Annotated in this window: 42 protein-coding genes and 1 riboswitch (1 of these 43 running past the window's edge); of the genes, 5 read left to right on the top strand and 37 right to left on the bottom strand. The window is 53.3% G+C overall.

The genetic code is table 11. The features are described 5' to 3' along the window. Positions 1 to 759 precede the first annotated feature (759 nt). The 22 genes from RB298_RS15665 to RB298_RS15770 all read right to left on the bottom strand — a co-directional run bounded on the left by RB298_RS15665 (position 760) and on the right by RB298_RS15770 (position 33,971). Entirely contained in the window at positions 760 to 2,130 is a 1,371-nt protein-coding gene (locus RB298_RS15665) for an NCS2 family permease (RefSeq protein WP_192569711.1), read from the bottom strand. Positions 2,131 to 2,339: 209 nt separating this feature from the next. Next, positions 2,340 to 2,438: riboswitch (purine riboswitch) on the bottom strand. A 282-nt stretch (positions 2,439 to 2,720) separates the two neighbouring features. Further along, positions 2,721 to 3,659, bottom strand: coding sequence for an NADP-dependent oxidoreductase (locus RB298_RS15670; RefSeq protein ID WP_486047544.1), 939 nt, complete (start codon positions 3,657 to 3,659; stop codon positions 2,721 to 2,723). Positions 3,660 to 3,886: 227 nt separating this feature from the next. Further along, positions 3,887 to 5,425, bottom strand: a complete 1,539-nt coding sequence (gene guaA / locus RB298_RS15675; protein ID WP_096776979.1) for a glutamine-hydrolyzing GMP synthase — start codon at positions 5,423 to 5,425, stop codon at positions 3,887 to 3,889. Between the two features lie 78 nt (positions 5,426 to 5,503). Continuing rightward, on the bottom strand, positions 5,504 to 7,828 hold the full coding sequence (locus tag RB298_RS15680) for a transglutaminase-like domain-containing protein (protein WP_486047545.1): 2,325 nt from the start codon (positions 7,826 to 7,828) through the stop codon (positions 5,504 to 5,506). After that, entirely contained in the window at positions 7,800 to 9,098 is a 1,299-nt protein-coding gene (locus tag RB298_RS15685) for a DUF58 domain-containing protein (RefSeq protein WP_486047546.1), read from the bottom strand. Before RB298_RS15685 ends, RB298_RS15680 begins: the two co-directional genes overlap by 29 nt. Beyond that, positions 9,095 to 10,102, bottom strand: coding sequence for an AAA family ATPase (locus RB298_RS15690; RefSeq protein WP_096776982.1), 1,008 nt, complete (start codon positions 10,100 to 10,102; stop codon positions 9,095 to 9,097). Before RB298_RS15690 ends, RB298_RS15685 begins: the two co-directional genes overlap by 4 nt. A 255-nt stretch (positions 10,103 to 10,357) precedes the next feature. Then, a complete protein-coding gene (locus RB298_RS15695) occupies positions 10,358 to 14,797 on the bottom strand; it encodes an endo-1,4-beta-xylanase (protein ID WP_486047547.1) in 4,440 nt (1,479 codons plus the stop codon). Positions 14,798 to 14,854: 57 nt separating this feature from the next. Then, positions 14,855 to 15,814: a carbohydrate ABC transporter permease gene (locus RB298_RS15700; protein ID WP_213580226.1), complete on the bottom strand. Its 960-nt coding sequence runs from the start codon at positions 15,812 to 15,814 to the stop codon at positions 14,855 to 14,857. Continuing rightward, positions 15,814 to 16,773 carry an ABC transporter permease gene (locus RB298_RS15705; RefSeq protein WP_036664362.1) on the bottom strand — a complete coding sequence of 320 codons (960 nt, stop codon included), beginning with the start codon at positions 16,771 to 16,773 and terminating at the stop codon, positions 15,814 to 15,816. The genes RB298_RS15700 and RB298_RS15705 overlap by 1 nt, the downstream gene beginning before the upstream one ends. An 86-nt stretch (positions 16,774 to 16,859) precedes the next feature. After that, positions 16,860 to 18,563 carry an extracellular solute-binding protein gene (locus RB298_RS15710; protein ID WP_192569717.1) on the bottom strand — a complete coding sequence of 568 codons (1,704 nt, stop codon included), beginning with the start codon at positions 18,561 to 18,563 and terminating at the stop codon, positions 16,860 to 16,862. A 126-nt stretch (positions 18,564 to 18,689) separates the two neighbouring features. Next, a complete protein-coding gene (locus RB298_RS15715; RefSeq protein WP_486047548.1) occupies positions 18,690 to 20,222 on the bottom strand; it encodes a response regulator transcription factor in 1,533 nt (510 codons plus the stop codon). Next, on the bottom strand, positions 20,194 to 22,038 hold the full coding sequence (locus RB298_RS15720; protein ID WP_375121891.1) for a sensor histidine kinase: 1,845 nt from the start codon (positions 22,036 to 22,038) through the stop codon (positions 20,194 to 20,196). Before RB298_RS15720 ends, RB298_RS15715 begins: the two co-directional genes overlap by 29 nt. A 17-nt stretch (positions 22,039 to 22,055) precedes the next feature. Continuing rightward, a complete protein-coding gene (locus tag RB298_RS15725; RefSeq protein ID WP_375121890.1) occupies positions 22,056 to 23,603 on the bottom strand; it encodes a helix-turn-helix domain-containing protein in 1,548 nt (515 codons plus the stop codon). A 167-nt stretch (positions 23,604 to 23,770) separates the two neighbouring features. After that, the gene (locus RB298_RS15730) at positions 23,771 to 24,604 is read right to left on the bottom strand and encodes a carbohydrate ABC transporter permease (protein ID WP_012819052.1); all 834 of its coding nucleotides are present in this window, start codon (positions 24,602 to 24,604) and stop codon (positions 23,771 to 23,773) included. Positions 24,605 to 24,633: 29 nt separating this feature from the next. Then, positions 24,634 to 25,584: a carbohydrate ABC transporter permease gene (locus RB298_RS15735; protein WP_036664374.1), complete on the bottom strand. Its 951-nt coding sequence runs from the start codon at positions 25,582 to 25,584 to the stop codon at positions 24,634 to 24,636. Positions 25,585 to 25,614: 30 nt separating this feature from the next. Continuing rightward, positions 25,615 to 26,937, bottom strand: a complete 1,323-nt coding sequence (locus RB298_RS15740; RefSeq protein WP_486047549.1) for an ABC transporter substrate-binding protein — start codon at positions 26,935 to 26,937, stop codon at positions 25,615 to 25,617. Between the two features lie 141 nt (positions 26,938 to 27,078). After that, complete coding sequence (locus RB298_RS15745) at positions 27,079 to 28,632, bottom strand: response regulator (protein WP_486047550.1); 1,554 nt, start codon at positions 28,630 to 28,632, stop codon at positions 27,079 to 27,081. Continuing rightward, positions 28,607 to 30,385, bottom strand: a complete 1,779-nt coding sequence (locus RB298_RS15750; protein WP_486047551.1) for a sensor histidine kinase — start codon at positions 30,383 to 30,385, stop codon at positions 28,607 to 28,609. The genes RB298_RS15745 and RB298_RS15750 overlap by 26 nt, the downstream gene beginning before the upstream one ends. Before the next feature lie 61 nt (positions 30,386 to 30,446). Then, on the bottom strand, positions 30,447 to 30,581 hold the full coding sequence (locus RB298_RS15755) for a hypothetical protein (RefSeq protein ID WP_486047552.1): 135 nt from the start codon (positions 30,579 to 30,581) through the stop codon (positions 30,447 to 30,449). A gap of 128 nt (positions 30,582 to 30,709) precedes the next feature. Next, entirely contained in the window at positions 30,710 to 31,885 is a 1,176-nt protein-coding gene (locus RB298_RS15760; RefSeq protein ID WP_009591109.1) for an NAD(P)/FAD-dependent oxidoreductase, read from the bottom strand. Between the two features lie 32 nt (positions 31,886 to 31,917). Then, a complete protein-coding gene (locus RB298_RS15765; RefSeq protein ID WP_009591098.1) occupies positions 31,918 to 32,388 on the bottom strand; it encodes a DUF1641 domain-containing protein in 471 nt (156 codons plus the stop codon). Between the two features lie 269 nt (positions 32,389 to 32,657). Then, positions 32,658 to 33,971 carry a polysaccharide deacetylase family protein gene (locus RB298_RS15770; protein WP_486047553.1) on the bottom strand — a complete coding sequence of 438 codons (1,314 nt, stop codon included), beginning with the start codon at positions 33,969 to 33,971 and terminating at the stop codon, positions 32,658 to 32,660. 167 nt (positions 33,972 to 34,138) lie between these two features. On the opposite strand from RB298_RS15770, the gene RB298_RS15775 reads away from it, so the two are divergent. Next, positions 34,139 to 34,987: a pirin family protein gene (locus tag RB298_RS15775; protein ID WP_096776991.1), complete on the top strand. Its 849-nt coding sequence runs from the start codon at positions 34,139 to 34,141 to the stop codon at positions 34,985 to 34,987. Between the two features lie 139 nt (positions 34,988 to 35,126). Here the strand turns inward: RB298_RS15775 and bcp are convergent, their stop codons facing one another. Beyond that, the gene (bcp, locus tag RB298_RS15780; protein ID WP_486047554.1) at positions 35,127 to 35,609 is read right to left on the bottom strand and encodes a thioredoxin-dependent thiol peroxidase; all 483 of its coding nucleotides are present in this window, start codon (positions 35,607 to 35,609) and stop codon (positions 35,127 to 35,129) included. A 130-nt stretch (positions 35,610 to 35,739) separates the two neighbouring features. On the opposite strand from bcp, the gene RB298_RS15785 reads away from it, so the two are divergent. From RB298_RS15785 to RB298_RS15795, 3 genes are all read left to right on the top strand, one after another. Then, positions 35,740 to 36,828: an LCP family protein gene (locus tag RB298_RS15785; RefSeq protein ID WP_486047555.1), complete on the top strand. Its 1,089-nt coding sequence runs from the start codon at positions 35,740 to 35,742 to the stop codon at positions 36,826 to 36,828. An 81-nt stretch (positions 36,829 to 36,909) separates the two neighbouring features. Continuing rightward, entirely contained in the window at positions 36,910 to 38,226 is a 1,317-nt protein-coding gene (locus RB298_RS15790) for a glutamate-1-semialdehyde 2,1-aminomutase (RefSeq protein ID WP_486047556.1), read from the top strand. Positions 38,227 to 38,399: 173 nt separating this feature from the next. After that, the gene (locus tag RB298_RS15795) at positions 38,400 to 39,272 is read left to right on the top strand and encodes an aminoglycoside 6-adenylyltransferase (RefSeq protein ID WP_486047557.1); all 873 of its coding nucleotides are present in this window, start codon (positions 38,400 to 38,402) and stop codon (positions 39,270 to 39,272) included. Between the two features lie 114 nt (positions 39,273 to 39,386). On the opposite strand, the gene RB298_RS15800 is transcribed toward RB298_RS15795, so the two are convergent. The 14 genes from RB298_RS15800 to RB298_RS15865 form a co-directional block, all read right to left on the bottom strand. Continuing rightward, positions 39,387 to 40,835 (bottom strand): ABC transporter substrate-binding protein, encoded by a 1,449-nt coding sequence (locus RB298_RS15800; RefSeq protein ID WP_096776995.1) that lies wholly within the window; start codon positions 40,833 to 40,835, stop codon positions 39,387 to 39,389. 131 nt (positions 40,836 to 40,966) lie between these two features. Beyond that, positions 40,967 to 41,833 (bottom strand): carbohydrate ABC transporter permease, encoded by an 867-nt coding sequence (locus tag RB298_RS15805; protein ID WP_090912776.1) that lies wholly within the window; start codon positions 41,831 to 41,833, stop codon positions 40,967 to 40,969. A gap of 1 nt (position 41,834) precedes the next feature. Beyond that, positions 41,835 to 42,770, bottom strand: a complete 936-nt coding sequence (locus RB298_RS15810; protein WP_332296542.1) for a carbohydrate ABC transporter permease — start codon at positions 42,768 to 42,770, stop codon at positions 41,835 to 41,837. A gap of 97 nt (positions 42,771 to 42,867) precedes the next feature. Beyond that, the gene (locus tag RB298_RS15815; protein ID WP_332296543.1) at positions 42,868 to 44,187 is read right to left on the bottom strand and encodes a response regulator; all 1,320 of its coding nucleotides are present in this window, start codon (positions 44,185 to 44,187) and stop codon (positions 42,868 to 42,870) included. Continuing rightward, entirely contained in the window at positions 44,187 to 46,019 is a 1,833-nt protein-coding gene (locus RB298_RS15820) for a sensor histidine kinase (RefSeq protein ID WP_096776998.1), read from the bottom strand. Before RB298_RS15820 ends, RB298_RS15815 begins: the two co-directional genes overlap by 1 nt. 303 nt (positions 46,020 to 46,322) lie before the next feature. Next, positions 46,323 to 48,188: an SLC13 family permease gene (locus RB298_RS15825; protein WP_486047558.1), complete on the bottom strand. Its 1,866-nt coding sequence runs from the start codon at positions 48,186 to 48,188 to the stop codon at positions 46,323 to 46,325. 363 nt (positions 48,189 to 48,551) lie between these two features. Continuing rightward, positions 48,552 to 49,814 carry an SGNH/GDSL hydrolase family protein gene (locus tag RB298_RS15830; protein ID WP_096777000.1) on the bottom strand — a complete coding sequence of 421 codons (1,263 nt, stop codon included), beginning with the start codon at positions 49,812 to 49,814 and terminating at the stop codon, positions 48,552 to 48,554. 74 nt (positions 49,815 to 49,888) lie between these two features. After that, positions 49,889 to 50,224, bottom strand: coding sequence for a hypothetical protein (locus RB298_RS15835; RefSeq protein ID WP_486047559.1), 336 nt, complete (start codon positions 50,222 to 50,224; stop codon positions 49,889 to 49,891). 180 nt (positions 50,225 to 50,404) lie between these two features. Further along, a complete protein-coding gene (locus tag RB298_RS15840) occupies positions 50,405 to 50,671 on the bottom strand; it encodes a hypothetical protein (RefSeq protein WP_096777002.1) in 267 nt (88 codons plus the stop codon). Positions 50,672 to 50,737: 66 nt separating this feature from the next. Next, the gene (locus RB298_RS15845) at positions 50,738 to 51,601 is read right to left on the bottom strand and encodes an inositol monophosphatase family protein (RefSeq protein WP_036671729.1); all 864 of its coding nucleotides are present in this window, start codon (positions 51,599 to 51,601) and stop codon (positions 50,738 to 50,740) included. Positions 51,602 to 51,864: 263 nt separating this feature from the next. Next, on the bottom strand, positions 51,865 to 52,866 hold the full coding sequence (uvsE, locus tag RB298_RS15850) for a UV DNA damage repair endonuclease UvsE (protein WP_486047560.1): 1,002 nt from the start codon (positions 52,864 to 52,866) through the stop codon (positions 51,865 to 51,867). Continuing rightward, on the bottom strand, positions 52,863 to 53,180 hold the full coding sequence (locus tag RB298_RS15855) for a hypothetical protein (RefSeq protein ID WP_009591113.1): 318 nt from the start codon (positions 53,178 to 53,180) through the stop codon (positions 52,863 to 52,865). The genes uvsE and RB298_RS15855 overlap by 4 nt, the downstream gene beginning before the upstream one ends. A gap of 98 nt (positions 53,181 to 53,278) precedes the next feature. Further along, the gene (locus RB298_RS15860) at positions 53,279 to 54,373 is read right to left on the bottom strand and encodes a D-alanine--D-alanine ligase (protein ID WP_012819030.1); all 1,095 of its coding nucleotides are present in this window, start codon (positions 54,371 to 54,373) and stop codon (positions 53,279 to 53,281) included. Between the two features lie 45 nt (positions 54,374 to 54,418). Next, the gene (locus RB298_RS15865; RefSeq protein ID WP_009591119.1) at positions 54,419 to 55,441 is read right to left on the bottom strand and encodes an amidase domain-containing protein; all 1,023 of its coding nucleotides are present in this window, start codon (positions 55,439 to 55,441) and stop codon (positions 54,419 to 54,421) included. A 316-nt stretch (positions 55,442 to 55,757) separates the two neighbouring features. Between RB298_RS15865 and acnA the strand changes: the two genes are divergently transcribed. Continuing rightward, positions 55,758 to 57,671, top strand: the 5' portion of a protein-coding gene (acnA, locus tag RB298_RS15870; RefSeq protein ID WP_192569732.1) for an aconitate hydratase AcnA. Its footprint extends 804 nt past the window's final position; only the first 1,914 of its 2,718 coding nucleotides appear in the window; it begins with the start codon at positions 55,758 to 55,760; its stop codon lies off the right edge, out of view.

The following is a 57,671-nucleotide window of genomic DNA, read 5'->3' on the forward strand; positions in this document are numbered from 1 at the left end:
CTGAGCCAGGATCAAACTCTCCAATAAAGTTTGACTTGCTCATTTCTTAACTGACGAGAATTTGTTCAATTCTCTATTTCAACGTCCCACCGAAGTGGTTCGTTTTACTCACTCGTTGTTCAGTTTTCAAAGATCAACTTCTTCGTTTGTCACCAACAAGTTATCTCGTTAGCAACTCTTATATCTTATCACATCCGCTCGATCATTGCAAGCTTTTTTTGAATTTATTTTTCAAATTCATTTCAGCTTATTGATCCAAGCATTTGTTCCAGGCCGTATTTCTTGGCCGGAAATATAATATACCATGCGTCGAATCGGAACGCAAGTGTTTTTTGAAAAATTATTCATAGAGAATTCTACTATAATGCAGTTTAGTATAACCTGTGTTTACTGAGCCCCTTATATATTTAACGTAAGGTTTCATAATTAAAGGCACTTATGGCATGGCGAGAAGTCATCATTTCGTATTACAGTCTGATGATCTCGCCGCGCAGCTCCCACATCATCCAATACCAGCCTGTGCGCTTAGAGGTCATTAAAGAAAGAAAGCATTGCTTCAAAGGTTTATTCCGCAGCAAAACCTTCGGTTAATCCTATTTCTTCTTATATATAAAATACTTACTTAGTTCAACAGATTCTATAAGACTACCGAATCGTTTGTCACTCAACCGCTGTTGCGGCCCTAAGAAAAAAGCGAAAGCTCGGGACTGACTCCCAGAGCTTTCGCTTTATTTGTATATCATTTAGATTCGAATTTAACTATTCTGCACCGAGGAACGCGTATCGGATCAAGATAATCACAAACAAGATCCACATCAGCCAATGCACCTTGGTATCCGTGCGGCCAGTCAATTTGCCGAATACCGCAAGAATCACATATGCAATGATACCAGCGGAGATCCCGTTCGCGATACCGCCTGTGAATGGCATCAGGATGATCGTCAAGAATGCCGGGAAAGCTTGCATGAAATCGTCCCACTCGATATCGCGTACCTGGCTCATCATCAGGACGCCGACGATGACAAGTGCGGGTGCCGTAGCGGCCGAAGGAACAACCAGTGCAATCGGAGCCAGGAACAATGCCAGAATGAAGAGTACGCCTGTGGTAACCGCAGTCAAGCCTGTACGTCCGCCTTCAGCAACACCGGAAGTACTTTCTACGAAGGCCGTGATCGTACTAGTTCCGAGGAATGCGCCTGCGCTTACGCCGCCCGCATCCACGAGCATCGCTTTGCCGAGCTTTTTCTCGCCTTCTTCTTTGTTCTTCAGAAGTCCGGCACGACCGGCCGTACCGACCAGCGTTCCGAACGTATCGAACAGCTCGACGAATGTGAAGATGAAAATAACTTCGATAAGACCAATCCCGAGCGCACCCTTCAAGTCCATCTGACCGACAGCCAGATTATCGAACGAAGGAATCCAGCTCGCGGTGCTCAGACCCGACAAATCGGTAACGCCCATCGGAATACCGATCAGCGTCGTCAGCACGATACCGATAAGCAGTGCGCCTTTCAGCTTCAGGACCATCAGGATGGCAATCAGGAACAGCCCGATGATCGCAAGCAGCGTATCCTTGTTTTCAACGAAATTTCCAAGACCAAGATTGAAGGCACCGCCTGGTACCGGATGAGAGATATCCGTTCCCGGGTTGATGGAAGCCGTAACGATATTGCCCAGCTTCAGGCCAACGATCGTAATGAACAATCCGATACCAACGGTAATGGCGATCTTCAAGTTGTTCGGAACCGCCGTCAACAGCATTTGGCGGACTTTGGTTACCGTAAGAATGATGAAGACGATACCGGAGATGAATACGGCACCGAGCGCCGCCTGCCAAGTAATCGCACCGTTCGAGCTTAATACAACTGTCATGAAATACGCATTCAAACCCATGCCTGGTGCCAGCGCAACCGGAATGTTAACGAAAAAGCCCATGGCCATTGTCACGAGACCGGCACCAACAGCGGTAGCGAAGAATACGCCTTCCTGTGGAATGCCCGCGCCGTCAGGACCCAGGAACAGATTGTTGACCAGCAGGATGTAAGCCATGGTCATAAAGGTCGTCAAGCCTGCGATAATCTCGGTTCTTACATTCGTTCCGTGTTCCTTTAGTTTAAAGAAACGCTCCATTGTAGAGATATCCCCCTTAAATTAATGACCGGCAACATACAAATAGACCCTAAGGATAGATCCCTAGGGCCGTCGCTTGAAAAAAGAGCCGCAAAACAATCTTTCGCATGCTGCCGGGCAGCATCCTTATCGAATAACCGGTCTGCTGCATTGGAGCGTTGCTCCTGCTTGCAGGCCGATCTCGAATGCTGGACGAGTCCGCATCATTATATTGCCGCTCTTCTTTTCGTAGCGAGATCATTACGGTGACCTGTAGAGACTCCCGGGCCCATTCCCGGGATTATACGAAAAAGCTCGTTATTTGTAGTTGTCGTGTCGGTTTCTACACATATTCTAGGACGAGAAGCCCAACCTTGTCAACAACAAAAACGAATATTAAACTTGTCAATTTAAAGAAACGTTCGGAAATTACCTTTCCAAAAGCTTTCCTCTCTAGGACAACTGACCTACATACGACTAAAAACAACCCTAAAACCTGGGAAGATGCGCACATGATCATCGAAATCCGCCCGGTGAGGTGTTTTACATCCGATGGTGGCAGACGCGGGTCGAAACCGGACAGGCAGGATGAAATCGGATCGTCTATCTCCTTAGGAGAAACTTATGGCTATTTTACCGACAGCATGGTGGGTCTCACTTAATGCGTGGGCATCGTAAAGCCCTTTTCGCGAAAAAGGAAACGTAGCTCCCACGACGGCTCTTACCCTTTTTTGCTCTAACATATCGGCTATTTCCTGAAGCTGCTGGCCATTGGGATCCAGCCATATATTTTTGGCAGTCACGTCGTATTTTCTTACCAGCTCTTCATCAAAATCGCTGACAATCGATATGATTCGCCCGGTATGCTGTTTCAGTACTTTAAAGCTGTTCTTCTGCACGTCACCGCCCATCGTATCGAACACAACGTCCACATCCGATAATTCATCTTCAAATCGGGTCGTCCGATAATCGATCATCCGATCAGCACCGAGTGAGGCCAACAGTTCATGATTGCGTTCGCTGGAGGTCGTTATGATGTAAGCACCCGCTTGTTTGGCAAACTGGATAGCGAACATGCCGACGCCGCCAGCGCCTGCATGAATCAATACCTTCTCTCCTTTGGTCAGTTCACCATGTGTAAACAGCGCCTGCCAAGCAGTGAGTCCCGCGAGCGGAACGGATGCCGCTTCCTCCCATGAGATAGCAGCAGGCTTGCGTGCCAACAGGTGGTCATCCACCAAAGTAAATTCGGCATATGTGCCAAAACGGGTCGTTTCCGGGCGGGCAAACACTTCGTCCCCCACTTTCCAATCCGTTACCTCGCTCCCGATTTCCGAAATGGTCCCGGCAACATCCCATCCTAAAATAATGGGAAACTCCCAATCCATCATTTGTTTTAAATAGCCTTCTCGAAGCTTCCAGTCAATTGGATTGATCGATGTGGCGGCCACTTTGACTAAGACCTGATGCGCTTGCGGTGCAGGAGTAGGTACTTCTCTTTCCTGAAGCTCTTCCTTGCCACCATAACGGTCAATGACGATAGCTTTCATTCTTTTCCTCCTCACAGGTTCGGTCTTGGTTCGACTTCCCTAAAGCTCGCTCACCCATTGCACCTTAACGTATTATTTATCTTATTGGACAAAAGATGCATGCAATAAACCAGGGCCTCAATCCATTGTTTAAAGAGGAACGCTCGTATGGTGACCATCTCAAAAAAACCTTCAATCCCACGGATGTGGATTTGAAGGTTTTTTTGTTTAGTGCAGCAGTATAAAAATTACTCCCACTCGATCGTTGCTGGCGGCTTGGAAGTCACATCGTACACGATGCGGTTGACGTTCTCGACTTCGTTCACGATGCGGACGGAGATTTTCTCCAGCACATCCCATGGGATGCGCGCCCAGTCCGCCGTCATGCCGTCGATGGAGGTTACGGCGCGGATGCCTACGGTGTAGGAATACGTGCGTGCATCACCCATAACGCCGACGCTCTTCATGTTCGGAAGCGCCGTGAAATACTGCCAGATTTCGCGATCCAGACCAGCCTTCGCGATTTCCTCGCGCAGGATGTAGTCGGAGTCGCGGACGATTTGCAGCTTGTCCTCCGTTACTTCGCCCAGTACGCGAATCGCAAGACCCGGGCCAGGGAAAGGCTGACGATGAACGATCTCGTCCGGCAAGCCAAGCTCTTCGCCGACTTTACGAACTTCGTCCTTAAATAGGGCTTTGAGCGGCTCGATGAGCTCGAATTTCATGTCTTCTGGCAGCCCGCCGACATTGTGGTGGGACTTGATCGTATGTGCCGTGTCCGTTCCGCTCTCCACGATGTCGGTATACAGCGTGCCTTGAGCCAGGAATGCGAAATCATCGAACTTGCTGGATTCCTCATCGAATACGTAGATGAACTCGTTGCCGATGATTTTACGTTTTTTCTCCGGATCGTCCACGCCCTTCAGCTTGGACATGAAACGCTCCTGAGCGTCAATCTTGACAACCTTCATGTCGAACTTGCCGACAAAGGTCTCCATTACGCTCTCGGCCTCGCCCTTGCGCAGCAGTCCATGATCGATGAACATGCATGTCAGCTGATCGCCGATGGCTCTGTGAATCAGCATGGCCACAACGGAGGAATCAACGCCGCCGCTCAGCGCGCACAGCACTTTTTGCTCGCCGACCACTTCACGGATTTCGCGAACTTGATCCTCGATGAAAGTCTCCATGCTCCAGTTGCCTTCGCAGCCGCACACTTCGTACAGGAAATTCTTAATCATTTCGTTACCATGGACGGAGTGGCGAACCTCCGGATGGAATTGAACGGCGTACAGCTTCTTGTCTTCGTTACTCATCGCGGCGATCGGAGCGGATTCCGTTCCTGCATCCAGCTTGAAGCCGGAAGGCAGCGATACCACGTGATCGCCATGACTCATCCACACGGTTTGTTTTTGCTCAATCCCTTTGACAAGCGTCGAGTTCGGGGCGAACTCCAATTCGGCTTTACCGTATTCGCGCTTCGAAGCACGCTCTACTTTTCCGTCCAGCTGCTGAGCCATCAGCTGCATGCCGTAGCAAATGCCGAAGATCGGCAGTCCCAGATCGTAAATGGCAGGATCCACATGCGGTGCATTCTCGGAATACACGCTGGAAGGACCTCCTGAGAAAACAATGCCGCGCGGGGAGAGATCTTTAATCTTCTCGACGGGCGTATTGTATGGCAGAAGCTCACTATAAACGCCAAGATCGCGAATGCGTCGTGCTATAAGTTGGTTGTACTGTCCACCGAAGTCCAAAACGACGATGATTTCATTAGGCTTATTCATTACCGGGCCTCCCTTGATTAATGAAATTAATTATACGCAACCCCAATTCATACCGTCAAGAAAGAGGGCCCTTTGTTTTCATGCCAGTTTTTTGACAATTCGAATGCATTGGCGCAAAAAGAGTACTTTTTCCGTACGGGACCACGGTTCATCCTGGTACGCAGCCCGCTCCCAGCGCGACGCGAATGCCTCCAGCTCCGCCCTGAATTCGGCATCGGCAATCGACAGGGCGCTGACGTATTGACGCATGGTCTGCCCTCTTTCCAGATCCCCATACCTGCGCTGCAGCTTGTCCCAGACCCATACCGCCGCCGATACGAGTCCCTCCCGCCCGCTGACCGCTATCGTCCGGGCCATCCTCATGAAGGCCCAACTTTGGCGTACGGCCGGAATTCGGCAAATGACGGCCACAATAAGAGGGAGGATCAACAAAAGCGCGACCCCGAACATCACGGGACCGATGGCGGATATCACAAGGAGCACTTTAACGGCAGCGTAGATCATGGTACTCCACAAGGTATGCCATGACATCATTCCGGCGGAGCCGGAATCGCCGGCAGCCGAAGGCATGGACGTCCCCTCGACCCCAAAGCCCGGAGTCGGATCAAACAGGACCCACCCCTGTCCCGGGAAAAACACTTCCACCCACGCATGCGCATTCTTTTGGGCGACCTCGTAACGATCCATCGTGCCGGCCACCCGATCGCCAGGCGCAAATCCCGTCACATAGCGTGCGGGGATGCCCTCGGATCGGAGTAAGACGGTCATCGCCGTAGCAAAATGAACGCAGTACCCTTCCTTCGCATCGAACAAAAAATGATCCGTAAAATCCCGGCCCTCCGGTGGCACGGAGGTTTGCAGCGTATACGTATAGTTCTGCTCCAAATAGGATTCGATAGCTTGCGCCGTTTCATACCTGCCCGCGGCGTCCGATGTAATCCTCCGCGCTAAATCCTTCACCCTGGAGGGCAGCTCCTCGGGAAGCTCCAGATACATTTCTTCCATATATTCGGGATCGTCCCCGTTCGCACTGCGGAGCGCTTGCTCCTCCGGCTGCGCGTATAAAGTCTCCACGGTATAACCGGACACCGCCCTCTCGCCTTGCAAGGAAATCGTTTCGGACAGCCTGTCGACGGCCAACCTTGGCGCACCTCGCTCTTTGGAAGAATGCATCTCCTTCACGCGGGTAATAATACCTCCCGACAGCAAAGATGGGACGGGGGTCTCCCGTACAAAAGTCAGCGACTGCACGATCGTCTCTCCAGAAGGACGCTCCCAATACGGCAGGAAACCGCTCAGGTCCTCCACTAGCTTGACTGGCTTGCGGATGGAGGGATCTGCATCCCATTTCCGGCCGTCATATCGATTATACGTGTCTCCGCGCCAATACGTCGGTACAGGCGATTGCGCCGTAAAATACAATGCATCGCTGAGCGTCAGAGGGCCTCCCAAATCTTCTCCTTGGGAAGCATATCCCGCAACCTGGGAGGCAGGAATCGACGGTTCCGTATTTCCGCGGAGCCGATCCCCCCATCCCGCCAGTCGTTCCGCCATTTCCGCCACACTCAATCCCATGCCTGGCGAAGGCTCGCCCAAGCCCCCTCCTACTCGGGTAATCCCCGCGATCAGAACGGAGGCCAGCAGCACAAACAGGCTCCAGCGCAGCACTGGCAGCCCGGACAAGCGGCCGGTTCGCATTGGTTCGGGGAGGACCATTTCCGAAGAGGTTCCCTCCACGGTTTCCTGCTTCAGCTTAAGGATCAGCATCATGCCCTGGGCCAGCAACATGTACAGCACCGCGCGCAGCATATCCCCATAGACGCTTTCTTCCATGGCAGACTCCAGCACCGCCAAATAAACCAGCGTCGAACCGCCAAACAGCCAAACGGTCCGGCGATACAGAGCCAGCATATGCACTGCGGATACCATGATGCCCCAGCCGACAAGCAGGATGATCGTCCTCGTTTCCTGGCTTAAGATCGTAAACTCCCACGCATTTCTGAAAGCCGAAGCGTCGCCTGGAAGTATCAGCGAAGCGTAATCCGACAGCCATGCGAGCGGATCGCTATATTCAAACAACCGGGAACAAAGCCAGACCACCAGCCCGGCATTCAGCGGCAGCCACACCCAGCCTCGCCATGTAAACAACCCTTGAAGCAGCAGAAACAAAGCCCATAGGAATAAGGTTTCCAGCACAAACCGGCCGCCTGTTTCACCCGCATTCCGAAGGGGCAAGAGCCACTCTGACAGAAGTCCCGTCACCGGCAGCGTAATTAATATGCGATGAAGCAGCGTTCCGTGCGACAATCTGGAAACGAATACCGAAGGCACACTCCGTGATCCGAATGACCCGGTTTCCCGATTGCCGCCAGCCCTAACGGGCGAGCTGTCCGGTCCTGTCATGGACGGCACCTCCGATCTTGATAGGGTGCCCTGCCTCTACTGCTGGTTTTTCACGTACATACACCAGCTTCCCGCCTTTGCCGAAAAATTCGTGCGCCCACGGCGGATGCGCCTGATTCTCCGATGGAGCCGCCGCTGTGCTTTCAGCCAATTTCAACCGGCTTACGCTTTGAATGCAATAAATGGTCACCTTTCTGCAGCCCGCATTCAGGAGGCTTATGCCGGCGACAGCGGCACCCTGATGGAAGTACCCGGTGATGATAGCCCAATCCGTATTCTTTTGCGAGGGATTGAAGGATTGCTGGAATCTTCGGTTCCGCATCGGATCATTCCCGGTTAGCTGAACAGAGGCCAGAGGCACCAACGAATCCGGCTGCCCCTTGGACCCGCCTTTGCGTTCAATCGATGAACCCTCTAAATCCGTCCCATCCATGCATAATTGATAGGGGATTCTATAGCGGATAAGCCGGGATACCATTCCCGCTGCAGCCGATACAGCTTCTTCAAATACTTCCTGCGGTTTCCGGGCTTCATGGCCCTCATACCCTTGGAGCGATGTATCCAGCACAACGCCCTGCCTTGCTCCAAAGCCCTCATGAGGCATAAAAGATTGCAAGCGGCCAAGCTTCGCGGAATTCTTCCAATGAATCCGATTCATGGGATCCCCTGGAACATAATCGCGCACGCCCGATCCTCTCATTTCATTCCAAACGTTGAAGCGTACGCGTTCATCTTCCGTATCCATATCGCTTCCATGCATGGGCATCTGGGCCACAGGCCACTCCGCGGGCTTTGGCAGCACGATCAGGCCGCCCGAATCGCTGAGCAGACTTCGGTTTGTCCTGAACCAGCCGAACAGATCGCCCCATTCCATCTCGCTATAGATCGAAGACCAGACTCCGCGGGGAACCTGGTTCAGTCGGTAGGTATACTCAAGTCGTCGCCGCATGCCCGGGAACAGCAGTTTGCGATATGTCCTGCTGCCGATGCGGTCGGTGATGATAAGCCATGGCAGGGGAAGAATGCAACGATAGGCAACATGAACCGTCATCTGGACGGAGTCTCCAGCCTGTATGCACAAAGGGGAGCTTGTGTGCGAGATGGTGATTCGGGTCGGACCGAGCAAGCTCGTCATAGCCCCTCCAAGCAATAGAATCGTGGATGCCCACCAAACAAGCCGCAGCGATTCCCCGCCTAACCAAAGATAGAGCCCCAAAGACACCGACCAGATGGCTATGCCTCTCAACCATTCCAGCAGACGCCGTCTCATGAGGTGCTTCCCTTCCGGCTGCGCTGGCGCGGCAGATCAAACCTCGTAAGGATGGATTCTACCATTTCATAAGGAGTCACGCCGGCTGCGCGTGCATCATGACCGAGGTGAATCCGGTGGGTCAGCACCGGTACGGCAACGCGCAGGCAGTCATCCGGGATGACATACATTCGTCCTGTCAAAAATGCTGCTGCCTGCGAAGCACGGAGCCACGCTAATGTCCCTCTCGGACTGATGCCCAGGGATACGCCCTGCTGCCTTCGGGAAGCATCGGCCACACTGACCATGTAGCGTTTGATGGTGTCATCCACGAAGACGCGGGACACGCTCTGCTGCATCCGGATGAGCTCGGAGCCCATCATGATCGGCTTCAGATCCTCCAGTCTGGAACTGCCCATTCCCCGCTCCAGCAGCTCCAATTCGCCTTCCATGTTGGGATAGCCCAGCGATAATCTCATCAAAAATCGATCCAGCTGCGCCTCCGGCAGGCGGCTTGTGCCTTCATATTCGTACGGATTTTGCGTTGCCAGCAGGAAGAACGGGGCAGGCAGCGGATACGTATGGCCGTCCACAGTGACGCGCCCCTCTTCCATCGCCTCCAGCAGCGCCGATTGCGCCCGCGGCGATGCCCGGTTAATCTCATCGGCCAACACGATATTGGACATCACCGGTCCGGGCCTAAATACAAACTCTCCCGTGTGCGGATAATAGACCGATGCGCCCGTAATGTCCCCTGGCATCAGGTCATAAGTGAACTGAATGCGGCTGAAATCGCAGCCGATTAACGCAGCCACCGACTTCACCAGCATGGTCTTCCCGACTCCCGGCACGTCCTCCAGCAGCACATGGCCCCCGGCCAGCAAGGCAATCATCGTTAACGAAATTTGCTCCTCATGTCCGACGATAACGCTGCCGATCCGTTTGGTAACCCTCCCCAGAAGATCTGGCGCCCACTCCGGATGATCGGCTTCTTCAGCATGAACGGATGAACGATACAAGTACATCAACCTCCAACCTATATTCATAGATTATTTAATAGCGCTAGCTTAGAATCTTGAATCTATGAATAGGTTTTCCAAGAAAGCACGAAGATAGACGTCTTTTGCTAGAAAAGGATTCTCCTGTCCCGCATGATTCATAGCTCGCCGCCCGCCTGGCCAGGAGGATCTGCACGAAAAAGGCCAGCCCGTTGCAACGGGTGGCCTCCATCTCATTCATACGTACATGCTGCTTTTCATCGTTCACGTCCGATCATCGCATTAACGATTCACGGCCTTAATCAGTTCCCAATTCCAAATCCGGTCCAGAATCACGGCTCCCTGGGCACGCGTAAAGTAAGCCTTCGGCGCGATTTTGCCGTTCATGCCGTTCACGATGCCCGACCCTGCAAGCAGAGCTGCACTCGATTTGGCATATTCGGCAACCTCATCCCCATCGGCAAAAGCATCCAGCGCCCCTTCGCCCTCCAGCTTCCTGCCTGCCGCCTCCAGGGCACGCTGCGTGATCAGCATCATGTCCTGGCGCGTCATCGGCGTGTCCGGCGAGAAACGATTTCCGCCGACGCCTTGAACGAGCCCAAGCTCTGAGGCGATTTGCACGTGTTTGTAATAATAGGCCGAAGACGTAACATCTCCGAATGCTGCCCGGCCTTCGCCCGAACCTTCCAGTTCCAGCACGCGTACGAGCATAACGAGGAATTCGGCCCGGGTGATTTCGTTCTGCGGATCGAACATCGTTTCGCTTACCCCTTGGATAAATCCGCGGGATGCCATCGTTTCGATCGCATCGATCGCCCACGGCACATGCTTCAGGTCATGAAACGTCTTGAATGCGGAAGCGACTACAAACGTGCCGCCATGCGGCAGCGCTGCGCGAACGATCCCCTGTTTCGCATCATAACGGCTGTTAGGAAGAGGCCCGCCTTGCCCGTTGGCATCGATCTCCCTGACAAAGATATGGTCCGGTTGTGCCAGCTCTTCCTTGGTTGGTGTGTAAGGCACCGACCAGATCAAGCGAGCTTTGCCCGATCTCCACGACAGGGCCCGGTCGCCGGCAAGAGCCTCTACCCGGAACACCGGACGATCACCGATCTCCTCGCGAAGGGTTGCACCCAGATTGCTGCCCGAAGCTTTCGCCAGACGCAGCGCGACGGTTTCCGTATCCTTTACTCCGGCTCCCCGAACCCATGCGCTTGGCAGCTCCAGTGCGCCGAACTCCGTTTGGAGGATCAACACAACCTCCGAGTTCCCCAGCAGCCACTTGCCCGGCAATTGAATTTCGTAGGACTGGGCCTCTGTTTGAGCCGGGATAGCCACGATTGCTCGCTTCGGTCCTTCCACGCCGGCTGCCGCCCTGTCCAATGCCTGCTGAAGGACTTGGCTCGAGACTACAGCGAGAATCCGCCCGTCGTTGTTCCGGATTTCGAGTGAAGGCGTGTTCGGAGCTGGACTTGTACTGCTTCCGCCACCGCCCGCGTTTGCACCGCTTCCTCCGTCACCGCCGCCGTTATGTTCTCCGCCGTTTCCGTCTCCTCCGCCAGGAGCGGAGCTCTTCGTGAATTCCAGCACGCCGAACCTGGACGTGTTTTGATAGGACTGGCCCGTCGGATCCGACCAGATGGCCACGCTGTCTCTTGTGCCCTGGCCGTCTTCATCGTTGTTCACCTGCAAATCGAATCCGATGACCGTCCCTTTCTCAGGCTTGATCTTGTCGAGGCGGATCGCTGCTTCAACGACATACCCCCCGTCGGTCACCTTCGCTGCCGAAGTGAAGTTATCCTCGCCCGCATAACCGCCAAAGGAGCGCAGATTATTGAAGTTCATCCGGTACTGTCCATCATCTTCTTGGTAAGCATCCGTCTTTCCATTATTCTGATCCACAAAAATCTCTACCGAATCCTGCTCCCATACGTTGGGGCTCGCATCCGACAACAAGCCGTCGCTAACCATGGCGTAAACATACAGGTAATTCTCATCCCATAGCGTCCGGAATGTTGCGGTTGCGCCGCTGTTACCCTCGACCCACACGTCGGTTGCCAGTTCCGCGGCGTCCTTCCAGACGTCGTCCAGCTCGCCGTCCACCTTCGGGGTGCCGTAGCGGGCCTGGGCCGATTTCGGCGCAGCAGCGAGCGTAAGTATGCCGAGTCCGTCTTGATCGCTCTCCTGGGCATGCCTTGGATCGCTCCAGGACACCACCGCTCCGTTCTTGCCATGCTCGGAACCGTCATCCGAACCGGAATCCGTTACCCTGACATCGAAATAAATGTCGCTGCCCAATGCCCCTGTTCCGTGTAGCTGGAGAAGAGCCTCCCCCGCGTAACCTCCCGCGGTCTCTGCCGTGTTGGCGGCTCCGCGCTGAATCCGGGCTTCTTGCAGGGTACCGTTCACCACCGCGAAGATATCAACCTGATCCCCCGGGGCTATCGATCCGTCTTTCACGTCAACCCTGACATAGATATGGTCCTTGTCCCATAGCGTCTTAAATTCGGCAGACAACGATCCCAGCTTCTCCGTCTTAAATGCCGGAACCAGATTCCAGGAAGCATCCGGTTGTCCGTCGATGACGGCCTTACCCTCCACAGCCGTTCCGGTTTTTCTCACAATCGTTAGCCTGGAGGGATCGACCATTCCCCAATAAGCTGGCTTGGCCTGATATTGCTTGTCAAAAGGAAACGGGGCATCCTGGCGGCCCGTCCCCGCGGGACGGTCATGCAGCCAGGTATGGTCGTCTGCAATCCCCCACAGGGTGACATTGCTGATCCAGCCACCCTCCACGCCTGCATCAACGCCCATTTGGTCCAGCCGCTTCAATTCTTCAAACAGCTCTTTGTACCGATAGCCTTGCTTGTCGAGCAATTCCTGAGGAACGGTCTGGAAGGCGTCGGTATTGTTCGTGTACACCGAAACGTCCAGCTCGGTAAGCTGATTATCAAATCCCGCCTCGCCGAACATCCGGATGGAATCCGAGATTTGCTGGATGGAGGGCCCGCTGATATTGATATGCGTTTGATGGCCCACGCCATCGATCGGAACGCCTTCCGCCTTCAGCTGTTTTACGAGATTCAGCAAATAATCGCGTTTCTTCGGGTTGTGCGTGCTGTAATCGTTGATGTACAGCTTGGCCTCGGGTCCGGCTGCGTCTCGCGCCGCATGAAATGCGGTCCGGATATAGTCGAGTCCCGTTATCCGGTACCACTGGCTGTCCCGCATGCCGTCCGGACGCCCTTCGTCAATGACCTCATTCACGACGTCCCAATCGCGGACATCTCCCTTGTAACGGCCGGCCACCTCATGGATATAAGCTTCCAGCCTCTGAAGGACGAGCGCTTTGTTCTCCGGCGTGGCTTCAAGATATTGGCCCTTGTCGTCCTTCAGCATCCATTCGGCGCCCTGCTGATGCCACAGCAGCGTATGGAACCGGAGGTTCATATCATGATCCCTGGCATAATCCCTGATCAGATCCGCGTTAGTAAAGTTATAGGTTCCCTCTCTCGGATTGAGAGATTCCGGTTTCATCACGTTCTCGGCAACAAGCGAGTTGTAATGATAATCCAGAAGCTCCTTGTGCACGCCGGACAGATGCTTGGGCTCCACGGCTGCCCCGATCTCGAAATACTCCCGATACACATCCTTCAGGGCGGGAATATCCGTCTGAATGGAGCCCGGCAGAGCGAGCTTAATGTCATCGACATAGAAATTGGAAAGATCCGAGGTTTCCACGTACAGCTTCAATGTTTCCATATCCGAGCTGAAGCCGAAGGTTCCTTTCAGTTCCACCCACTCCGTGCCGCTCGCGGAGGCTGAGGCGATGGTCGTATAGGACGTCTCTGCTGCGCCCGCCGCTTTATTCTCCATCGAAAGCGATAGTTTGACCGCAGCGGCAGGAGCCTGCTCAAGCCTGGCATAGGCTGAGATCGTATACGTTTTTTGGCTCATCATGATGTCTTTGACGTCCTGGCTGGGCCCGTTCCAGTTGTTCGTCCGATCATGGACCTTTAAACCGTAGCCGCCGCTATGGGCTGCTTCTGGCACAGCTTCTACGGTCTCCGAATCGCGAGGTCCCCAATCCATCGTCGTTCCGTCTTCAAAATCCCATACGATCGTATTCTCTCCCCCCGGCATCCCATTGCCCGGGTCCGGTGCCGGCTCAATCAGCCGGACTTTGAAGTCGTCCATATAATAAGCGGCGTCCGGACTGCTCGGACTCTGCAGATACACCTGCAGGGCTGATGCATTGGAATCGTATTTGTAACGGCCTTTTACCTCCACCCACCCGTCGGCGGTTACATCGACCGGGCTGCTGAAGTTCACGTATTCGGGCTCGGCCCCGGTTTGCTGCATGGCAAGCTGAAGCTTCTGAGACCCTTGGGTGCCCTCCTTCAGATGGACATAAGCGGAAATTTCATATGTCGCTCCCTTGTCCAGCCGATTCGTGGCGGATAGATTAAACCCCGGTCCGTTCCAGGTCGCCGTCCTTCCCTCCGTCAGCAAGCTTCCTGTTCCTTCATAAGCATAGGTAGCGGAAGTCACCGTCTCCGTCCCCCGTTTGAACCACCCCTCCGTCCCGCCATCGAAATGATGGTGAATCACAAGATCCTGATCGGCGGGCGTATGTGCCGCCGCACTCCAGCTGGGCGGAATGAGCAGCATGAACCCGATCAGCATCAGGCTGATCTTTCTAAAGATCGTTCTCTTAGACACGGAATGCTTGCCTCCTCATCGGTTGCATGTATGATCTGTCCACTAGCAAAATCCTGGTCATTCTTTGACGCTGCCTACGTTCAACCCAACGACAAAATATTTCTGCATGAACGGATAAACCAGCAGAATCGGAACCGATGCCACGACAGTTACGGCAGCGCGAATCGAAATCGGCGTTACCATGTTCACCGCAGAGTCCTTCGTCATCCCTGCGCCGGCAGCTACTGCCGGGTTGCTGTTCGCGTTCATACTGGATGACAGCAGCTTCATCAGCTCATACTGCAAAGTGCTCAGCTCTTGGCGGGAGGAGGTATAGATGAATGCATCGAACCAGGAGTTCCAAGCCCCCACGGCCACGAACAGCGCAATGGTTGCCAGCACCGGCTTACACAGCGGGAAGATGATCCGGATGAAGATTTTGAAATCTCCGGCTCCGTCAATTCTTGCCGATTCGACCAAGCTTTCCGGAATCGTTCCGATATACGTCCGGATAACGATCATATTGAATGCGCTGATCATCGACGGGATCACATATACCCAGAACGAATTCAGCAGGTGCAAGTCCTTCATCAAGAAATATCCAGGAATCAAGCCTGCGTTAAAGTACATCGTCAGAATAAAGATCAATGTAATCGGCTTGCGGAATACATATTCCCGACGGCTCAGCGTATACGCCAGCATCGTGGTCAAGACCAGATTCAGCAGCGTTGAAAGCACTGTTCTTGCCACGGAAATCCAGAACGCGTCATATATCGTTCCCGAAGCGAATACCGCCTTGTAGTTCTGCCAGGTAAATTCCCTCGGCCAGAGATAGATTCCGCCCCGGATCGTATCATTCCCCGCATTCAGGGAAACGACGATCGTGTTCAGAAACGGATATAATGTGACAACGACAAGACCAATCATAAACAAGGTATTGAACGTATTAAAAAGGATCGGCTCTACGCTTTTTTTTCTGACAGGTTTAGTCGCTGCGGCAGCAGTTGCTGGCCCAGGGCTGATTGTTTGATTTGCCATTATAGCAGCCTCTCTTCCCCTAGCCGTTTCGCGACTCCGTTTGCAATCAATAACAGCGTCACACTAACGACCGTTTTAAATATACCGGCAGCCGTTGCTAATGAGTAATTGCCTTGGGCAAGCCCGTACTTCAGCACGAAAATGTCAATCGTTTGCGACCAGTCGACAACAAGACCGTTGCCCAGCAAGTATTGAACCTCGAAGCCTGCTTCCAGAATGTGACCGACCTGCATGATCAACAGAATAATGATCGTTGGCTTAATGCCCGGCAAAGTAACATGGAACATTTTCCGATAGCGGCTTGCCCCGTCCATATCGGCAGCCTCATAAAGCGCCGGGTCGATGGATGCCATCGCAGCCAAATATATAATCGTATTCCAGCCGACTTCTTTCCAAACATGCGACGCTCCGACGATTCCCCAGAAGTATTTGCCTTCACTGAGCCATTGGATCGGCTCCTTGATGAGATGCAGCTTCATAAGGACATCATTGATGATTCCGTCCGAAGCCAAGCTCGTCGCCACAATCCCGGTTACGATGATCCAGGATAGAAAGTGCGGAAGATAGGAGATCGTCTGTACGGTTCTTTTCCAAAATACTTTCCGGATTTCATTCAGTAACAATGCAAGGATAATTGCAGTCGTAAAGCCGAGAATCATATTGATAACACTCATTGCGAGCGTATTGCGAAGCACTTGCAGGAAACTATCGTCCTTAAAAAGAAATTCAAAATGTTTAAAGCCTACCCACTTCTGTTCACTAAAGTCTCTAGCCGGCTTGTAGTCCTGGAAAGCCATGGTCCATCCCCAAATAGGAACGTAGGCAAACAAGATGATGTAAGCCATTAGAGGCACCGACATATAGATCAACTGTCTCTGTTCTTTGAGTACGGCCCAGGTGATTTTCTTGTTTGTCTTAGGCTTGCGGACGGCAGAGTCTTTGACTACGGTCTCTTCCATAAGTTTGTTCTCCCCAAAACCCCATATTTCGTAAACAAGGAAGGCAAGAAGCCTTCCCGTTTCCGATTCATGTACCTTCCGCTGCTTTACTTAACAGACCAAGTGTCTCTTCTCCATTGCAGCACTTCATTAATCCGATCCTCATAAGCCTTGATGTTGAGCTTGCGGATATCAGTGACGTACTCATCCCAGACGCTGTCGAATTCTTCCGGTTTAGCAAGAATGGCTTTTGGCAAGTACTTCGTGGACAACTCATTTTGCTTCGTATTCACGATTTTCGCCTCAGATCCGTCTACCAGGTCGACCGACCATGCCGGGTAAGCAATCTCGTTCTCAGGAGCTGGACTGAAGAAGTCAACATAGCTGTTGAAACCGTATTGGGCAAGGAAGTTCTTGTCATACTCTCTCAAAGCGGCTACCATTTCTTCAGGCTGTGCAGCGCCGTCCGTAGCGTTGCCGTCCGAGAATAAACCTTCCATTTTTGGTGCTTGACCGTGGAAAGAATCGGCTTTATTCGCGAGCTTCCAGGTTGCATCGGTAAACAGATCGCGCTGCTCTTGCGTTTTCATGAAGCGGCCGTCCTTGACAATGTAATCTTCCCCTTCGATCCCCCAGGACAAGATTTTTTGCCAATCTTCTTGAATCAGCGTATCCAACAATTTGATAATTCTGATCGCCTGCTCTTCGGATGCGTTGACCGTGATCCCGAAACCGTTGTTGAGGTTCAGAGCCGGACGATCTTTGTAATGATCCTTGATACTTTCATCAAATACAAGCGGAAGACCGACATACGTTCTTTCATCTTTCTTCTGAGTAATCAGCGCGTCCTCTGCGCTTTGGAAGTTCCAGTGCTGGTCAAACATGCCAAGAACTGCACCGCTGGAGATTTTCGCCATATACTGGTCAAAGTTCTGGGTGAACGTTTCCTTATCGATGATACCCAGGGCATTCATTTCGTTCAGCTTTTTATAATAACGTTTGGCATAGTCCTTATCGGCAAAAATTTCCGCCTTGCCGTCTTTAACAACTACACCGCCGTCATTCGGATGACCGATCAAATGCTGAGGAGCATTGAACAGGCCCCAGTTTTTCCAGTCATAGTTCAGAATTTCAAAGCCGATCGTCGGGGTACCGTCGATGGTCGGATGCTTTTCCTTGTATTGTTTAATGATGTCAAAATATTGATCCAAGGTTTTAACCTCTGGATATCCTGCCTCTGCCAATACGTCCTTCTGAATCCAGAAGGCTGGGCCCGAATAATAAGACGAGGTAACATCAGCATTCGTTACACCGTAGTTTGGAAGATTGTAAATATGACCGTCATTCGGGTCTTTCATCATGTTCCAGTACTTCTCATAATGCTTCTTCAAGTTTGGCGCATGTTCTTCAATCAAATCCTCGAGCGGGATAAAGGCACCGGCCGCTGTCAGCTTTTGATTCGCTGTCATCATGTCCGGATAATCGCCGCCTGCAATCATAACGCCGAGCTTCTGGTCAATATCGCCTGCCAGGAACTCGAATTTGAAGGATGCTCCTGTCTTTTCCCTGATTAATTTATAAATCTTGTTGTCAGGTGTTGGTTGCTGGTCGGGTTGACCGATAAAAACACTCACCTCAAATGGTTCGATCTTATCCCCGTCCGTCCCGGGTGTTGTTTGTTCTGCGGAGTCCTTTGCTTCCGGCTGGGCCCCGCTATTCCCGTTTCCGCCCCCGCAGCCCGTAAGGCCGATGCAAAGCGACAACAGCAACACCGTGCTGAGCCGAAGCCATGATTTTGTCTTACCCCCCATAAAAGCACCTCCGTCATAATGTGGTTACATCGTTGGTCGATACGCCTCTTCATGTAACCTTCCTTTATTTTAAAAGCGCTTTCAAAGGCGGACTATACTATAATTAAAGCATTAACCTTAAAAACTTTAGAACATCCTCTTCTTGAACTCATTCGGTGCCATGCCCCATCTTTTTTCGAAATGCTTAAGGAATTGGTTGTAGTGGGTGTAGCCGACCCTTTCGGCGATTTCGCTGTTCTTCAGCTTGTTCTGCTTCAACAGCGCGGCCGCTTCCTCAATCCGCAAATTATGAATGAGTTCGTTGAAGCCAATCCCATTCTTACGCATCAGCAGCTGGCCGAGATAGACGGGATGCAGATAAAAAAGCTCCGCCAATCGCTTAATGGTCAGATTCTCCCGGTAGTGCTGCCGAATATAATCGTTAATCTCCTGGATTATGCCTTGCGAATGCCGGGCCTGCTCCTTGAGAAGAAGCTCGATGCACTCTTCCCCGAAGCGCAGCAGCTCTCCCATCAAGTCGTTCAAATGGAAGGTTCCGTCCGTTAATCCAGCTGCATTGGATTTGGCTGCCAGGATTCGAGCTTCCGCACCTTCCGCCTCCCTCACCAAATCCATGATTTTATACAAAACATGGATCACCATTTTCTTCACGATCCCCGGCGCGATTCGCTGCTCCGCAAACCTGGACGCAGCCAATCCGGCAGCCTCGCGGTATCCCTTCTTGTCGAGGAGTTCCACGGACCTGATGACATCATCCATCAGGTTCGTGGGGTAACGATAATGAAACGGCCGATCCCGTACCTCTTCATATGAAATCATCCCGCCGTACGCCGGATCGTAAAATTGATGCTCGATGGCTTCCTTGGCGGTTTCGTAGCAGCGACGGATATGCACCAGAGACTGCTGGCCTTCTCCTACAGCCATAAACAGCCGCTGTCCTGCATAATGGCGGACCAGCTCGCGGATCGTGCCTGAGGGTACGCTCCCGTTGTCAGGGGAATAACCGTTCACCAAACCAAGCCGGTTCGATTCCAGATCGATGACATACTCCGAATTCGCGTGGGCTGACAAGCGGGCGACGGTTTCCTTGACGTCAGGAAACAAGGCAGACTCTGCTTGGATCAGACATACGTTCCACTCTTGATGGGCGGAGGATAAAACCTGAAGCCTCGACAGGCTGCTAGCCCTAAGCGGCATCTCCAAGAGCGTTTGCATGATCAGCGAAACATCCTCTTCCCTCTTAGCAATCGCACTCAGGCTTAATCTGCGATGCTCCTGCATCAGCTCAGCATGAATCTTGCCGAGCTCCTCCTCGGCTTCCTCTGCAATAATAGGCTTCAGCATGTAGTGATGGATGCCGTGCCGCAATGCCTTCCTTGCATATTCAAATTCACTGTAGCCGCTCATGATGGCAAATTTCACACTGCTATCCCGGTGATGCTGCTGCCAGGTTTCAATCATATGAAGCCCGTCCATTAGCGGCATGTTTACATCGGTAATGACCAAATCCGGCGCAAGCCCATGAATCATCTTCAAGCCTTCCACTCCGTTGCCCGCGGTTCCGCAGACGCTAAACCCCAAGCGTTCCCAATCGATCCACAGCGCCAGCCCTTCCAGCGCACCCGGTTCGTCATCGATCAACAGCACTTTGAAAGGCATGGTTCTCCCCCTCTCCGCCTTCATGCTCCCGAGACTCCAACAGCCGGATCGGAATCTCGAATGAAACGGTTGTCCCTTGATTCGGGGTGCTGGCAATGTTGAAAATGACATGATCGTCGTAGTACAGCTCCAGCCGCCGATATACGTTTCGAATGCCGAAGCTGTTGCCCGAGAACTGCTCGTTGCGAACCGAGAGAATAATGTCCCGTAGCTTGCTTTGCTCAATGCCCTTACCGCTATCCGTAATGACGATGCGAAGATAATCACGGGCAACCGAAGCGCTTATGGTCACCAGACCCGCTCCATCCATCGCCTGCAAGCCATATTTGCATGCATTCTCAACGAGCGGCTGAATGCTCATTTTCGGAATTTTATAATGAAGCGCTTCCATATCGATGTTGAATTGATATTCGAATTTATCCCGAAAGCGGAATTTTTCGATTTTGAGATACATTTCGATAAATCTGATTTCCTCCTCCACGGAGACCAAATCCTCTCTCCAGCTCAGGAGTCTGCGAAGCAGCTTGGACAAGCTTTTGATAATATCCGTCACATCCGTGTATCGATTCTTCGTGCAGACCACCAATATCGCATTCAGGGTATTGAACAGGAAATGGGGATTCATCTGGCTCTGCAAAAAGTTCAATTCAGCCCGAACCCGCTCCATCTCCAGGCTTTTCTTCTGAATCTCCAGCTTGTACACATTGTTGATCAGGGAGTTCATCTTCGCTGTCATCTGATTGAAATTCCGGATGAGTCCGCCGATTTCGTCCCGGCCTTCGTCCAGTTCAATCAAGTCGAATTTCTCGTTGCTCACCTTCTGCATATGACGCGCCAAACGCTTCACCCGGTAATTGTAGGATCTCAGCATGACCGTAATAAAGACCGCCGCAACCAGCGTAACAACCGCTGCCAATACAACGGTAAACAGCTGCATATCCAGCATGGCGCTCGTAATCCGGCTCCCCCGGTTGATGCCGATCAGCTTCCACCCCTTCACGTACCTGGCCGTTCCGATCGAGAACACATGCCGATCCTCTTCGTCGTATTGCTCCAGGTCAAGCTTCGAATATGCGCTGTACTTCCCTCTTTCATAACCGCTGCTGGCCGACATAATAATCTCATTGTTCTCGTTCACCAAATACATATCCAGATAATCGCGTTCCCGTACAATGACGTCATAAATCTTGCTTAGATCGATATCGATTCGAAGCAGCTTCTCATAGGTGTCATAGGTATCGTAGTAATCCATCTTCTCAATCACGCTTAAGTACGGAACCGTCGATGCCGAGTTGTTCGCTTCTGCCGCCCTGTACGCCGCCACCAGCACCGGATGGGCCGAGCTGCTCCATAATGCATACCAGTCGCTCTCGAGCACATTATCGTTGATCACATGATAATTGCCGCCGGACACAATGGTGGAATTTTCGGTGAAGATGCTAATCCGCTGAATCTGGTTGTTAACCGGTATGTAGCTCGTTACCCGATTCCGGAGCTGCTCATCAAAGGTTTCGTAGAAGTCCAGCTGGGACTCATACTCGCGATCGAGCATTTCGTAAAGGGTCTTATCCGTACTCAGCGCATGACTTACAGCCACCCCGCCGTCGATGAAATTATGAATATCCTTCCTAGCCCGCTCCATCGAGATATCGAGGTTCTGCTCCTCTCTCTCCCGGATCAGCTCCGACATCCGATCCATAAAGATGAGGTTGACCACCAGAATAGGCAGCAGTACACCAATGACAAAAATAAGAAAAAATTTAGTTTTCAACGGAATATCGTTCACGAAATTCCCCAGCCTGGACATTCTCTTCATGAAGGCACCCTCCCGGTTTAGCGCTGCTTGCTTTCAACATGATTCTTGTAATTCGAGGGCAGAATCCCGGTTGTCAACTTAAACTTATGGATAAAATAGTCCGCGTTCGGGAACCCGACATGGAGCGCAATCTCGGAAACCTTCATTCCGCTCCGTTTCAGCAGCAGCTTGGCCTCCTCGATCCGCTTGTCATTCAGGTATTCCTTGAACGGCTTGCCAGCATGCTTCTTGAACAGCTGGCCCAAATAGGTGGCGTTCATATGGAAATGCCGTGCCAAATCCTGAAGCTGAAGCCTGCTCCGGTACTCCCGGTCGACATACTGAATCACTTGATAAATGGTGTTATGCTCGTTAAGCTTGCTTAACTCTTCCAGCTGCGAAGCGGCCTCAAACGCGAGCAACCGCATATAATTCTTCAACGGCGCTTTATGGCAAGCATCACTCAGATGACCAAGCTTCCTTTGCAGCCGGTTCATGAATAGATCCGGATCTCCATTCATTTCCGCGATTCTTCGACACAGCTTCAATTCCAGATCGGCCACATCGGCTTGAAAAGCCCTCAGGTGGAGGAGATGATCGGGCATGGCCGTAAAAATTCGCGCCAAGCATGACTCGATGGACGCATGCTCCCCCGCCATAATCATGGAAAGCAAGTCGTCCATCCATCCGAAGGGAAGTCCCCGGAGCCGCTCGGCTCCTCTCGGTTCTTGGCAACAAAACACGCCGCTTCGGCCTTGGCTTCGCTTATCGTCGCGCACCTCCGCGCTTTGCCTGTAAAGCTTTCCGATCGCCTGGATTCCCTCCCCTGTGCCGCTTAACGCCACGATAACCGGCCCTTCAAGCTCCCGGGCCAGAGCAGACTGCAACAGCAGCGCAGTCTCCATGACCTCATCCGGAGTCGAATGCTCGACATGCAGCACCACTCCGATGCTCCCGCTATTGTCCTGGAAGCATCCCAGTAAGCTCGGGGGCCCGTAATCGGTCATCCATTCGATCCAATCCACTCCCGTTTCAGTAATCCCTGTTTCAATCAATAGGCACTGCAGCAGCGGCTCGCCCTGGATTTGCATCGCATTGCTGGCTTGCTCGGCCAAATCAGGACTCAACTCTTCCCGAATGAGCCGGTTCAACAAATAATGGACGGCAAGGCCGGCTTTCTTCCGGTTGCTGCGTTCAGCGTCTCGTTCGTCCTGGATCTCATGGCTGAGCTTGGCAAGCACTGCCTCGATCTCCTCGTCATCAATCGGTTTCAGCAAATACTCGGCAACCCGTTGGCGCATGGCTTGATGCGCGTATCCAAAATCATCATATCCGCTCAAAATAACGAATTTCGGAGGAAGAGGCAGTATCCGTTTGCTGTGCTCAATCAATTCCAGGCCGTTCAGGACTGGCATATGGATATCCGTCATCACCAGCTCGGGCTTCAACTGTTCCATTAACTTTAGCGCTTCCGGAGCGCTCAGGGCTTCTCCGCATATTTGAAATCCAAACCGGTTCCAATCGATCATGGTTCGAAGTCCTTCCAGAACCCATGGTTCATCGTCCACCAGAAGTACATTGAACAATACCCTCGTCCTCCTTTACCAAGCGAATAATGTAAGCGCACTCATTTTTACTTATACTACCATACTAGTATATCTATGAGAATATACTACAGGAACACAAACACAAATAACCGTAAGCGGGGTTCCTTTGTACAAAGGAACCCCGCTTACGGTCTGCTCAAGCTGGCCTATCCCTTAATCCCGGATAACGTAACGCCTTCAATAATATATTTCTGCCCGATGATATACACGATGAGCACCGGGACGAGCGCAATGGAAGCCCCCGCCATCATCAGCGTCCAATCCGTTGCATACATGCCCCGGTACAAATTCAGCATCATCGGCACGGTAAACTTATCCGTGCTGCTGAGAAAAATCAGCGGGTTAAAGAAGTTGTTCCACATCCCGAGGAAGGTAAATATCCCGAGTGCCGATAAAGCCGGCTTGATAAGAGGAATCATGATCCGTGCGTAGATCGTCCAGCGATTCGCGCCGTCCACGATGGCCGCCTCTTCCATTTCCTTCGGAATGCCCCTGAAGAATTGCCGGAGCAAAAATACCCCGAAGGCGTTCAGCAGCGCAGAAGGGACGATAATCGCCAGATGCGTATCCAGCCACCCGATATTTTTCATGATCAGATAGAGCGGAATAATGGTCACTTGTCCCGGAACCATCATCGTTGCCAGAAACAGGACGAACAGCGGCTCCCGGAACGGGAACGTGATTTTGGCAAAAGCATAAGCCGCCATGGAGCAGGTAACCAGCTGTGAAACCACCACGATGATATTGATGTAGAAGCTGTTGAAATACGCGCGACCGAACGGCAGGGCCGTCAGCGAATCCTTATAATTGGACCAGATGAACGGATCCGGAATCCATTTGGGCGGCACGACGAATACTTGCGACAAATCCTTGAGCGAGCTGAGCACCATCCACACAAACGGCAGGGCCATCAGGCAGGCGCCTAAAATCAGCACGATATGCAGCACCACGGTGGACATCCTCAATCCCCGATGTATCATTCGTTTTCCTCCTTCCTAGGTTCGAATCGTCAGTCTTCGTAATGCACCCACCGCTTGGACATCTTCATCTGGAACAAGGTGAGCGACAGGATCATCACGAACAGGATGACCGCCGACGCCGTGCTCTTGCCAAAGGTAAAGTCCGCAAAGGCCGTCTCGTAGATGTGATAGACAAGCGTATAACTGGCCTTCGCCGGTCCGCCGGAGGTCATGACAAACGACTGGTCGAACACCTGAAAGGAACCGATGATGGACATGATCGTCACGAAAAAGGTCGTCGGGGACAGCAGCGGAATCGTAATATGGATCAGCTGCTGCCATTTGCCGGCGCCGTCAATCTCGGCCGCCTCGTAATAGCTTCTCGATATGCCCTGAAGTCCGGCCAGGAACAGCACCATGTTGCCTCCCAGCCCCATCCAGACGCTCAGCAGGGCAATCGAAGGCATCACGTACCTGGAATCCGTCAGCCAGGAGGGGCCCGTTATCCCGAACCACTGCTGCAGGTACATGTTAATGAGGCCGAAGTCGGCGTTGAACAGCCACATAAACACGACGGCCACGGCGACGGACATCGTAATGTTCGGCATGAAGTAGATCAGCCGGTACAGAATCTTTCCGCGAACCCGGTTTAAGCCCACCGCCACCAGCATGGCGAGAACGATGCCGGTCGGTACCGACAGAATCGTGTAATACACCGTGTTCACCAAAGCGATGTGGAACTCCTCATCCTGAAGCTGGGACACGAAATTTTGGAGTCCGATAAACTTCTTCGCCCCCATGCCGTCCCAGTTCATCATGCTGATGACAAAAGCCGAGATGAGCGGAACCAATGAAAAAGCGATCAAACCGATCATCTGGGGAAAGATAAAAAAGTACCCCCACAAACCGTCGGACGTCTTGCTCTTTAAGGTTGTTCTCCTCTCCGGAAACCGCTCCGGAGAAGGAGCGGCTCCGGAGCTTCCTGCAGGCTGCGTGTTCATTTCATCTCACCGTTCCTCCCCAGAGCTGGATCAATTATTGCCGCTCTTGTAATCCTGAATTTTCTTGTTGGCCATATCCTGTATATCCTTCAAGGAGCTTTCAAGCTCCTGATCTTTCAGCCACAGCGCCTCGAACTTGGACGTTATATCCTGGCTTAGCCCGGGAATGCCCGCCTCGAACGGAGTCAGGGAATACCCGATCTCGCGCGCGTCCAGGAATAACTGGGCGTGCTCCGGCAGATTCCCTTCCAGCACCACCTCATCCGTTCCCTGTACCGACGGGACGGCATTGCCGCCGCCCTGCAGGCGGAAGCGTTGGCCCTCTTTGCTTACGTACTCGGAGAAGAAGGTGTATGCCGCTTCCTTATTCTTCGATGCCTTGTTCATCACCATGTAGGCGGTCGGAATACCGGCCGGCTCGATCTTATTGCCGGTATTGGTTGGCCATGTGACCACGTCATATTCTAGCCCTTGATTCTTCTTGAACAGCGGCAGGTACCAGCGGCCTGCAGCAACGAATCCGACCTGGTTGGACATGAACATGGCGTCCCCGCCTTGCCCTTTCGGAAGCGTGCCGGAGAAGGTGATGTTTTTGGATTTCACGTTGTCGTACAGGAAGCGGAAAGCCTCCATCGCCTTCGGATCCGAAGCCGCTACGAAATTCCCTTCGTCGTCGTACACCCGGCCGCCGTTGGAAGTAACCCAACTGTGGTAGCTGTTCCAGGAGTTATCCAGCACGTAGCCGTACTTTTTGCTGTCCCTGATCTTGTCCGCCATCTCCTGGAATTTGTCCCAGGTCCACTGTCCGTTCGCCTGAAGATCGGCCGGCATCTCGGTTATCCCTGCTTCCTTCAGCACCTTCTTGTTGTACCACAGCACCATCGGGTTACAATCCACCGGTACCCCGAAGATCTGGTCATCCCGCACGGCTGCGCCCCACAAGCCTTCGAAATAATCCTCTTTCTTGATCACGCTTTCCGGAGCTTCCATATACGTCGTCAAATTCTCAATGCTCTGATTCTCGATCAGTTTCACGACCAGGGCGTCGCCTGCATAGAAGATATCCGGAGCCGTCCCGCCTGTTAATTGGGTTAATATTTTCTGATCATACTCGCCCGGAATCGGAATAAATTCGACCTCAATGTCCGAGTGATTCTTATTAAATTCCTTCGTCAGCTCCTGAAAGCGGCTAAGCTCGCCGGGATTTCCCCAGGTCGCCCATTTGATCTTGACCTTCTCGCCGCTTCCGGACTCCCCGCCTTCTGATGTTCCGCCGCCTCCACACGCTTGGAGTATGGATGATAGTAGAAGAATGATTGCAAGCAATGACCCTCTCACCTGTTTCCTTGTCATTTCATTTCCTCCATTCAAACCAGATTTGGACTCGCTGGCATAGCTTTTGTAAACGCTTTAATTATAAAATTTTGGCAAAAAGCTTTTGAACGGATTATGTTCCGAAAAAGTGGTTTCTTTTCCGATCCTATGAAATCCCGCTTATTTTCGATGCTGTCCCTGGTACTCAGCTGGCGTCATGCCTACCATTTTCTTGAACAGCTTGCTGAAGTATTTGACGTCATTGAATCCGGAACGATCCGCCACTTCATACACACGCAGCGATGTTGTGGAAAGCAGCTCCTTGGCCCGTTTCAAGCGGAGATCAATGACATAGTCAATGAAGTTATGTCCCGTGACGCGCTTAAACAATTCGCTAAAATAGTTGCGGCTGACTGCCACTTCGTCCGCCACCTCCTGCAGGGAGATCGGCTCGGTAAATCGCGCCTTAATATATCGGACGGCCTGCAGCACGATCCGCTCATGCAGCGTGGATTCCGGTACAGGGTGGCGCATGGCTTCCTCCCGCAACGCATGGAAGCCATGCGCCACCAGCTTCTTCACTTCCTCCACCGAGCGAAGCTTGCCCACCTCCCCGATCTGCGGAAGCGGCGGGCCGCCGGGAAGATGAAACATAGCAAGCAAGCTCAGAAGCTCCTCTGCTTCCCGGAGGACCGCCGGCTTCTTCATCCGTCCGGGACGCCAGCGCTGCATAATGGACTGCAGACGTTCCTCGCCTATGTCCATGTTCCCGACGGTCAGCGCGGCCCTTAAGGCATGCAGCTCGGCAGCTTGTCTCTCCTGAGCCGAATCGGCATCGGTCAGGGGAAGCTCCTCTGCCCGCAATATCTGTTGATCTTGATGAAAGAAGAGGCCCTCCAGGCTTTCAGCGGCTTCTCTAAACGCTTCTTGCAGCTTATCCATGCTGTTATATCTCCTGCTGAGCCCCATCGTGCTCCGGATCGGCAGGCGGATAGCTCCTTCGTGCTCTGAAGCCTGCCCGTTTGCTTCATCCCTTAACGGTAAGCAGACTGCGATCCGGTCCGTTTCCAGCCGAGCTGCCAGCGCCTCCGGCGCCTGGTCGTATAACTGTCCCATGAACCGTTCGATCTCCTCCTGCCAATCCTTTGGCTGTCCCCCGGCCGCGGCACCGCCCAGGTCCGAATCTAGCTGGAGCACGGCCAGCAGGTACGGGCCGTTACGGTTCCATGCATCCAGCTTCGCGAGCGCGTCCGGCTCACCGGACAGCGCCTGAAAGAGCATTTTTCCGGCAGCCTTCTTCTTATTCAGCCGCTGCTGCTGCTCATGCTCGGTCAGAATCCGCTGCATCTGCTTCTCCTCTTCCAGCTTCGATCGCATGTGATCAAGCACGGCGACCAGGGAGTCCGCGTCCAGCGTCGGCTTGAGGATATAATCCGATGCGCCAAGCCTGATGCCTTCCCGCACGAATTCGAAATCGCTGTGACAGCTGAGCAGCAGTACCTTCACCCATGGACAAAGCTCCCTTGTCCGGCGGGTCAATTCCAGGCCGTCCATGACCGGCATCGCGATATCCGTGATCAGAATGTCCAGATCCCCGTTTACGATCCATTTCATGGCCCGTTGTCCATTGGAGGCCTCCCCGACAAGCCGGTAACCGTATTTCTCCCAATCGAAGGTCGAGCGCAGTCCCGTACGCGCGATCGCTTCGTCATCCACGAGCAGCACTCTGTACATAATCGTCCCCCCTTTGTTTCGCAAACGTGACCGTGACCCTCGTGCCTCCGCCTTCCGTGCTTTCCACCCATACCCCGTACCTGCTGCCGTAATACAGCTGGACCGTTTGGTGAACATGACGCAGGCCGATATGGGTCATGCCATGCTTGGAGTGATCCTGCTCATACGACAGCAGTCCCTTGATCCGTTCAGGCTTAATGCCGATTCCGTTGTCTTCGATCTGCACCATGACATCCTGCTGCTGCAATATTATCCGGATCTGAATGACGCCCCCTTCATCAAGCGGGGCAATTCCGTGAAAGATCGCATTCTCCACGATCGGCTGCAGCAGCATCCGGGGAACGTGGAGGTCCTCCATTTCCTCGGGGCAATCGATCCGCAGCTCGATTGGGTGGTCATAACGGTAATTCTGGATGATCATATATTTCCGAAGCAGCTCCAATTCATCTCCAAGCCTTATAAACACACCGTTGCGCTCCAGGCTCCCCTCCAGCAGATGAACCAGGGCCGTGACCGATCGGTCCACGTCATTCGTTCGATTCAGCTTGGCCATCCAGCGGATCGAGTTCAGCGTATTGTAGAGAAAATGGGGATTGATCTGATACCGCAGCGCGCGGATTTCGGCTTTTTTCTTCTCGGACTCCTCCGCGGCGATCCGCCTGATGAGCAGGTCGATCTGCTCTATCATTTTGTTGAAGCTTCGGCCCAGCTGACCGATCTCGCTGGGACCTACGTTCTTGCTGCGGACCGATAAATCGCCCGCCTCGCTTCTGCGCATCAAGCGGCTCAGCTGAACGAGCGGATTGCCGATTCTCCTCGTCATGAAATATCCGATGCCGATCGCGGCCAGAATCGATCCGAATACGATCCAGACCGTGAAACTCCGGATGCTGGCGGAATCGGCCGTCAGTTCCTTAAGCGGCACCATGCCGACCACATGCCAGCCGTTGTTCAGGCGCGAGGGGATCATCAGCGTTTTGTTGTTATTCAGGTTGTATTCCGTCAAACCCGAGGGCAGCTTGATCCTGGACTGCTTCCCGTACATCGATGGATCGGGATGGTAAAAGTAGCGATTCTCGTCATTCGCCACGTACATATACCCCGTGTCGCCGAATTGGACATGGTTTAATTCATCGATCAGGACATCCCCCATAATTTCGATGAACATCACCCCGACGATCTCCCCCGTATCCCAGCTCCGGATTGCCCGGCCCAGCCCGAACACGGGAAATCCCATTCCCGTTTGCTTCAGGTAGGAGGTATCCGACAAGCCGAACCATACCGCCTGCCCGTTCGCCTCCAATATCGCCCGATACCAAGGCGAATCCCACTGGTCCGGGATGGACATCAAGGAATCCGCGCTCAGGACCGAATTGTTCCGCTGCACGTCAAACACGTATACATCCAAGATCTCCGGCGAATTAATCATGATGGACGTCAGCAGGTCCTTCCCCTCCTTCACCTTCAACGTCAGGTCGTATTTACTGATATCCTGATCCTCCAGTATGCCGTGAACCACTTTGCTGTTCAGCACCATCATCGAGGAGTCGTCCAGTTTCTTGAAGAACATGTTCAGCTTGTCGCTGACTTGGGTGATCGTGAGGGAAGCCACTTTACTGACCTGCTCCTCCACGATCGAGGCCGATTTGTGATACGAAAGGAAACCCATGATGAGAACCGGGAGTGTTGTGCCGATGAAAAAAAACAAAAACAGTTGAATCACGATCGAATGAAGACGACGGTATCCCCGCATACATGCTCCCTCCTGTTTCATGAAATGAAAATTGCGAACATTTGAGATAGCGCTTACATAACTATCTGACCTTCTTTCTTCTTCGCTCTGGACGCTCATCCATTCTGCCCTTTCTTACCTCCTTCTCCCACATCCCGTCGGGAGCGGCGCCCGGGAATTCCTTCCCTGCTTGCATCCTCGCTTCGGGTGTATCCATCGTATTATGTTTTCCTGACGTTGTCCCTAAGTCCATGCGCTTATGTTTGGGCTGCGCAATAAAAAAAGATGGACCCGAATCATTCCGGGTCCATCTCTTGTATTTGGATATAATGTCGCCTTCCAGGCTTAGTAAGCCAGCGTGAACAAACCGTTGATGTGGGACAGGTAACGCATGTTACTTGCTTCCTTCATCAAGGTTGCAGGCAGACCTTTCAATTGGGTTTTGTTGGCGCCGATGGTGCCGATGGCGTCTTTACGTCCCAAGCTGCCGAGCGTACCGGAGAATACCGGGTTGAAGGAAGCCGGTGCGCCGCCGTTCAATTGAGCGAAGATGTTGTAGCCGATCAGCTCGCCCATTTGCCATGCCAGCTGTGCCGTTGGCGGGTATGGACGGCCTTCCGGTCCCATAACAACCGCGCTGTCGCCGGCAACGTATACGTCAGGATGGGAAGCGGATTGCAGGAATTCGTTGACAACCGCACGTCCGCGGTTGACTTCGATGCCGCAGTTAGCCACAACGGAGTTGCCCTGTACGCCGCCAGTCCATACCAAGGTGCTGGTTTCAATCGTGCTGCCGTCTTTCAGTTCAACGGTCGTGCCGTCCATTTTGGTAATCGGCAATCCGGTCAGGAAGTTCACGCCGCGTTTTTGCAGGCTTGTTGTCGCACGGTCAACCAGTTCTGCAGGGAAGCCCGGCAGAATGGAAGGAGCTGCTTCAACACAATAAAGCGTGATTTCTTGTGGGTCGATACCGTATTTGCGAGCCAGCTCGCTTCTCATATCGGCATATTCGCCAACAAGCTCAACGCCTGTCAAGCCGCCGCCGCCAACCACGATGGTAGCGTCCGCTTTGTTTTTGGTTTTGCTGTATTCCGCAATGCGGGACTCCACATGAGCACGCAGACGGTTAGCATCGTTCACGGACTTCAGAATAAAGCTGTTCTCTTGCAGTCCCGGAATGCCGAAGAATGCCGTTTCGCTGCCCAGTGCGATAACCAGGGCATCATAGGTAAAGTTTCCGCCGTCGTCGAGGGAAACCGAACGCTCATCCGGCTTGATTTCCTTAACGTTGCCGATGCGCAGGTCAACGTTCGCGCCGCGCAGAAGCTTGTCGAGCGGCAAAGCTACTGCCTTCTCTGCGATGTTGCCTGCTGCCAGACGGTGCAATTCCGTAATGATCTGATGGGTTGGGAAACGGTTGATCAGCGTGATTTTTGCGGCAGCACCAAAATGCTCGCGTGCAGAAAGCGCACTAAGCAAGCCGCCATAGCCTCCGCCCAAAATTAAAATATGTTTAGACATGACCATCCTCCGTTCTTCGTATGATTTATGGATTAACGCTTGTTTTGTTGGTCGCGCTCGTTAAGAACGTCCAAAAAAGCCTGAGCATAGCGAAGACCCTTTTGAACCTGAGGATCTTTCAGCATTTTCATCAGACCAAATACGCCGATCTGAGCTTGGTCGCCTTGAGCGTGTACGCGGTCTCCGGCTTCGATGGCTGCAGATGCAACGCTTTTTGCTGTTGTCGTGATCGGCTTCGCGAATCCGCTCAGGGAAGCCATGGTGTCTTCCGCTAGCACGGGATCCGTAGCTACGGATTTACCGAAGTCATACGCCTTAGTCATGACGGTCAGCATTTCCGTAAGTTTTGGAAGATTGTCCACGAGAGTTGTGAGGGATTCCTGAACCTCGGGCTTGAGCAGTTGTTCGAGCAGCACATCAGGACGGCTGGACGCCGCAGCTTCTTGGTTTCCTACAACATTTTCCGGAGTTTCGGACGGCTGTGGAGAAGATGTTTCTGTCATAATGAATTGCCTCCTTTTCTTTAAGTGAATTCCCAAGATGAACTTGGCGACGATCGTACCGGCTAGCTTTAATTTTGGGATAACCGGTATCTATTATGCATCACTTACAAAAGTGCGAACTTATGGGTGACTCACTATCGCCAAAAATAAAGCAGGGGGAAACTTCCCCCTCCTTTATCTGAAACAATCTTAGGGATTGTGATAAATATCTCTAAGTACTAGTCTATAACTTGTGAAGCATAATTACAAACATAAAATACAATTTTCGACTACAAAGTTAGAACGCGATACTCGCCTTCTTCATATGTCACTCTTGTAACAGGTCGGCCGGAAAAGTCAAGCGCTTCCCGAAGCGGAATCCAAGCGGTGCCGCCGATTAAATGAACATCGGAGGACACCGGCTTGCCGCCGGTTTGCATGGGGAACAGCAAGCCTTCCACCGGATCGGCTTCCCAGCGATTCCCTGCCAGCGTCACCTGCACGGTCTTGTTGTGAGACTTCCAGGATACGCTTCCGCCAAGCCGCTCCACCAAAGCGCGCAGCGGAACCATCAGCCGGCCGTCGACCAGCTTGTATTCGCCTGCCGCAAACGCGGTTTCAAGCCCTCCGAATTCCACGGCCAGCGTTCGCCCGGTCTCGAATAACGCGGCGTTGACGGCGACGTGCTCGCGAACCCACTGCTGTGAAGGCTGTGAAGCCTTGCGGGCGGTCTGCTGAGCACGAAATTGAACGGGCTCGGTTTCCGGAGACAGCACGTCAAAGGCATAGCCCTGCTTTTTATAATAAGAAATAATGTCAGGCAGAGCCTTGACGCTTTCGGTATGGCCTTTACCGTCATGGAGAAGCACGATCGCCTCCTTGCCGTTCACTTTCGTGGTCGCCCCCTTTACGATGTCTTTAGCCGGGACGCCCCTATACCTGGAATCGCCGCTGTCGACATTCCAATCGAATACATGATATCCCCCCTGCTTCATGTATTGAAAATAAGCTTCGTCGAAATGTCCGGCCGTCCCCCCGGGAGCTCTGACCAGCTGCGGCCGTTCCCCTGTAATCAAACGGATGATTTCCTCGGTTTTCTTGATCTGTCCCCAGAAATCCTGAAAATGCCCGTAGAGCTCGTCATAACGATGATCATATGTATGATTCCCGATCACATGGCCTTCCTCATAGATGCGGTTGATAATTTCGGGACGGGTCTCCGCCTCCTTGCCCAGTACAAAAAACGTGCCTTTGATTCCTTCCCGCTTCAAAATATCCAGCACGTCGAGCGTTAAATCCGATGGTCCGTCATCAAATGTCAGGTATACCGTTTTGTCGCTTTGCTTCTTCTTATATTGAACAGGTGCGGCGTTCACAGCCGATGGTTTCTTGATTGCAGTGGTGACGACCGGCTTGCTTGCCTCCAGGGTCTTTGCTTGAACATTCTGCTCTGGCACTGCTGTCAGGGGTGCCGCTGCTAAAGGGGCCTGCTCCGCATAGTCTGCCATCGGCGCCTGAACCTCAAGTCCCATGCCGATCATGATCAGCACTGCCACAACGCCGAAGAATACCGCTATCGATGTAACCCGCACCATATTTTTCATTATCAATTCTACCTCCATCGTTTCTATGAGTTCGGCTTCCTGATAGATTATATGGAGGGCGATTCAAAAAAAGACTAGAATCTGATATTTTCTTACGTCCCTTGATTCCTATTCACATTACTAGTAAACTGAATTCAAATCCAGAACTCGGAAGGGATGATAGACATATGAATCACCAAGCGGTCATTCAGCGTGATATTACGGAAGTCCGGGATGTCGTTCTTCGGCGGCACAGCTCCATCCATGCCTCAGGACCCGTCATCGAATTTGGAAACTGGAGCAAAGCCGATCCGTTTCTCGGGATGATGGAGGACAAGTTCCAGGCCGGTTCATTCGACGACCATCCCCATCGGGGAATCGAAACCGTTACTTTTGTCATCGATGGAACCGTTGAACACTATGACAGCCTCTCCAAGGGCGGCGTGCTAGGGCCTGGAGACGTGCAGTGGATGACGGCGGGAAGCGGCGTCATCCACAACGAAGTGCCGTCAGAAGGCATAACGGCCCACGTCCTGCAGCTCTGGATCAATCTGCCCCGCGAGCAGAAAATGACGACTCCCCGCTACCAGAACCTGAAAGGCGCGGATATGCCGATCCGACAAGAGGATGGCGCGGTTGTGCGAGTCTTCTCCGGTTCTTCCGGCGATGTCGTATCCGCCACCGAAAATCATGTTCCGGTCACGATGGTCGAGGTGCTGCTGGAGCCCGGCGCTTCCATCGCGCAGGACCTGCCCGGCAGTTATAATGGCTTCATCTACATCCTTGAGGGCAGCGGAACCTTCGGAGGCAATGGCGTAAACGCGGCTAAAAGCCAGGTGTTGTGGCTGGGCGCTGGAATCGACGGAAAACCTAGCGAAATACGGGCAGCGGCTGCGGAGCCTCTTCGCTTTGTTCTGTACGCAGGCGAGCCGTTGCGGGAGCCCGTGGCGGCCCGCGGTCCCTTCGTCATGAACACGGAGGAAGAAGTGAACGAAGCCTTCCGCGAATATCGGACGGGTACGTTCTTGAAGTTCTGATTCATTCAGGTTGGCCAAATCCTCTGATTTAGGTGATAAGCCCCTCATTCGAGGCTCCCTGCTTGCAAGATATATTCGAAAAAAACGGTCCCTTACCATGCCTGTTCAGGCATGCCGAGGGACCGTTCTTCATATATAGCTATGACAGCACGGCTGCGAGAACCGCTTCGACATGGCCTTTCACTTTCACCTTCCGCCACTCGCCGGCCAGCTTCCCCGTCTCATCAATCAAGAAGGTTGAGCGTACAATACCCATATATTCACGGCCGAACATCTTCTTCATCTGCCATACGCCGAACATTTCGCTTACCTTATGCTCCTCATCAGACAAGAGCAAATAGGGCAGGCTATGCTTATCGATGAATTTGGCGTGGGATTTCAGCGGATCGGGGCTGATCCCGATCACGACTGCGCCGGCTTGCTCCAACGCATCATAGTTGTCCCGGAAGCTGCAAGCCTCCTCGGTGCAGGTTGGGGTCATATTTTTCGGATAGAAGAACAGCACGACTTTGCGCCCACGAAAATCGCTTAATGCTACCTTCTCCCCGTTCGAAGCCGGAAGTGAAAAATCCGGCACCTTGCTTCCAATCTTCAACTGCTTTTGGTCTGCGATAAGGCTCAACTCCTGCTATACGGACTTTAGGCCCGTAAAATTGATTGTCTTTTCGAAAAAAATTATAATAGAATGAATGTCGAATGTTCAAATGTTCTATCGAATTTATTCATCAGCGTAATCCGAAAGGAAGAACCCAATGACCAAAAAAACAAAGAAGACGATTATATGGAGTGTCAGCATCATACTGGCCGCCGTCATCGGTTACGGCATCTATTATGCGGCCTCGTTTTATGACGGCTTGCAAAGTCTTCAGAAAACTGGCGAAGCCTCCCCTTTTCGGGAAATCGAGAAGGTGGATGCCAAAGTCCCTGCCCCGCCGGAGTGGGAAGGCAAGGAGACGGTTAACATTCTGCTGATGGGCGTCGATGCGCGCGGTTTCGAGGAAGGGGAAATTCCTCGTTCCGACAGTATGCTTGTTGCCTCGATTGATCCCGTAAAAAAGAAAATGCACTTATTCTCTATTCTGCGCGATACTTACGTAGAAATACCCGGGTATGACAGAAACCGTATCAATACGGCCATCACGCACGGCCCGAACACGGCCATGAAGGCGGTAGGCGATCTGCTGGGCATACCGATTCAATACTACGTCTATACGGACTTCCAGGGCTTCATGAAGCTGGTTGATTCCGTCGGCGGGGTGGACTTCTACGTGGAGAAGGACATGAGTTATTCAAGTAAAGCCGACAAGAACGAGTACGACATTGATTTGAAGCAAGGCATGCAGCATCTGGACGGCAACGCGGCACTGCAATACGTCCGGTTCCGCTATGATGCGATGGGCGACTTCACCCGCACCGAGCGGCAGCGCGAGCTCCTGAAGGCCGTAGCCAAGAAAATGCAGACCACCACTTCCATCATGAAGCTTCCGGACATCCTGAAGTCCGTCAGCCCTTATATTGATACGAATCTCGATGTCGAGGATATGTGGAAGCTTGCGAACGTCGCCTACAAGAGCAAAATGAGCGGCAGCGAGCAGGTACCACCGATGAAACTCCTGAAGGAAGAACATATCGGCGGCGCCGCCGTCTTAACGGTCGGCAATCCGGATACGCTGAAGCAGTATATCCAGGACATCATGAACCCGCCGACGCCGGACCCCGAGACCGAAGGCGGCGAAGGCACGGAAGGTGATTCCGGGAACACCGAATCCGGGAATACCGACTCCGAGAACAGCGACTCTGAAAGCTCCGCAACACCATCTGCGACAACGGATCGCAACTAATACACTTACAGCAATCAGGACAGGGCGCTACGTCAATCTAGCTTCCTGTCCTGCTTCATGAAGAAAGGAAGTTTTACTATCATGTCAACCTCAAGAAACCGTTCCGAAGCCCTGTATCAAGAAGCGCTGCAGCATATCGTAGGCGGCGTAAACAGCCCCTCCCGTTCGTTTAAAGCCGTAGGCGGCGGTGCCCCCGTCTTCATGAAACGCGCAAGCGGATCCCACTTCTGGGACGAGGACGGCAACCGATATATCGATTACTTGGCGGCTTACGGCCCGATCATTACCGGACACGCCCATCCGCATATTACGGCGGCGATCACGGCGGCTGCCCAAAACGGCACCCTATACGGAACGCCGACGGAGCTTGAAATTACCTTGGCCAAAATGCTGAAGGAAGCCATCCCGTCCATGGACAAGGTACGTTTCGTCAATTCCGGCACCGAGGCCGTCATGACCACGATTCGGGTCGCCCGCGCTTACACCAAGCGCAACAAAATCATCAAGTTCGCCGGCTGCTACCATGGCCACTCCGATCTGGTCCTCGTGGCTGCGGGCTCCGGGCCTTCCACGCTCGGCATTCCGGACAGCGCCGGCATCCCGGCCAGCATTGCCACGGAAGTCATTACCGTTCCTTTCAACGATCTGGAAGGCCTGCGCGCTGCCCTCGAAGCATGGGGCGAAGATGTGGCTGCCGTGATGGTCGAGCCGATCGTCGGCAACTTCGGAATGGTCATGCCGAAGCCGGGATTCCTCGAAGGCCTGTGCCAGATGACGCACGACAACGGGTCGCTGGTCATCTATGACGAAGTTATCAGCGCCTTCCGCTTCCATTACGGATCCACCCAAACCTATGCGGGTCTGGCCAATCACGAGGCGATTCAGCCGGATCTTACGGCTCTCGGCAAAATCATCGGCGGCGGACTGCCGATCGGCGCTTACGGCGGCCGGAAGCACGTGATGGAGCAGGTTGCCCCGCTCGGCCCGGCTTATCAGGCGGGAACCATGGCTGGCAATCCGGCCTCCATCGCGGCCGGAATCGCCTGCTTGGAGGTATTGCAGGGCGAAGGCGTGTATGAGGAGATGGAGCGCTTGACCATCAAATTGACGGAAGGCCTGCAAGCGTCCGCAGACCGCCATGGCGTTCCGCTCACGATCAACCGCATCCGGGGCTCCTTCTCCACGCACTTCTGCGATCATCCGGTAACGAACTATGACGAAGCGCAGGATACCGACGGCGAAGCCTTTGCGGCCTTCTTCCGCCACATGCTGGACCGCGGCGTGAACCTGGCCCCTTCCAAATACGAAGCCTGGTTCATGACCACGGCCCATACGGATGCGGACATCGAGGCAACGCTTGAGGCCGCGGAGGAATCTTTTAAGGCCATGAAGAATTAACCTAGATAAATTCAAAGAACGCGAAAGGAGATTTCCTCATGAAAAAGCTGTTGAACAAGTTATAACCTGCTCCACATCCATGCCATGCTTCTACGATCCGGATCCGTGGACCTCCTGACCTGTTCGATTCGAATCGTCGGTAGTCCAAATACGAATACGGAGGCTACGAACACATGAGAAGCGAGCAAGAAATGATGGATTTGGTATTGGGCTATGCAGCCCGCGATGAGCGGGTTCGGGCCGTGACCCTGGAAGGCTCCCGAACGAATCCCAACGTGCCTAAGGATATTTTTCAGGATTACGACATCAGCTTTCATGTTACGGATATGGAGAGCTTTATCCAGGATCCAAACTGGATTGACGTCTTCGGGGAACGGTTGATTCTGCAGACGCCGGAAGATATGGACCTGTTCCCTCCCGACCTTGGAGGCTGGTTCTCATACCTGATGTTATTTACCGACGGGAACCGGATTGACATGACCCTGATCCCCATCGAGGAGAAGGAGAAATACTGCAAGGAAGACAAACTGATCCAGATCTTAATGGATAAAGATCAAACCTTTCCCAAGGTTCCTGCTCCGTCCGACGAGGATTTCTGGGTACAGCGTCCGTCAGCAGCCTTTTTCGAGGATTGCTGCAACGAGTTCTGGTGGGTATCCACGTATGTCGCCAAAGGCTTGTGGCGGGAAGAAATCCTGTATGCCCAGGACCATCTTCACAACATCATGCGTCCGATGCTGATGAAAATGCTGGAGTGGCAGGTGGGCACACAGACCGATTTCTCGCTCAGCGTGGGCAAGAACGGCAAGTACCTGAAAAACTATATGTCTGCGGACAGCTGGAACGAGCTGATGTCCACCTACCCTCGCGGAACCTACGAAGAGGTGTGGGAGGCGCTGTTTACGATGGAAGCGCTGTTCCGCAGAACCGCGCTGGATGTCGCCAAGCAGCTGCGCTTTGAATACGATATGGGGCAGGATCAGCGCGTAACGGGCTTCCTGCAGCATGTCCGGCAGCTGCCGGCGGATGCGAGCGAGATCTACTAATCGATTCCACGGTCATCCCTATGAAACAGAAACAACCCGCCCAAGGATAATCCTTGGGCGGGTTGTTCTATTACGTTTATTTACTAGATTCACGGCCAGCAAATGGCCTCTCTCCTACTTCTGTTCGATCTTATCGAAGAAATTCTCCTGAACCAGCTTGGCCGTTTCGTCCAGCTGCTTCTTGGAATCCGTGCCTTCCTTCGAGAACGATTCCTGCACCACGTTGGACATCGCGGCATAATAATCCTGCGTGCCGAATTGCGCTTCAGGCTTACCTTCCAACAGGCTGAAGAGCTGCGGATCGTATTCATAGACGTTGTCGTACTTATCGTAGATCGCCTTCACCTTCGCCGCATACTCCGAATCGTCGCTGAAATATTCCAGCGGCGTCGGCACAAAGTATTTGCCCTCGGCTTTGCGGGCATTGATCGTATCTTCCACCGATTTCAGCGCATCATCCGTAAAATAATCAAACGTGATATAGCGGAATGCCATTTCCTGTTCTTCCTTCGTGGCATTCGGATTGATGACCAGATAGTTGCCGCCCAAAATGCCGTGGTGCGCTCCGCCTTTCTCCATCGCAGGCATCGGATACGCAAGCACGTCCTCAGGCTTCATGCCGCCCTCGTTCAATGCCGGCTGGATCACGTCAAATGCGCCTGCAATGACCATCGCCGTCCGTCCTTGCTGGAACGAGCTGACGGCATCGCCCCAGCCGAGGGCCCAGTCCTGCGGAATGGCGTTTGCTTCCCATCTCAGCTTCTTGTAGAAATCCAGCGCCTTCACGCCGGCTTCCGAGTTAAACACCGCTTTCACTTTGCCGTCCTCGTTCACTTCGATATCCCCGCCGGCTTCGAACAGGAAGTTGGTCCAGTTCCAGCCTGCCTCATTGCCCTTGCCCATCGGCGCGATTCCGGAGATGCCGGCCTTCGGGTCCGCAGCGCCTTTCGCCGTGTTGTACATGTCGTCCCATGTCCAATCCATCGGCGGTACGGGCACGCCCTTCGCGTCCAGCAGCTTCTTGTTCACGATCGTAGACGTGATATAACCGTTCTGCGTGACGCCGTACACCTTGCCGTCCACGATGAATTGATCCTGCAGCACGGGATTCATGTCGTCCTTGTACTCCCATTCGTTCCAGAACTCCGTAATGTCGGCCACCCAGCCCCGCTCCACGAGCAGCTGTGCCTCCGTGGCCCAAGTGTTATAAAATGTCGGCGCTTCGTTCGAAGCCATCTTCACCCCAATTTCGTTGACGCTGTACTGCCAGTCGTCCTTCACGATGGTCACGTTCGGATATTTCGCCTGGAAGCGGGCGATTTTATCATCCTCCTGCTGACGCAGCGTGGTATCATCCGGCAGCGGATAGTGAATCTTGATCGTGATCTTTTGATCCGCGATATCCTCCTTCGGCTCCTCCGTTTGCGTCGTGGCCGTCCCGCCCGAATTGGCGGTCCCTCCCTCTGTATTCGTGACCTCCGGCGCCGCTTTGCCGCCGCCGCATGCGGCGAGCAAGGAGCTGAACAGCATAAGGCAGATCAGTAATGCTGGGAACTTGCGCATGGATACTCCCCTTTTCCTTATTGAAATAATGATGTCCTTTCCTCTCTCCATCATAAAAGCCAAATCCGGAAAGGACGATGTGCATTCATATGACGATCGTGTGCAGGGCTACGATGTGTACCGCTGCTGCCCTACCCTTTGACGGCCGAGAGGCTGACGCTGCGCATGATGAATTTCTGGAACGCCAGAAATACGAAGATCGGCGGCACCATCACCATGAACAGGATCGAAAATTTAACGCTGCTGTCCAGGCTCCTTGCGTTGATGACATACTTGTAAATGGCCGTAGCCAGCGTATATTTGTCCTGGGTCTGCATGACGAGCGACGGCCAGAACCAGTCGTTCCATGCCGTGGAGAATGTAAAAATCGCCAGCGTCGCGAAGATCGGAACGGATAGCGGTATGGCGATCCGCAGGAAGCTGCTCATCTCCGAAGCGCCGTCGATGCGCGCCGCCTCGAAGATCTCCGGGTGAATGCCGTCGAAGAAGTTTTTGATCAGCAGGAAGAAGTACGCGTTCGCTCCGGCCGGCAGCCAGAAGGCCCAGTAGGAATTCAGCAGGCCGAGCTCCTTCAAATTGACGAAATTCGGAATCATGTAACTCGACGCCGGAATGAACAAGGTCATCAGAATGAAGAAATAGATGGCCCGATGATACGGAACCCGGATGCGGGATATGCTGAATGCCGCCATGCCCAGCACCAGAATCGTGACCAACAGATTACCGCCGAAAATCAGCAGCGTATTCTTCAGAAACATCGGCAGATCGATGTATGCCCACCCCTTCGGGAAGTTCTCCCAATGCCATTCCGACGGGAAAAAGCGCGGCGGAAACGTGTTGATTTCCTGATTGCTCTTCAATCCGTTGAACATCGTCATGCCGATCGGGTACAGCATCGTGAAGGTCATCACGGCAATGCACAGCACCATAAATCCGTAAACCGCCTTATTCCACGGTTTTCTCAAATCCGAAGCGGACAGAATGCCTCTCTCTTTCATCCTAGTACTCCTCCCTGTTCATCTTGAATTGCAGGATGCCCAGCAAACTCAGCACAAGGAACATCAAGATGCCCATCGCGGTTCCGGCCCCGTAATCCAGCTGGTTAAACGCATATTTTACGGTAAGGAGCGCATAGGTGAGCGTGGCCTTGTTCGGTCCGCCATCCAGCATCGCCAGCTGCGATTGATACGCCTGTGACGTGCCGATCAGCTGCAGAATCAGCATGAGCACAATCAGATTGCGCATCGAGGGAAGCGTGATGTATTTAATCCGGGCCCACACGCCGGCACCGTCGATTTCGGCGGCTTCATACCAATCCTTCGGTATGCTCAGCACTCCGGCCAGATAGATCAGCATCGCCGAGCCGAATTGCTGCCATGTCTCCATGACGACCAGCGATACCATCGAGAAGCGGCTATCCGATATGAACGATACCGGCTCTGCCCCGAAGAAGCCGAACAACGCATTGACCGGGCCCACCGGATCGTACATCCATCGCCACATGCCGTAGAGCACGACCCCGGGCACGACAAACGGGAGATACGCGGCAATCCGGGCGAACCCTTGAAACAGCTTCAGCTCCGAGATGGCAATGGATGCGGCGATGGGCACCCAGAAGCCGATGACAAGCGTTAACAGCATGAAATACAACGTATTCCTGACCGATAGCAGCAGGTCGGGATTGCTCAGAACGTTGGCGTAATTATCCAAACCGACGAAGGTATTGCCTTTTACGAAATCGATATGAAAAAAGCTGTAAAAGATCCCTTTGAAAATCGGCACCCATAAAAAGACGATAAAGATCGCTATGGCCGGGACAAGGAACAAATACCCCCATACATACTTCCTCCACAGCGGCTTGCGCTTATGCTCCTTCCGGGCGCGGCGGCCGGGCTCGATCAGAGCCTGGCCTTGTGACATGATCGTTTCTTCCATCCGACTCCCTCATTCCTTTATTCAATGTCTAGCTTTTATTGTAAAAAAGCCGGGGAGCCTTCGAACATGTCTAAAACTATGTGAAGTATGACGGATCTTACTTCTTTAGCTCGCTTGGGCTGACGCCGTAGTATTTTTTGAAGATTTTGCTGAAATGCTCCGGGGATTCATACCCCACCCGCTCGGCTATCTCGTACCGGCGGAGATCCGTGTTCAGGATCAATGCCCTGCTCTCCTCCATTCGCAGCTTCACCACATACTCCCACAGGCTGCTGCCGGTATATTTTTTGAACAGGTAACTCAAATAGTTGGGGCTCACGTGATTGTTCTTCGCTACATCGTGAATGGTCAATCCCTTCTGGCGGTAATGCTCGTCGATATATTGCCTCGTATTCTCCACGATCCGGTTGCTCTGGCTCGAAAGCACCTCCTGCGACGTCTCCTGGGCATAATTGTGCCAATTGAAATCCCCGTAATAAAAGACATGGAAATCATGCAGCTGCTCGCTCCACAGCATCGCTTTGTCCGCCTGGCGGCTGAGCACGCTCAAGAATTCCCGTCCCCTTAATATTTGGCTGATGCCCACGGTACAGCTCCGTTTCAGGTGCAGCTCCACATGGTGGTGCAGACTCCGGCCGATCATCTCCAGGTGATGGATTTTCCCGCTGGCGTTCTCCTCCATTTCCTGCTCGCTCCATTGAAGGATGATGTTGACGTCCCGTTCCGGCGAATAGAACACTAAGGTGTGCGGCTCCTGCTCCAGCAGCTCCTTGGCGATATTCAGCGCGGCATATTGAATCAGGTTTATATCATGACTGGAAAAAGAAGCGCTGCGCTCTTCCGCCAGTCCCAGTTTCATTTTGATAACGGCAAAATAGGGGCCGACCAGGCCTAGCTCCGACTCGTCGGCACCGGCAGCAGCCGATGGATCCGGCTCCATGGAGAGCCGCTCGTTCAGCCGCTCTATTCTTTCGGACGGCGGCTCCTCCATCCGGAAATGCTCATTATCGGCCATGAGAAGCGGCTCGACCTGGGGCGCCGGCCGGTCCATCTTGAGCAGCACGCTGCGGACCGAATCCAGAAACTGCTCGCTGTTCAGCGGTTTGATCAAATAATCCTTGGCTCCGAGCTGAAGCGCCCGCTGCGCGTATTGAAATGTTTCATGGGCTGAAATAATGATCGTCTGTACCCAAGGCTTCACGATCTTCGCCTGCTGCATCAGCTCAATGCCGTTCATCTCGCCCATCTGGATATCGGTGACCAGCAGGTCGATGTCTCCCATCCGTATGTAGTCCAGCGCTTCCTGCCCGCTGTAAGCCGTGGTTATGACATCGATGGCAAGGCCAGAGGACGTTAACAGCCCTGCCAAGCCCTTGCATATCAAAGGTTCGTCATCTACCACCAAAATGTTGTACATCAGGAAACCTCCTGTCCGGTTGCTGTAATGGTTGCTGCTTCTGTTCGCGGTATCGTGATCGTCACGCGGGTTCCCCCTTCTTCCCCGGGCTCATACTGCAGCCCGTAGCGGCTGCCGAAATGCAGCCGTATCCGCTCCTGGATATTGCGGATGCCGTAGCCCAGCGAATGATCGGGTGCATCATCATGGAGCAGCCGGTGAATGGATTCGTAGTTCACGGGACGGAAGCCGTTATCTTCAATGACGATCCGGCATCGATCACCCTCCAGATGACCCGATACGCGGATCATTCCGTCCTCGCCCATATTTTTAATGCCATGAATGATCGCGTTCTCCAGCAGCGGCTGGAGCGTGATCTTCGGCACATGATTCGCCAGCAATGCCTCGGGAACGTCCCATCGGATCGTAAACTGATAATCATAACGGTTCAGCTGGAGATTCATATAAGCCCCCGCATGCTCAAGCTCTTCCCCAAGCGTGATAAGATCCCGGCCCCGGCTGAGACTAATCTTCATCAATTTGGATAAATCCTTGATCATTTCGGCGGACTCGGTATTGCCCTCCATCGTGCTCTTCCAGTAAATGCTCTCCAGGGTGTTGTACAGCAAGTGGGGATTGATCTGCTGATAGAGCAGCTGCAGCTGCGCTTCCTTCTGCTTCAAATCCATATTGTATTTGTAATGGATCAGGTCATTCAGTCGGCGGGCCATGTCATAGATCGTGGAGATCAGGACGCTGACTTCGTCTTTTCTGCGCCGATAAGGAGTTTCCGGCACGACGTTTCCCGGTTCGTACCTCCTCACGAAATGCGCCAGCTTCTGGAGCGGCGTCATCAGCGACTGCCAGAAGTAAAAGACGATAATGAGGCCCACGGCAAAATAAGCGACGGAAATGACCTGTATGACGCGCTTCATCTCGCTTTGCTGGGCAAGCAGCGTTTTGACGGGCACCTTATAGACCAGCTTCTGCTGGAGCACGTAATTGTAATCGATGACATAGATGAAATCCGACGTGATCACGTCCATGACGCCGATCGTGGAATGGCCCGGATCCGCTTCGGGCGGCAATTCCAGCTTGCCCGCCATGCCCTGTACCGACGAGGTCAGGATATTATCGTCCCAATCCGTAAAATACAGCTCCCCATCGGGAATCGAGACCGTCGATAACGACTCGCCGATCCGCGCGTCCAAATTGGTGACCAGCAATACGCCGATGGTACCGCCCCGATAGATATTGTTAACGGCCCGCACATAGCTTAAAGTCTCTTGATCCTGTCGTCCTTGCACCGGCGGCGACAGATTGGCCATGCGCTTCAGGTACCCGTTCCCCTTCATCGCCACGGCTTCATCGAACCAAGCGGGCTTCTCCTTCTCGTCGGAGAAAAAATATACCCCTGCTTTTCTGCGGTCTGGGTAATACGGGGCAAAGAAGTAGCTGTTGTCCGGGTCGTACACATAAAGCGAGTAATAGACCGGTTCACGCTCATCCGTCTCTTGGGAGAAGGAAATCAGCATCTTTTCGAGCCGCTCGTAATTTTTGACGCGTTCCAGTACGGTAACCTCGGCAAAAGGATCCAGCTGCTGGATCTGCGAGTTCTGGATGACCGTGGAGGTTACTTTGTTGACGGTTTCAATGTCCCGGTTAATCAGCTTGAAATTTTGTTTGTTCAGTTCGATATAAGCATTGGTCACATGGCGCTTCAGGATTTGCCCGGCCATGGAATTCCCGTAGGCGTTCAGCCCGAATAACGGAATGACCAGCACCAGGAACAGCAGAATCATCTGCTGTTTGATGTTCATGCGGCCCAGCGGATTTTTGAAGCGGTTCTTCATCGGCCCTTGCACCTCCGGCTTTCTCAAGCATAGCAACAATCCAGCGGGATCAGCGTAGTCATTTCTACGGAAATGATGCGCATTTTTACGATTAGGCAGGATGCCCTAAGTGGATGTATTAGCCCTGCGGCAGGCGATTTCCTGCAAAAGGGGCAGGAGCGTCTGGCGGGAGTCGATCTGTCGAGGTATGAGGGAGTATTGACCGCCCGTCTTCCGCGCTATCTACCCTCAAAATGGAATAACACCCGCATGCGCGATCCTCATCGGATTGAACATACGGGTGTTAGGTGCCGGTTCCCTTTTTTAAAACGGAAAGAACAGCGGCAGTACCGCCATCATGACGAGCCCGATCGTCAGTTGAAGCGGCAAGCCGACCTTCACGTAATGGCTGAATTTATAACGTCCTGCCGACATGACGAGCGCGTTGGGCGGCGTGGAGAACGGGGACGCAAAACACATGCTGGCTCCAATCGAAACGGCGAACAGAAACGGATACGGACTGGCTCCCATCTGGATCGCAGCCGATAACGCAATCGGCGCGAATAATACCGCGCAGGCGGTATTGCTGATAAACAGCGTTAGCAGCGAAGTGGTGAAATACACCCCTGCCAGCAGGGCAAGCGATCCATAGCTGCCCAGGGAATGAACCAGCATATCCGAGATCAGCGTGGCGGCTCCCGTCTTCTCGATGGCAATGGACATCGGGATCATCCCTCCAATAAGGACGATGCTCTCCCAGTTGACCGTCTTATAGGCTTCCTCCATGTTGCGCACGCAGCCGAACACCACCATCAACACCGCGGCAATCATCACGGAGGCCACCGCCGGAATCCATTCCGTCACGAGCAGGATCACCATCAGCAGCTTGATCCCCGCCGCGATCGGCGCTTTGTGATCCATCGTCAATTTGCGCGACTCCTCTGCAGGCTGCCCCACCACCACGACATCCGTCTGCTCCGCTGCCAGCAGGGCAATGTCCTTCCACGTGCCCTGCACGAGCAGCGCGTCGCCAAAGCGCATTTTCTCTTCCTTCAGATGATGCAGCAAATACTGTTCTTTACGCTGGATGCCCAGAATGTTCACCCGATACTTCTCGCGGAATCCCGAATGCTTGACGAGCCGGCCGATCAGACGCGAGGACGGCGTCAGCATCACCTCCGCAATGCCGACGTCGCTTGTGGCGTACTGCGACTCTTCGGCATGTTTACGATGCTCGGGCACACCCTGGTCCAGCATGACAAGCCCGTATGTCTCCGCAAACTCCGATGCCCGCTCGAATGGACCATTCACGTACAGAATATCCTCTTCCTCTATCACGGTCCCGGGACCTGCGATCTCCTGGTTGATCGTTTTGAAGAATTGATTCTTGGCCGACATTTTACGGCGGATTTCAATGATGTTGATTTCGAACTGTGCCGGAATATCCAGCTCCCGCAGCGTCTTGGAGCGAATGGAGGAATCGGCTCCGACCTGAATCCGATACAGGTTCTGGGTCAGCCGATACTGCTTGGCCAGCTCCCTGAGCGAGCGTCCGCCCTGGTTCCCCGTTCTTCCTTCTTCATTGCTGGGAAGATAACGGCGAAGGAACAATATCGCGAGAATCCCGGTTACCAGACACACCAGGCCGATCGGCAGAAAAGCAAAAAACGACAACCGTTCGTACCCTGCGTTAATCAGCGTCTCCTGAATCACAAGGTTCGGCGGCGTTCCGATCAAGGTGAGCATGCCGCCCAAGCTGCTTGCAAACGCAAGGGGCATCAGCAGCCGCCCCGGATTGATCTCCGCGCTGTATGCCAGGCTGACAACGATGGGCAGCATCACAGCTACCGTGCCCGTATTGCTGACGAATCCGCCGATGAGCGACGTCACCAGCATGATCATGATCAAGAGCCGGGTCTCGCTTCCTCCGCCAAGCTTCAGCAGCTTCCCGCTGGCCATCTTGGCCAGCCCGGTCTGGAAAATGCCGCCCCCCACAACAAACAAACCGATCATCATGATGACAACCGAATTGGAAAAGCCCGACAGGGCTTCAGCCGGACTTAAAATGTCCGTTAGCATAAGTACCATCAACACGCCGATCGCGACCAAATCCGACCGCACTTTTCCCGACATGAACAATACGGATGCCACGGCCAAAACAGACAACGTAATGATCATCGGTCCATTCATTCCTTGATCCCCCTATAATGCCATATCTATGTTTCTTCCAAGATTCGACATTCGATAAGCCTTTCCCTGCCCATTTCACGGATCTGCCACTTTCCGGTCCGGAGCAGGCGGCCAATCTGCGCCAGCGTCACACCACCCATTCAAGGGAAATGATGTAGTATTGTAACACCTGCCGGGAGCATCTCATGTTAAAAACGTCACAACCCTGTGTGCAAATCTTTAGGCGATATCCCCATCCGATCCTCTATCGAACCGTCGACCATAACGAGGGGTAAACAAAGAACTTCTCTCGTAGGCCGTCACGGGGGAATCACAAAAAAAGCTGCATCGGCTCCTTCCAGCCGGTGCAGCTTGCTCATGGAATTACAAATTGATGAATGCGGTACGCAATTTGGAACTGTACTGAACGTCAAAGCCCAGGCCGGATGCAATCACGGCGAGCGGCACGTAGGTTTTATCCTCTTTTCCTACCTTGTGCAGGAAAGCCGGTGTATCGATCGGTACGGCCGTTCCGTTGACTTGAACGGTTTTGGCGCCGATCTTCACCACGACCGTCTGGTCTCCGAAGGTAATCGTTGCGCTGGATGTTTTATTCTCCCATTTGGTAGTCGCCCCCACCGCGTTCACGATGTCTTGTATGGCTACGTAATTCAGGTTGTCGCGGAGGATCGGCTTGTAAGGCGTATTCAGCTCCTGCCCTTTCACGACGATGCGCATCGGCTGCCCCTCATTTTGAACAGGAGGTTTCTGATAGCTGCCCCAGATCGTCTCGGCAAACACGCTGGCCATCGTTTCGTATCCGTATTGGTTCGGATGGATGTCATCCTTCAGGATATGGGTCATCGTCAGCTCGGAGCCCACGAATTTCTTCGCGACATGCGCTACCTTGATGTCTACGCCCTGGCTTGCAAAACCGCCGGCCACCCCGTCCACCAGCTTCGTGAACTCACCGGATGCCGCTACCAGTTTCGCGTACGCGACTTCATCGGCGATTTTGGGAACCGGGTTATACTGGTCGGCCACGACGATCGCGGCATCCGGATTCAGGGAATGCAGGCCTGTAATGACGGACGACACGTTGTCCTTATAGATCTGGAACAGTTCCTGCATCTTGGCTTGCAGCTGCTCATCGCTTAACGTTTCCACGGTGCTGACAAGACTCATCATGTCATTGCCGCCGATCGTAATGGTGATCAGATCGGCTTCGGCGATAATCGGCTTAGCTTTCGCTGCATCGGCGCCGATCTGCTTGGTCCGCGGATCGATGCTGCTGAGTCCCGGCTGCAGCTCCTCCGGCGTGATCGCCCGTTCATCCAGGACGGCCTTGACGTAGTTGTTCAGCCCGTCGGTCTTCAACCCGCCGATCCCCAGATTCGTGACTTCGGTCCGGCCATGGAACAGCCCCTGCTCATACAGCCGGTCAACAAAACCGTACGGTTTGCTGTTCAGATCCATTCCCGGCTCATACCCGACGGTCAGCGAATCCCCCAGCGTTACGATACGATATGTATGCTTAGCCGCAGCCTCATCGGCATAAGCCGGCGCAACGCCCGGTCCGACTAGCGCCACCGCGAGCGTCAAGCTGCCGGTTACTGCCGCCAGCCCCTTCTTCCATTGTTTGAACATGACTTCACTCCCTTAACGTCGAATATCTTGATACATCCTTATTTTACCACCACCATCAGGCGAATGGTACCGAATCAAGCCGGACGAGACGGCTTCATGAGAAGATAAGCGAATAGATAACCTATGGAGGTAACTCCAAACCAAGCAAATATCCCTGGCGTGCCTGCCATATACAGGCTTGGCAGTATCGACCATCCAAAAGCAATCAGCAGCAGCATTCCGTACGAATACACCATCGCAATCAACGCCAAGCAGCCTGGCAGAAAGAGCATAATGAACGTATTCAGGGCCGGACTCCAGTTCATAACGTCCGTATACGGATTAAAGATGATAAGTATGCACCACAACAGGATGGAACCAACACCTGATAATCCTGCCAAAAAATGAGAAGCCTTCAGCTGAACCCGCATTGTTTCTCCTCCCCCCTATATGGACAAGGTCGTACATCCTGACTCCGACATTCGCCGTCTTGAAGAGTCTTATCTTGATTGCTGCACAAAAAAATGGACAGCCTGTTTCATGCTGTCCATTCCTGATACCGAACTAGGATGATGTTACGCTCCAATACCGCAATATTCCTTGAAGCGCTATCACACGCCTTCGCCTGAATCCTCAGGCTTCTCCTTCTTAACCGCCTTATCGATATACTTGTCATAGCGGTCATCCAATTCCTTTGCCATGCTGCGGTATTTGAGCGTCTCCTCCACGATGGGGTCGAGCTGCGTCTGAATCCGGATCTCATATTTCGGAGAGAGCAGCCTGCGCTCCTCCTTCTCCCGATCCTTCTTCTCCATTTCACCGTCCGTTAACATCTCGCTGAGCTGGCGCTCCAAATCCTGATCCGACTTCTCATTCATCGTACGCACACTCCTTTTATCAAACGGTTAATAGTGAACGGCATTCTCTCTGCGGATGGTGACCGTTTAGCGGACCAAAGCCTCGCCCGCATCTTTTAGCGTATCCAAAAAACGCTGATGAATCAACCCGTTGGTTGCCGCTAAATGACGCACCGACAGATCGTAGGGACGTCCTTCCGTATCGGTTACTTTGCCGCCGGACTCCTGAACCAGCAGCGCGCCTGCGGCAACGTCCCAGGCACTCAAGCCGTGCTCCCAGTACCCGCTCAGCCGGCCGGCCGCCACATAAGCAAGATGAAGCGCGGCTGAACCGCCCGCCCTTACATTGCGTACCATCGGCAGCAGCGCCTGAAGCTCCGCCATGTTGAGCGGCAAGTTGACCTTGCTGTCCAGCGGGAAGCCCGTGGCCAGCAAGCTGTCCGACAATTGTTCCTCCGTGGAGACATAGGTCGGATTGCCGTGAACGTAAGCCCCTTTGCCTTTTTCCGCCACGAACAACTCGTCCCGGGAAGGGTCGTAGATAACGCCGACAATCACTTCTCCATGATGAGCCAGCGCGATGGATACGGAGTAAAACGGAAATCCGTGAACATAGTTCGTCGTGCCGTCCACAGGATCGATAATCCAAAGATACTCTTCGTCTTTGGCTTCCTCAAGCGCCTTCGCATAGGCATCCGTACCCGGGGCAACCCCTTCTTCTCCCAGGATCGCATGATCCGGGAAGTGCGTCAGGATCAGCTTGCGGATCATCTGCTCCGCGCCTTTGTCGACCTCGGTTACGATATCCTGTGCCGAAGACTTGGTGCTCAGCTGCTTGACGGTGCCCAGTTTGCTCTTAATCCATTCTCCCGCTTTCGCGGCGCAATTAATCGCAACGGCGGTATAGCTCTTACTGCTGACAACATAAGGAATCTTTTCATTCTCGTTCAAAGCACTCACTCTACTTTCTATATAAATCTAGTAATCTTGGAAATCTCTACATCCTATTCCGTCATTACGGTAGCCGAAAGGGCAGCCACGCGAAAATTCCGCCTATTTCAATAAAAGTCCGTCCTATGCTGTGCACCTGAATGCTTGGCGAGAACGAACTTTTTAGTCCAATGTCATTATCTTAAGGGGAATCCCTGTTTGGCTACTTCCAACGTAACCCAAAACCCATCAACTTGCAAGTGTTAACAAGCTCAACTTATCGGTTAAGGGTTCACTTCGATGGAAGCACCGTCGAGAATGGTAATGCCCTCTTCCGTATAATTTCCCAGATCCCTCATCAGGTCAAACAAGGCGCCGTCCTTCATCTTCGCTTCAATCATCACGTCCACTTTCGGTGTAGCCCCGGCAATATTCCTTAAAAAAGCCAGCAGCGGCACGACATCCACCCCGTCCGCATGGCTGCGGATATCGGTCTTGCTCTTGGGGCTGGAGACATGAATCTTCGGCGGGAGCGGCTGCGCCGGCTCCGAATCGGCCTGCGCAAGCGGCGTCTCCCAGGTGCGAAGGATATCCGGCCACAGCTCCCAGGACGCCTCGCCGTCGTTATTGACCCACTGGTGATGGATGTCCAGCACCATCGGCAGCCCGGTCTGCTGGCATACGGCCAGCGTTTCCTGGGCTGTAAAGGTTTTATCGTCATTTTCAAGGGTCAGCCGTTCCTTGATGTGCGGGTCAAGCCCATGAAAATGTTCAACGAATCGGGACGCTGCCGAAGGCTTGTCCCCATAAGCTCCCCCAATGTGAATGTTATTCTTCATGGAAGCAGGCAGTTCCATCGCCTGCAGCATGCGGACGTGCGACTCCAAGTCGCGAACCGAATTGACCAGCACTTCGGGACGCGGCGTGCTCAGCACCGTAAAATGATCCGGATGGAAGGAAACCCGCATCCCGTGTTTTTTCACGAATTCCCCAATGGCCTGAAAGCCTTCCCGCAAAGCCGGGAACGGGTCCCAGTCCCGCATGTCGTTATGCGTGGCCAGCGGAATCAGCTTGGACGAGAAGCGGTATACCTTGATATCGTGAGCCGCATTATGCTTCAGAAGCCGAAGGGTATTATGTAGGTTCTCATTCGCGATCCGCTCCAGTTTGTGCAGGCCGGCCTCACGGTCATTCAGCTTCATGAAACTCTTCATCGTCATCGTCTTGGAAGGAGAAGCATTCTGCACGACCGTGGACATGGCCACATAACCGAAACGGACAATCATGCATGGTCTCCGAAGAACATCTCGTGCGCGAGCGCGGTCTGTACGCGCGCTTCCTCATCCGTCAATTTACGGATGAGCTGCAGCTCGACCGAAGTGACCTCCCGCCCCTGGAAGTTGATCTCCGATACGCATGCGGTGATCAGGACGATGGCCACCGCCCGGTTATCCGGCGTATAGGCAATGACCTTCTGTCCCGTCGGAAACACCCGGAGCCCGTCCTTCAGCATTTTGCCGCGGCCGTATTCCAGCAGCTCGTAGAGCTCCTGCTCGCTTTTAAACTTACAAACGGAATTGAACTCGGTTTGAAATCCCATATCATGTCTCTTCCTTTCATCCCAAAATATTAGACTCAAGGGGAGCCGTAATGAATAGCGCGGACTCCCCCTGGTGTTTCATATCCTATTGTGACGGCTTACGCCTGGTTCTCATAAATCAGGGATTGCTTGCGATGGTACCGCTCAAGGCCCAGCTCGATCATCCGGTCAAGCAGCTCGCGATAGGAAACGCCCGTCTCCCGCCACAAGAGCGGGTACATGCTGAACGGCGTGAAGCCCGGCATCGTGTTCACTTCGTTGATCAGTATCGCACCGTCCGAACGGCGGACAAAGAAGTCGGCGCGGGTAATGCCCCCGCCCTCAATCGCTTTGAAGGCGGCAATGGCCAGGTCGCGCAGCCGATCCGCCGTATCCGGGTCGATCTCGGCCGGGATTTGCATCTGCGATTGTCCATCCGTATATTTGGCCGCGTAGTCATAGTATTCACTGGAAGAGACGATTTCACCCGGAACGGACGCCATCGGCTCGTCATTGCCGAGCACGCTGACCTCCACTTCGCGCGCATCGACGAACTCTTCAACGATGATCTTGTCATCGAAGCGGAGCGCGGATTCAATCGCTGCCTTCAGCTGCTCCCGGTTCTTGGCCTTGGAAATCCCGACGCTCGAGCCGAGGTTAGCCGGCTTTACGAAGCTCGGGAATCCGAGTTTGTCCTCGATGTTCTTGAGCACTTCATGCTGGCTCCGCTCCCACTGGGTGCGGTTGAAATAGCAGTACTCGCATTGCGGCAATCCTGCCTGGGCAAAGAGCTTCTTCATGACGACTTTGTCCATCCCGGCAGCGGATGCAAGCACGCCGGTTCCCACGTAAGGGATGTCCGCCATTTCGAACAGCCCCTGGATCGTCCCGTCCTCGCCGAACGTCCCGTGAAGCAGCGGGAACATAATATCGACCGCCTGATTCTCTTCCCCGTACAGTCTGCTGAACACGGCGTTCAGCGCCGTTTGCGTGCCTTCCCCTTCAGCCAGCTTCAATTCCTCCTGCCGGGCGAAAGGAGCCGACATCTTGCTGCCGATTCTCCAGGTTCCCTGTTTTGAAATATAAAACGGGACAATCTCGTATTTATCAAAATCAAAAGCGTTCATGACCGCGAATGCCGTGGATAGCGACACCTCATGCTCGCCGGATTTTCCCCCGTATACTAAACCAACCGTCAATTTATCCTGTCCCATGTTAACCTCTCTCTTGTCCGTATTGCAGCATGACATGCTGTCATCTTAAAAATAATCGGGTATATGGTAAAACCGGTATTCGGTGTTATCGTTCCAAGCATAGGAATCCCGGTAGTCCCAATAGCGGTGGCGGCTTGACACCGTATGCGCATTAACCAGCGGCATCCCGCCCGCGTCAAACGCCGTCACGATGGTGCTGTGCTGAAACGCGCCGTCGCCGTCCCAGTCGTACACGATGACGTCCCCCAGCATCAGCTGTTCGGGACGCTCCACCCGCTCGGCCCGAAGCCCCGTGGTACTGGCATTCAGATAATGCGCGAAGCTGTTCGACACCGCCCAGCTGTAGCTCCACCACTCCCGTTTGTTGACGTATCCCTTGTACCACCATCCCGTTTCTCTTTTACCAGTATAGTGGATTGGGGCTTTGCCTGCAAAGAGGCACTGGGAGATATAGTTCGTGCAATCCACGTCGAATTCCTCAAACTCCGGATTCCCCGAATCCCACCAACGGTCGGCATAGGCAGCCGCGGCTTCGCGTTCGTAACGTCCCGATCGCGGACTGCTGCCAGCGGCGTATACGCGTCCGTTCATGAAAGGAGTGGACGGCTCCCTTCCGGCCGCGTCCGAGCCTGCTCCCGGAATATCGGCCCTTTGCAAAGGATGGCGTTCATCCTGCAGACGTTCGATGCCGACGATCAGCCAGGCATCCCCGTCCCGAATCAGCGTCAGCCTTTCCCCGACAACCGTGTCTTCCCGATGCGTCATCCCTCTTTTTTCATAATAAAAGACGCTGTGGAGCCGCACGTCGGCCACCACATCATCCTCCGTTTCCCTCAGTATGCGCTGAAGACGGGCACGAGTCTCGCTCTTAAGCGGCGTTGCCTCCCGCTCCGCATACCACGATTGCAGGCGAAACTGCCTCTCTCCTCTCTCTACCAGGTAGTTCAGGTCCGCCACAATCTGCTCTTTCAGGCCTGAGGAATAGTCCACGCGATTTTGGTTATATTGATTGACGTAAATATATAGAGCTTGCTTCCAAGGCTTCTCGGCTTGCTTCAAACTGTTCATCCTCTCTCCTCCTCTAACCTTGCCATTCACGCCGTTCCCTATCACAACTATATGAAGCAAATCTTCAGGCTATGAACTTCGGTCAAGAGATTGCAGAAACGCGGGATTGCAGCGGCTGTTTTCCGGTAAGAAAACAGGCTTGTTTTCACCTTTTTGAAATGCGTTTCTTCTATAAAAAATGCTTTACGCGGGGAGTTGAAAACGTTATACTTAAAGTAGTCAATTTATGAAATTAGGTTTCATCTAGTGAAACCAAAAAGGATTTAACCCTAACTGTCTTTATTCGATTTATGAAATGACTTAAGGAGGTTCATCAATGCCAGCAAAGGATCAATTCTCCATCTCTCGCAACCTAGAGGTGGGCGGTAAAAGTTACCGCTATTTCAGCCTGCAGGCGCTCGAAGAGCAAGGATACGGCAGCGTGTCCAAGCTTCCTTTCTCCATTCGGGTGCTGCTTGAAGCTGCCGTTCGTCAGTTTGACGGACGCGCGATTACCGAAGATCACGTAAAACTCTTGTCCAAGTGGAACGAAGGACGCGACAACAACAAGGAAATTCCGTTTATCCCTGCCCGTATCGTACTGCAGGACTTCACCGGCGTACCCGTTGTCGTAGACCTTGCAGCCATGCGCGACACCGTTAAAAAATCCGGCGGCGATCCTAAACAGATCAATCCGCTCGTTCCGGTCGACCTCGTTATCGACCACTCCGTCATGGTCGACGCTTTTGGTACCGACCAAGCGCTTGAAACGAACATGAAGCTTGAATTTGAGCGCAACGAGGAGCGTTACCGTTTCCTCCGCTGGGCTCAAACAGCATTCAACAACTTCCGCGCGGTTCCTCCGGGAACAGGTATCGTTCACCAGGTTAACCTGGAGTATCTGGCTTCCGTTGCGGCTACGAAGACCGTTGACGGCGAAACGCTGGTCTTCCCTGATTCCCTCGTAGGCACGGACTCCCATACAACCATGATCAACGGTCTTGGCGTTGTGGGCTGGGGCGTCGGCGGCATCGAGGCGGAAGCCGGCATGCTCGGCCAGCCGCTGTACTTTGTCACCCCTGAAGTTATCGGCTTCAAACTGACAGGCAGCCTGGCAGAAGGCGCTACCGCGACTGACCTTGCCCTCACGGTAACCGAGCTTCTCCGCAAGAAAGGCGTCGTAGGCAAGTTCGTAGAATTCTACGGTCCAGGCCTCGCCAACATCAGCTTGGCTGACCGCGCAACGGTTGCCAACATGGCTCCGGAATATGGCGCTACGATCGGCTTCTTCCCGGTTGACGACGAAACGCTGGCTTATCTTCGCAACACGGGCCGCTCCGATGAGCAGGTTGAGCTCGTGGAGAACTACTATAAAGCGCAAAACATGTTCCGTACGGCCGATACGCCGGACCCTGAGTTCTCCGACGTAATCGAACTGGACCTGGCTTCGGTTGTGCCGAGCTTGGCCGGACCGAAACGTCCGCAGGACCGTATCGAGCTTACCAGCATGAAACAAAACTTTAACGACATCATCCGTACGCCGATCGATAAGGGCGGATATGGACTCAGCGACGAGAAAATCGCAGAGACCGTTAAAGTTAACCATAAAGACGGCTCTACCAGCGAAATGGGTACGGGTGCGGTTGTAATCGCGGCCATCACCAGCTGTACGAACACGTCGAACCCAAGCGTTATGCTCGGCGCTGGCCTCCTGGCCAAGAAAGCCGTTGAACGCGGCCTGAAGAAGCCTGGCTACGTGAAGAGCAGCTTGACACCGGGCTCCCTCGTCGTAACCGACTACCTGGAGAAAGCCGGACTCCTGCACTATCTGGAATCCCTCGGCTTCTACGTGGCAGGCTATGGCTGCGCAACGTGCATCGGTAACTCCGGTCCATTGCCGGATGAAGTGAGCGAAGCGATTGCCGACAACGACATGACGGTAGCTGCCGTATTGTCCGGTAACCGTAACTTCGAAGGCCGCGTGCATGCTCAAGTCAAAGCCAACTACCTGGCTTCGCCGCCGCTGGTTGTTGCTTACGCCCTGGCAGGCACGGTGAACATCGATCTTCAGAACGATCCGATCGGTTACGATCCGAACAATGAGCCTGTGTATCTGAAGGACATCTGGCCAACGAGCGCGGAAATCCGCGAAGCGATCGGCCTGTCCGTCAGCGCTGAAGCATTCCGCGCCAAGTACGAGAACGTGTTCACCGCCAATGAGCGTTGGAACAAGATTCCTGTGCCTGAAGGC

This window comes from Priestia sp. BR_2 (assembly GCF_041954005.1).
Taxonomy (GTDB): domain Bacteria; phylum Bacillota; class Bacilli; order Paenibacillales; family Paenibacillaceae; genus Paenibacillus_AQ; species Paenibacillus_AQ lautus_A.

Coding starts and splice junctions, on each gene's coding strand:
- RB298_RS15665 (WP_192569711.1), bottom strand. CDS start 2,130: ATGGAGCGTTTCTTTAAACTAAAGGAACACGGAACGAATGTAAGAACC.
- RB298_RS15670 (WP_486047544.1), bottom strand. CDS start 3,659: ATGAAAGCTATCGTCATTGACCGTTATGGTGGCAAGGAAGAGCTTCAG.
- guaA (WP_096776979.1), bottom strand. CDS start 5,425: ATGAATAAGCCTAATGAAATCATCGTCGTTTTGGACTTCGGTGGACAG.
- RB298_RS15680 (WP_486047545.1), bottom strand. CDS start 7,828: ATGACAGGACCGGACAGCTCGCCCGTTAGGGCTGGCGGCAATCGGGAA.
- RB298_RS15685 (WP_486047546.1), bottom strand. CDS start 9,098: ATGAGACGGCGTCTGCTGGAATGGTTGAGAGGCATAGCCATCTGGTCG.
- RB298_RS15690 (WP_096776982.1), bottom strand. CDS start 10,102: ATGTACTTGTATCGTTCATCCGTTCATGCTGAAGAAGCCGATCATCCG.
- RB298_RS15700 (WP_213580226.1), bottom strand. CDS start 15,814: ATGGCAAATCAAACAATCAGCCCTGGGCCAGCAACTGCTGCCGCAGCG.
- RB298_RS15705 (WP_036664362.1), bottom strand. CDS start 16,773: ATGGAAGAGACCGTAGTCAAAGACTCTGCCGTCCGCAAGCCTAAGACA.
- RB298_RS15710 (WP_192569717.1), bottom strand. CDS start 18,563: ATGGGGGGTAAGACAAAATCATGGCTTCGGCTCAGCACGGTGTTGCTG.
- RB298_RS15715 (WP_486047548.1), bottom strand. CDS start 20,222: ATGCCTTTCAAAGTGCTGTTGATCGATGACGAACCGGGTGCGCTGGAA.
- RB298_RS15720 (WP_375121891.1), bottom strand. CDS start 22,038: ATGAAGAGAATGTCCAGGCTGGGGAATTTCGTGAACGATATTCCGTTG.
- RB298_RS15730 (WP_012819052.1), bottom strand. CDS start 24,604: ATGATACATCGGGGATTGAGGATGTCCACCGTGGTGCTGCATATCGTG.
- RB298_RS15735 (WP_036664374.1), bottom strand. CDS start 25,584: ATGAACACGCAGCCTGCAGGAAGCTCCGGAGCCGCTCCTTCTCCGGAG.
- RB298_RS15740 (WP_486047549.1), bottom strand. CDS start 26,937: ATGACAAGGAAACAGGTGAGAGGGTCATTGCTTGCAATCATTCTTCTA.
- RB298_RS15745 (WP_486047550.1), bottom strand. CDS start 28,632: ATGTACAGAGTGCTGCTCGTGGATGACGAAGCGATCGCGCGTACGGGA.
- RB298_RS15750 (WP_486047551.1), bottom strand. CDS start 30,385: ATGCGGGGATACCGTCGTCTTCATTCGATCGTGATTCAACTGTTTTTG.
- RB298_RS15755 (WP_486047552.1), bottom strand. CDS start 30,581: ATGGATACACCCGAAGCGAGGATGCAAGCAGGGAAGGAATTCCCGGGC.
- RB298_RS15760 (WP_009591109.1), bottom strand. CDS start 31,885: ATGTCTAAACATATTTTAATTTTGGGCGGAGGCTATGGCGGCTTGCTT.
- RB298_RS15765 (WP_009591098.1), bottom strand. CDS start 32,388: ATGACAGAAACATCTTCTCCACAGCCGTCCGAAACTCCGGAAAATGTT.
- RB298_RS15770 (WP_486047553.1), bottom strand. CDS start 33,971: ATGAAAAATATGGTGCGGGTTACATCGATAGCGGTATTCTTCGGCGTT.
- RB298_RS15775 (WP_096776991.1), top strand. CDS start 34,139: ATGAATCACCAAGCGGTCATTCAGCGTGATATTACGGAAGTCCGGGAT.
- RB298_RS15785 (WP_486047555.1), top strand. CDS start 35,740: ATGACCAAAAAAACAAAGAAGACGATTATATGGAGTGTCAGCATCATA.
- RB298_RS15790 (WP_486047556.1), top strand. CDS start 36,910: ATGTCAACCTCAAGAAACCGTTCCGAAGCCCTGTATCAAGAAGCGCTG.
- RB298_RS15795 (WP_486047557.1), top strand. CDS start 38,400: ATGAGAAGCGAGCAAGAAATGATGGATTTGGTATTGGGCTATGCAGCC.
- RB298_RS15800 (WP_096776995.1), bottom strand. CDS start 40,835: ATGCGCAAGTTCCCAGCATTACTGATCTGCCTTATGCTGTTCAGCTCC.
- RB298_RS15805 (WP_090912776.1), bottom strand. CDS start 41,833: ATGAAAGAGAGAGGCATTCTGTCCGCTTCGGATTTGAGAAAACCGTGG.
- RB298_RS15810 (WP_332296542.1), bottom strand. CDS start 42,770: ATGGAAGAAACGATCATGTCACAAGGCCAGGCTCTGATCGAGCCCGGC.
- RB298_RS15815 (WP_332296543.1), bottom strand. CDS start 44,187: ATGTACAACATTTTGGTGGTAGATGACGAACCTTTGATATGCAAGGGC.
- RB298_RS15820 (WP_096776998.1), bottom strand. CDS start 46,019: ATGAAGAACCGCTTCAAAAATCCGCTGGGCCGCATGAACATCAAACAG.
- RB298_RS15825 (WP_486047558.1), bottom strand. CDS start 48,188: ATGAATGGACCGATGATCATTACGTTGTCTGTTTTGGCCGTGGCATCC.
- RB298_RS15830 (WP_096777000.1), bottom strand. CDS start 49,814: ATGTTCAAACAATGGAAGAAGGGGCTGGCGGCAGTAACCGGCAGCTTG.
- RB298_RS15835 (WP_486047559.1), bottom strand. CDS start 50,224: ATGCGGGTTCAGCTGAAGGCTTCTCATTTTTTGGCAGGATTATCAGGT.
- RB298_RS15840 (WP_096777002.1), bottom strand. CDS start 50,671: ATGAATGAGAAGTCGGATCAGGATTTGGAGCGCCAGCTCAGCGAGATG.
- uvsE (WP_486047560.1), bottom strand. CDS start 52,866: ATGATTGTCCGTTTCGGTTATGTGGCCATGTCCACGGTCGTGCAGAAT.
- RB298_RS15855 (WP_009591113.1), bottom strand. CDS start 53,180: ATGGGATTTCAAACCGAGTTCAATTCCGTTTGTAAGTTTAAAAGCGAG.
- RB298_RS15860 (WP_012819030.1), bottom strand. CDS start 54,373: ATGGGACAGGATAAATTGACGGTTGGTTTAGTATACGGGGGAAAATCC.
- RB298_RS15865 (WP_009591119.1), bottom strand. CDS start 55,441: ATGAACAGTTTGAAGCAAGCCGAGAAGCCTTGGAAGCAAGCTCTATAT.